The sequence below is a fragment of the Nisaea sediminum genome, from assembly GCF_014904705.1.
Lineage (GTDB): Bacteria > Pseudomonadota > Alphaproteobacteria > Thalassobaculales > Thalassobaculaceae > Nisaea > Nisaea sediminum.
Genome location: NZ_JACZCQ010000001.1, coordinates 511,462 through 568,372, shown reverse-complemented (window position 1 = coordinate 568,372; position 56,911 = coordinate 511,462). Strand labels below are relative to the sequence as shown.

Below are 56,911 nucleotides of genomic sequence, written 5' to 3'. Positions count from 1 at the left end.
GTGAGCTGGGTGACGGACGGCGCGACCAGCGGCAAACGGACCTTGTAGGAGGCGGTCTTGACGCCGCCGAACATCTCCAGCATCGCCTTCGCCGCCTCGCAGCCGCGCTCGTAAAGATCGACATGCGGGTTGGTGAGATAACCGATCATGAGATCGGTCGCCGTCATCATCTCGTCCGAGACGTTGGCATGGAGATCCAGCGTGGCGATTACCGGCACGTCCGGGCCGACCACCTCGCGCACCAGCCGGAAGACGTCGCCGTCGGGGTCGTGGGTATGGGTCGCGCAGGCGCCGCCATGCTGGCAGACATAGACGCCGTCGACCTTGCCGCCGGCCTCCAGCGCCTCGCGGAGCTCGCCGAGGAATTCCTTGAAGAAGCCCTCCTCGACCGGTCCCGCCGGACAGGAACCGATCACCAGCGCCGGCACCGGCTCCCAGCCGGTCGGCCCGCCGAAGGTCTCGTCCATGACGTCGTAGAAACCGCAGATCCCGACATGGATCGAGGGATATTCGGCGCGTGCCTGGAGATCGATCTCGGCGCCGCGGAAATACATGTTCTCCTCGAAATCGGCCCTCGAGCAGGTCGGGGCGAAACGGTTGGATTCGAGGTTGAACCCGCAGATTGCAATGCGTTTTTTGCTCATGAGACGCCAGTCCGGTGGTGTGTGCCGCGCGGCAGGAAGGAAGCTCAGCCTAGGCCGCGAACGGTCGTCTGCCTAGCCCCCGGGCGCGATTTGCGCGTTACAGAATTCCTGCAACGAGCCAAAGGCGATCTCACAGATTCATCTACCAACGATCTACTATGACCTTCACATCAGATCTAATATTAAATTTCCAAACTCTCAATCTCTGCAAATAAGTCTAAGCGCTCAACTGCGGATTCTGCCTCTTTGCGGTCATCAATCCACTCGGCGCCAAGTTTACCTAAAGCGTCTCCGATTTCGTCTGCTGCATGATAACCAACCGTCGCAACAACAATCGCTCCCCCAACGACAATTACACTGAATGCAGACTTGAACGGATGTCTGATTATATATGTCGTTGTTAAAAGGAGTGTTTTCAAATTTTCAGACGTAATCGGATTATGATGGTGACTAATCCACGCGTCAGTCAAAACTGCTTTTAAAAACTGATCGCTTACCTCTTCTTGCCCCAGTTGGGAAATACACTCCCGAACCCAGCCATAGATCAAGTTAAAGGCTTGTTCGTGAAAATTGTCTAAATCGCCTGTCTCAATGATTGGGTTGTCCCATCCTAAGACAGAGACCAACTCATCAATATCAATCGGCTCATCAGTCCTTCTCAATCGAGGCACAACCACAAAGCGCACAAATATCGGGAAATTTCCCCGTGATCTCAGTTCATTCCATTGAACAGTTCTCGCATTCAATCTAGATTTTTCGCCAAATTTATTGCGCCAAGACCTAGCAAAAAGATCCGCCTCATTCACTTCACCGGTCAAATTCGAGCCGGCATTATTAGAATTCTTCTCATTACGTCGATTTTCAATGAAATCAGTAATTTCTTTCCAATCAACTTCTTTTCCTGCACGCCTCTTATGAGATTTCCAACCTTCATCCGTTAAGCCATAGTGATCGTTGTTGGGCTCCTTAAAAATCAGCCCATCGTCAATCGCCCGCTCGAAAAGCCGCTCCACCCGTCTTTCATCGATGGTCCCCAGAATCCCTACCAATCCGTCTAGCCAAGGTAGAGGTATGGTCCCAAGTTCATCATCACCGAGCTCTTCCGCCAGAAAATCTACCAGAATTTCTTTCTGCTCGGATATTGAGGGAAGCTCTGTATTTAACAACGGATCAAGATTGTGACTGGTAAGCATAAAATTGCTGTCGTCACGACTTTCTTTTCTTATTCCGTAGCTTAATCTTGCCCGTCTCCTTGGGTCGTTTTCCAAACGGGACGGCAGCATTGCTAGTACAGTGCCAGAAACCTCGAAGGTACCGCAGCGAGGGCAAACAAACCGCTTTTTATCACCGTAGTCACGTTCGGTTGGAGGCTCTATTTCCGAATCGCAGATTGGGCATCGTTCGCTCATTTGATCGTTGCTCGCAACTTAAGAAACCTACCGCTTGTGAGCTCGAATACTCACCAAATCAGTAAATTTCCACCCTAAGCTGCAGGCTTGCACCTGCCTAGCCCCCGGGCGCGATTTGCGCGTTACAGAAATCCTTCAGATCGTCTGCAAAGCCGTCGAGGCAGGCCCCATCATCCGTCAGGCAGATTTCCACCGACCGTTTCCGGTTCGCCTCTTCGTCGGCAAGGTTCATCGCCTTCTGGAGGTCCATTCCGAAGCGGTGCTGCTCCAGTTTCCGCTCGGCCGAGAAGCAGCGGCCCGTGGCGGTATGCTCTTCCCAGAGCGAATAAAGGCTGTAGGCCGCGGCGAAAGTCACGGCGACCCCGCCAACCAGGAAAAGGATCCGCTGAACGAGGCCATCCATGATCGAGGCCGATCCCGTCTCAGATATCGCGCGCGTCGACGATGCCCGGCAGCGATTTCACCGCCGCACGGAAGTCAGGCGAGATGTTGTAGGTCTTGCCAAGCGCCAGTTCGACCTCCTCATCGTCGGTGTCCACGACGATCTTGATCTTACCCCGTCCCGGCTTCTCGTGCGCGATCATCTCGGAAATGTGAGGGATCGGCCCCATGTCGCGAACATAGATCTTGAGCCCGGCCGCCGTGCCGGACACCGCCTTGTCCAAAGCCTCGATGCGGGAGACCGTCAGACGGAGGCCACCCTCGTCCTCGATCCGCGCATCCGCCTTCACCAGAACGGACTGTCCGGCCTCCAGCAGCTCGCGGCTGACCGCGAGAACCTCGGAGAAGACGGTCACCTCGGTGACGCCGGCCTGGTCGGTGAGCTGCACGAAGGCATAGCGGGATCCCCGGCTCGAGGTGCGAATGCGCGAGCCGACGATGATGCCCGCGATATTGATCCGGGCCGAATTGCCCTTCTCCTTCACCGTCGCCGCGATCTGGTCGGAGCGCACCACGCCGAGCCGCTCGAGCGAGGCGCCATAGGCGTCGAGCGGATGGGCGGAGAGATAGAAGCCGATGGCGTCGAACTCTTCCTTCAGGCGCTGCATCGCCGGCCAGTCGAGCCGGTCGGCGAGCGCGATCTCCGGCTCGGACGCGCCAGACGGGCCGCCGAAGAGGCTGACCTGATCGGAGCTCCGTTCCGCCGAGGCCGCGTTGGCGTGGCGCAGGATCTTCTCGACGCTTTCGAAGAGCTGTCCCCGGTTCTGGGTCATGCAATCGAAAGCCCCGGCGCGCACCAGGTTTTCCATCAGGCGTTTGTTCACCACCGTGCCGTCGATACGGCCGGCGAACTCGCCGATGGACTTGTAAGGACCCTTCTCGCCGCGCTCCTTGACCAGCGCCTCCATCGCGTTCTCGCCGACATTCTTGATCGCCGCCAGCGCGTAGCGGATCGCAAGCGCCCCGTCCGGCGTCTCTTCCGGCACGAAATCGACGAAGGACTTGTTGATGTCCGGGCCGAGCAGCTGGATGCCGAGGCGCTGAATCTCCTGGCGGAAGACATTCAGCTTGTCGGTGTTGTTCATGTCGTAGGTCATCGAGGCCGCGAGGAACTCGACGGGGTAGTTCGCCTTCAGATAGGCGGTGTGATAGGCGACCAGCGCATAGGCCGCCGCGTGGCTCTTGTTGAAGCCATATCCGGCGAAGGCGGCGATCTGGTCGAAGATCTCGGAGGCCTTCTCTGCCTTCACGTTCTGCTCGACCGCGCCCTTCACGAAGGTCTCTCGCTGGGCGTCCATCTCCTCCTTGATCTTCTTGCCCATGGCGCGGCGCAGAAGGTCGGCGCCGCCGAGCGTATAGCCGGAAAGGCGCTGGGCCGCCTGCTGCACCTGCTCCTGGTAGATCATGATACCGAAGGTTTCCTTCAGCACGGGCTCCAGCACCGGGTGCATGTAGTCAGGCTGCTCCTCGCCGTGCTTGCAGGCGATGTATTTCGGAATGTTCGCCATCGGGCCCGGACGGTAGAGGGCGACCAGCGCGATGATGTCCTCGAAGCGGTCAGGCTTCATCCGGCGCAGCACGTCACGCATGCCGGTACTTTCCAGCTGGAACACGCCGGTCGATTCCGCCCGCCCCAGCATCTCGTAGGTTCTCCTGTCGTCGAGCGGGACCTGCGAAAGATCGATCTCGATGTCCCGCCGCTTCAGCAGGTCGACCGCCGTCTGCAGCACCGACAGGGTTTTCAGGCCCAGGAAATCGAACTTCACCAGTCCCGCCTGCTCGACCCACTTCATATTGAACTGGGTCGCCGGCATGTCCGAGTTCGGGTCCCGGTAGAGCGCGCAAAGTTCATGCAGTGGCCGGTCGCCGATCACGACGCCGGCGGCGTGGGTCGAGGCGTTCCGGTAGAGCCCTTCGAGCTGCAGGCTGATGCGGATGAGATCGCCGACCTCCTCGTCCTCGTCCCGCTGCCGTTTCAGTTCCGGTTCGACCTCGAGCGCCTCGGCGAGCGTGACCGGATTGGCCGGATTGTTCGGCACCAGCTTGCAGATCCGGTCGACCTGGCCGTAGGGCATCTCCCGTACACGCCCGACGTCGCGCAGGGCCGCGCGCGCCTGCAGCTTACCGAAGGTGATGATCTGCGCGACCTTGTCCCGGCCGTAGCGCTTCTGCACGTACTCGATCACCTCGCCGCGACGGTCCTGGCAGAAGTCGATATCGAAGTCAGGCATCGAGACGCGTTCCGGGTTGAGGAAGCGTTCGAACAGCAATCCCCAGCGCAGCGGATCGAGATCGGTGATGGTCAGCGAATAGGCGACGAGCGAGCCCGCGCCCGAACCGCGGCCCGGTCCGACCGGAATGTTCCGCTCCTTGGCCCAGCCGATGAAGTCCGCGACGATCAGGAAGTAACCGGGAAAGCCCATTTGCTCGATGACGCCGAGCTCGAAATCGAGACGTTCCTCGTAGGGCTTCGCGGCTGCCGCACGAGCCGCCTCGTCCATGCCCTCGGTGAAGACATGGGCCTCGAGCCGCTTCTTCAGACCCTGCTCCGCCTGCGCGCGCAGTTCCTCCGCCTCGTTACGCCCGCCGACCGTATCGAAAGGCGGCAGGATCGGTGCCAGCTTTTCCGGCATGAAGCTGCAGCGCCGTGCGATCGCGAGCGTGTTGTCGGCCGCTTCCGGCAGATCGGAGAACAGCTCGCGCATCTCCTCCGCGCTCTTGAAGCGGTGGTGCGGCGTCACGCGGCGGCGGTTCGGATTGCCGATCGTCGTCCTCTCTGCGATGCAGAGCAGCGCGTCATGCGCCTCGTACATCTCCTCGCTGGCGAAATAGCATTCGTTGGTCGCCACGAGCGGAATGTCGTGCTTGTAGGCGAGATCGAGAAAACCCGCCTCGCTGCGCCGTTCAGTATCGAGGAAATGGCGCTGGATCTCGACATAGAGGCGATCGCCGAACAATGCCTTCAGATCGAGCAGCGCGGTCTCCGCCTCTTCCGGCCGGTTTTCCAGCAGCAATCGGCCGACCTTGCCCAAGGGACCGCCTGTCAGCGCGATGAGCCCGTCGCTGCGCCCCTCGAGATCCGCGAACGGAACCCGAGGCGACTCTCCCGGATCGGTCATCGTGAAGGATCGGCTGACCAGCTCCATCAGGTTCTTGTAGCCGCGCTCGTTCTGCGCGATCAGGACGATCTGGTCGGTCTGGTTCGGCGTATGCGAGGTTCCTCCCACGACCTTCAGGCTGCCGCGCGGTTCCGATTCCTCGCGCCGGAGCGCGAGCTGAACGCCGACGATGGGCTGAACGCCGGAGCCCGACGCCGTCACCGCGAACTCGAGCGCGCCGAAGAGATTGCCGGAATCCGTCATCGCCACCGCCGGCATTCCGTGCCGGACGGCGAGCGACACCAGTTCCTTGCCCTTGATCGCCCCTTCGGCCAGCGAATAGGCGGAATGAACCCGGAGATGAACGAAATCGGCGTGAGACATGGAGCCCTCGAAACTCTGAGGCCCGAAGTGTTTCACAGGAGGCGGACGCCGTCAGCCGGAACAGGTCGCGAACCTTTAAGCGGACTCAACAAGATACTGAAATTGTTTATTTATAAACGTTGAGCGTGCCGTCGCGAAGTTCCACGATCCGGTCCATGGAGCTTGCGAGTTCGTGGTTGTGAGTCGCGATCAGAGCGGCGATTCCCGTTGCCGAAATGATCCGGCGGAGCTGGTGGAAGACCTCTTCCGCCGTGTGCGGATCGAGGTTGCCCGTGGGCTCGTCGGCGAGCAGGACGGAGGGGACATTGGCGATCGAGCGGACGATGGCGACGCGCTGCTGCTCGCCGCCCGAGAGCTTCGCCGGTCTGTGGGTCTCGCGTTCGCTGAGGCCCACCAGGTTGAGCAGCTGGCGCGCCCGCTCCCGCGCCTCACCCTTCGAGAGCCCCGCGATGAGTTGCGGCATCATCACGTTCTCCAAGGCGGAGAATTCCGGCAGCAGGTGATGGAACTGATAGACAAAGCCGATCCCGTCGCGGCGGATCAGGGTGCGTTCCCAGTCGCTCGCATCGCCGCAGTCCTGGCCCCGGAAAAAGACGTGGCCCGAGGTCGGCGCTTCCAGCAGGCCCGCGATATGCAGCAGCGTCGACTTGCCGGCACCGGACGGGCCGACGAGCGCCGTCACCTGCCCCGCTTTCAGGGAGAGATTGATATCATGCAGCACAGTCAGCGTACCGCCCGCATCCTTAAAGCTGCGCGAGACATTGCGCAGTTCCAGCACAGCATCTCCCGCGGCTTCGCCGGCCGCGATCCGTTCGATATCCGACATGCCCGCGCCCTTACTCATAACGGAGCGCTTCCACCGGATCGAGGCGCGAGGCGCGCCAGGCCGGATAGATCGTCGCCGCGAAGGTCAGGAACAGCGCCATCGCGACGACCGTGACGACTTCCAGCGGATCGACCTCCGCCGGGAGCTTGGAAAGAAAATAGATCTCGGCGGAGAACAGTTCCGTCCCTGTCAGGCTCTGCAGCGCCTGCCGGATCGCCTCGATATTCTGGCAGAAGACAAGCCCGAGGATGGAGCCCGCGACGGTCCCGATCACCCCTATGCTGGCACCCGACATGAAGAAGATGCGCATCACCATGCCTTTGGAAGCACCCATGGTGCGCAGGATGGCGATGTCCCGTCCCTTGTCCTTCACCAGCATGATCATCGAGGAAATGATGTTGAAGGCCGCGACCAGGATGATCAGCGTCAGGATCAGGAACATGACGTTGCGCTCGACCTCAAGCGCATTGAAAAAGCTCGAATTCTGCTGCTTCCAGTCGACCGCGTACTTGTCCCCGCCGATGACCTTCGCGAGCGGCACGCGCAGTTCGTCGACGCGCTGCGGATCGTCGACCATGACCTCGACCGCATTCACCGCATCGCCGCTCTTGAAGAAGAGCTGCGCCGCCCCGAGCGGCATATAGATGAAGGTATTGTCGTATTCGTACATGCCGACATTGAACAGCGCCGAGACCGTGAAGGCCCGCATCCGCGGCACGCTGCCGATCACCGTCACCGTGGTACTTGGCGAAATCAGGGTGATCTTGTCTCCGACCCCGACGCGCAGACGGCGCGCAAGGCGAGCCCCCATGATCACACCGCTGCTGGAGCTGAACTCCTCAAGCGAGCCGGTGGTGATGTTGTCCGGGACGATCTGACGGCTGAGCAGCGCGCTCGCCCGGAGACCGCGCACCAGGGCGCCGGAAGCGATACCGTTCGCCATCGCCATGACCTGGCCTTCGAGTTGCGGCGTCACGGTGATCACGCCCGGGATTTCGCCGATCCGGACCGCCAGATCGTCGAAGCTCTGCATCGGCGCACCTTTGCTGTAGACCGACATATGACCGTTCAGCCCCAGGATCCGGCCGATCAGTTCGGCCCGGAAACCGTTCATCACCGACATGACGATGATCAGCGTCGCGACGCCGAGCCCGATACCGAGCAGGGAAAAACCCGCAATGACCGAGATGAAACCTTCCTGGCGGCGGGAGCGCAGGTACCGCATGGCCACCATGCGCTCGAAAATGCCGAACATGCCGATCCCCTTTGCCGGACCCGGATCAGGAAGCGAACTTGTTCAGCGCCGCTTCCGGCGTCATTTCAACGACTTCGCCGGTCTTTCTGTTCTTGACCTCGACCACGCCGGATTTGAGGCCACGCGGCCCGACCAGGATCTGCCAGGGTACCCCGATCAGATCGAGATTGGCGAGCTTGGCGCCCGGACGTTCGTCGCGGTCGTCGATGAGGGTCTCGATGCCGGCCTTCGAGAGCTTTGCATATAGGTCCTCGGAGACCGTGGTGCACCCCCCATCGTCGGATTTGAGATTGGCGACGGCGACCTGGAACGGCGCAACCTGCTCCGGCCAGATGATGCCCTTGTCGTCGTGGCTCGCCTCGATGATGGCACCCACCAGACGCGAAACGCCGATGCCGTAGGATCCCATATGCACCGGAACCTCCTCGCCCTCCGGCGTGGACACGACCGCATTCAGAGGGGCGGAGTATTTCGTGCCGAAATAGAAGATCTGCCCGACCTCGATGCCCCGCCGTTCCTTCAGGTCCGCCTCGGCGACTCCGCAGGAGGCGGCATCGTGCTTCTCGTCGGTCGCGGCATAGAGCGAGGTGTATTTGTCGACGATGCCGTTCACTTCGCCCATGTCCGCGTAGTTCACGTCCATATTGGCGAAGTCCTGCGCTTCCCAGGCCTTGTCGTAGAACACGCCGCTCTCGCCGGTATCGGCCAGCACGATGAATTCGTGGCTGAGGTCGCCGCCGATCGGGCCGGTATCGGCCTTCATCGGGATCGCACTCAATCCCATGCGCGCATAAGTCTTCAGATAGGAAACGAACATCCGGTTATATGCATCGACCGCTCCCTGATAGTCCGTATCGAAGGAATAGTTGTCCTTCATAAGGAATTCACGGCCGCGCATGACACCGAACCGCGGACGGACCTCGTCGCGGAATTTCCACTGGATGTGATAGAGCATCAGCGGCAGCGCCTTGTAGCTGCGCACATGGGTCCGGAAAATATCGGTGATCAGCTCCTCGTTGGTCGGCCCGTAGAGCATGTCGCGCCCGTGCCGATCCTCGATCCGCAGCATTTCCTTGCCGTAGTCGTCGTAGCGGCCGCTTTCCCGCCAGAGATCTGCGGACTGGATCGTCGGCATCAGGACTTCCTGCGCGCCGGCCGCATCCTGCTCCTCGCGCACGATCTGCTCGATCTTCCGAAGCACCCTGAAACCGAGCGGCAGCCAGGAATAGATCCCGGCGCTGGCCTGCTGGATCATGCCGGCCCGCAGCATCAGGCGGTGGGAGACGATCTGCGCCTCTTTCGGGTTTTCCCGGAGGGTCGGCAGAAAATAAGCGGAAAGACGCATGGAGTCCTCTGTGGTCTGAAATCCGGGCCCGGGCCCGGCTGAACGCCGCGACACTCTATGAAATGGACTATCGGCTGTCCAAACGAAAACGCGGCCGGAAAGCCGGCCGCGCACTCACCATGTCTTCAGGATCGGAACCGGCCGGATTGGCTCAAACCGGCGGAATACCGCCGCGAATTCCGAAGTTGAGCAGCCCCATCCAAAAGCGCTCGAGTTCCCGATAGGTCTGGCTCGACTCGGTCAGCCGGTCAGGGCTGCCGCCCGCTTCGCCAAGCGCCGCCGCGTGGCGGTCGAACATGTCGGAAACGAAGCCGCAAAGCTCAAGCCCCTTGTCGGAGAGCTTCACGCGGATCGACCGGCGGTCATGCGCCGAGCGTTCCTGCACCAGATAGCCGTTCTCGACCATCTTGCGAACATTGTAGGAAACGTTCGAGCCGAGGTAATACCCGCGGTTCGTCAGTTCTCCGACGGTCAATTCCTCACTACCGATATTAAAGAGGATCAAAGCCTGAATGTTGTTAATGTCCTCGATCCCTTTACGGTCGAGTTCCATTTTCACGACTTCAAGAAATTGACGATGAAGCCGTTCGATGAGTTTGATCGCTTCGAGATACTCGTTCTTAATCACAGACGGGTCCGCCGCGGTTTGTTTCGGTGCCGTCATGCCAAGCATAGGCATTCAAACTCCGAATTAGATTAGAATTCGCAACAATAGCGCCATTCTTGTAACGTTAAATACGTCAAATACGCAACCTAATTGCCGCGCAGTTTCTTGAAGACCGCAGAGAAATCAAGGGCGCCGTGGCCTTCGTCAACAAAGGCGGCATAGAATTCGGCGGCCTTTGTCCCCATCGGGGTTGTGGCTTTGGCCGAATCGGCTGCCTGTTGCGCGAGGTCGAGATCCTTCAGCATCATCGCCGCGGTGAAGCCCGGAAGGTAGTCACGGTTGGCAGGAGAAGTCGGAACCGGGCCGGGCACCGGGCAGTAACTGGTCATCGCCCAGCACTGGCCCGAAGACTTCGAACTGATGTCGAAGAGCTTCTGGCGGTCGAGCCCCAACTTGTCGGCGAGCGCGAAGGCTTCGGAGACCGCGATCATCGAAATCCCAAGCACCATGTTGTTGCAGATCTTCGCCGCCTGACCGCTGCCGCTGGAACCCGCATGCACCACAGTCGCCCCCATCACATCGAGTAGCGGGCGGGCCCGTGCGAAGGCCGAATCGTCACCTCCGACCATGAAAGTCAGAGTTCCCGCCTCCGCCCCGCCGGTGCCGCCGGAGACCGGGGCGTCGAGCATGGCGAACCCCTTGGCGGCCGCATCCGCCGCCACCGCGCGGGCTGTATCGACGTCGATGGTCGAGCAATCGATGAAAAGCGTCCCGGCCGCGGCGCTCGGAAAGACGCTCTCGTCATAGACCGCCCGGACATGCTTGCCCGCCGGGAGCATGGTGACGACGACTTCCGCGCCTGAAACCGCATCGGCCGCGCTGGATGCGGGCGTGCCACCCGCCGCTTCAAGCTTTTCCAGACTTTCGGCGGAAAGATCGAAGCCGCGGACCTGATGGCCCGCGCCGATCAGGTTCTTGGCCATGGGAAGCCCCATATTACCGAGGCCGATGAAGGCGATTGTCGTCATGTTTCCTGCTCCCTGTCCCTAACGTGTTCGTTCGCTTTTCTGGATTGCGGGCTTCAGAGTCCCGCTTTGCCATCTCGCGAGAAATAGGCCTCGACCGTTTCGTCGGTCACTTCAGCCAAGCTCGCCGGCGACCATTTCGGCGAACGGTCCTTGTCGACCAGAAGGGCCCGAACGCCTTCGAAGAAATCCTCACCGGTCAGGAAACTCTGCACCAGAGCGAACTCGGTTTCGAGGTCCTCGGCAAGGCTGGCGCAGCGCGCCCCGCGGCGCATCAGCTCCAGGGTCATCTTCAGGCTGGTCGGTGAACGCAATTCGAGCAATTCCGCCGTCTTCAACGCGAATTCGCTGCCCTCGGCCCTGAGCGCCTCCAGGATCTCTTCGACGCTGTCATGCCGGAAGCAGGAATCGATCAGCTCGCGATGTACCGCCAGCGGCGCATCGCCGGCGGGTTCGGAGAAATTCCCCAGCACCGCTGAAATCGCGTCCGAGAGATTCTCTCCGGACGGCAGATCCCCCAGGGCGTCGCGCAGCGCATCGATCTTTTCGCTCGGCACGTAGTGAGTTGCCGCGCCGACATAGAGGCAGTCCGCAGCCTTTACGGGAACGCCGGTGAGCGCCAGATAGGTGCCGGTCTCGCCCGGGCAGCGCGGCAGGAACCAGCCGCCGCCGACATCGGGGAAGAGTCCGATCCCGGTCTCCGGCATTGCGAAGAGCGTGCGGTCGGTGACGACACGGAAATCGCCATGAACCGAGATGCCGACACCGCCGCCCATCGTCACCCCGTCCATCAGCGCGACATAGGGTTTCGGGACCTCGGAGATGGTGCGGTTGAGGCGGTACTCCTCACCGAAGAAGTCGAGCATGAACTGCGTCGGCGCATTGCCCTCGCCGTCCTCGATCCGCGATCGGCGCACAGCCACCACGTCGCCGCCGGCGCAGAACGCCTTCTCGCCAGCGCCTTCGACCAGGAAGGCGCCGACCTTGGGATTCTCGGCCCAGCCGTCGAGATGCTTCTGCATGCCCCGGATCACGTCGAGCGTGAGGGCATTCAGGGCACGCTGCCGGTCCAGGGTGATCCAGCCGAAGCCGCCCCGGACATCAAACCGTACGTCGTCAGTCATTCCGTCCAATCCGCAAGGAGTTTGCGCGCGATGATCACGCGCATGATTTCGTTCGTGCCCTCGAGAATCTGATGAACGCGGAGATCGCGCACCAGTCTTTCGAGCGGGAAGTCGCCAAGATAGCCGTATCCGCCGTGGATCTGCAGCGCCTCGTTGCAGATCTTCGAACAGATATCCGTCGCGAAGCGTTTCGCCATGGCGCAATGCTTGGTCGCCTGGGGATCCTTCCGGTCGAGGCTGTCCGCCGCCCGGTGCACCATCAGCCGCGCCGCGTCGAGTTCGGTCGCCATGTCGGCGAGCTTGAACTGGATCGCCTGAAACTCGTTCAGCTTCTTGCCGAATTGCGCCCTGTCCCCTGCATAGGACAGCGCCGCCTCCAGCGCCGCGCGAGCGCCGCCGAGAGAACAGGCGGCGATATTAATGCGCCCGCCGTCGAGCCCCGCCATGGCGATCTTGAAACCGTCGCCCTCATTGCCGACGAGATTGTCCCGCGGCACCGGGCAGTCCTCGAAATTCACCATCGAGGTATGCTGGCTGTGCCAGCCCATCTTGCGCTCCTTCTTGCCGAAGGAGAGACCGTCCGTGCCCTTCTCGACCAGGAGACAGGAGACGCCGCCCGCCCCCTCGCCGCCGGTGCGTGCCATAACGGCATAGACGTCGCTCGTCGGGCCGCCGGAGATGAAGGCCTTGGCACCGCTCATCCGGAAGGTGCTGTTACCCTCCGGAACCGCCTTGGTCTTGAGCGAGGCCGCGTCGGAACCCGCGCCCGGCTCGGTCAGGCAATAGCTCGCCATCGCCTCCATGGTCGTCAGCTTCGGCAGGAAACGCGCCCGCACCTCGTCGGAGCCGAAGCGGTCCACCATCCAGGAAACCATGTTGTGGATCGAGATATAGGCCGCCGTGGAGGGGCAGCCCGCCGACAACTCCTCGAAGATGATCGCGGCGTCGAGCCGGGTCAGGCCGGAGCCGCCATGTTCCTCGCCGACATAGATCCCGGCCAGACCGAGTTCCGCCGCCTTGCGGATCTCCTCGACCGGGAAGATTTCCTCCTCGTCCCAGCGCGCGGCGTTGGGCGTGAAATGCTCTGCGGTGAAGGCGCGGGCCATATCCTGGATCGCGCGCTGTTCCTCGTTGAGCTGAAAATCCATCCCTCGTCTCCCTCGCCCGTTTGTTTTTTGTCGAGCTTGCCTCACGGGCGGCGGATCATAGGGGCGCAAATTGTCGCGTTCAATGCCCGCGCCCCGGCTGCGACAAGCGGTGTCTTTTCACCGGACCGGCTCCGCTCTAACATCGGGTGCGAGAGAATCGCCCGCTGGTGACAAGAATAAGGCCGATATCAATGCCCCTCAACGGAACCGCCCCGCATGCCGCCGCAGAGCAGAGCAGCAAGAGCACGGCACCGGGTTTCCCGACCATCCGCATGCGCCGCAACCGGCAAACCGAATGGTCGCGCCGCCTCGTCGCCGAGAACCGCCTGTCGATCGACGATCTGATCTGGCCGGTCTTCGTACGGGTCGGCCACGGCCTCGAGGAGCCGGTCGCCTCCATGCCGGGCGTGATGCGCCATTCCGTCGACCGAATCGCGGAGGTGGTGGCCGAGGCGCGCGACCTCGGGATTCCGGCCGTCGCGCTCTTTCCCTTCACGGAACCGGAGCTTAAGGACGCGACCGGCAGCTATTCCGAGCGCGACGACAATCTCGTCTGCGAGGCCGTGCGCGCGATCAAGAAGGACGTGCCGGATATCGGCGTGATGTGCGACGTCGCGCTCGATCCCTATACCAGCCACGGCCATGACGGAGTGCTCGAGGACGACCGCATCCTGAACGACGAGAGCGTCGAGATCCTGGTCCGCCAAGCGCTGGCCCAGGCCCGCGCCGGCTGCGACATCATCGCGCCGTCCGACATGATGGACGGCCGTATCGGCGCGATCCGCCGGGCGCTCGACGAGAACGGCTTCCAGAACGTGCAGATCATGGCCTATTCGGCGAAATACGCCTCCGCCTTCTACGGCCCGTTCCGCGACGCGGTCGGCTCTTCCGGCACGCTCGGCAAGGCGAGCAAGTCGACCTACCAGATGGACCCGGCGAACAGCGACGAGGCGATCCGCGAACTGGCGCTGGACATCGCCGAAGGCGCCGACATGGTCATGGTGAAGCCGGGCATGCCCTATCTCGACATCGTACGCCGCGCGAAGGACACCTTCGCCATGCCGACCTACGCCTACCAGGTGAGCGGCGAATACGCGATGATCTCGGCCGCCGGCCTCAACGGCTGGATCGACCGCGACCGCGCCATGATGGAAAGCCTGCTCGGATTCAAACGCGCCGGCGCCGACGGGGTCCTGACCTATTTCGCCGTCGAGGTCGCGAAGCGGCTGAAGGCCGGATAGCCCACCTCCGGACCCGGAAAACAAAAGGCCCGCACCGGTCATCCGGCGCGGGCCTTTCTATGTAATCAGCTGCAGCCATCACACCATGGCAAAGATGCGCGCGGGGCCGCCGGTGCCACCCTTATGCTTCGGGGCGCCCACGACAAGTGTCGCTCCCGACGCCGGAACCTTGTCCAGGTTGGCGATGCATTCGATGCCGAACCGGCCGGTCGGAAGCCAGGCATAGTGGGTCGCGAAATCGCCGGACATGCCGTAGTCTAGAGAGAGCGTGTCCACGGCGATCGAGCTTGCTCCGGTCTCCTCCATCAGCAGCTTCACCGCCTCGACATGGAAGCCCGGATAGTGCTGCGCCTTTCCGTCGAAACCACGGAAGGCATCAGTATTCACCTTCCCACCCCAGCCGGAATGCATCGCGACGCAGGCATTTTCCGGAATGTCGCCATGTTTCGCCTTCCAGTCGCGAATGTCGTCCGGCGTGACCTGAGCGTCCGGGTTGTCCGCCGCGCGCGCCGCGATGTCGATCACACAAAGGGGCGCGACGAGGTTGGAGACCGGAATTTCGTCCACCGAGGTGCCGTCCGCCGAGAAGTGCAGCGGCGCGTCGATATGGGTGCCGGTGTGCTCATTCACCGTGTATTCGAACAGGTTGAACTTGTGCTCCGCGTAGTTGAATTTCTGCTCCATCGAAAACTGCGGCGCGCCAAAATAAGTCGGAAAGTCACGGTGCAGCGTGTGGGTCATGTCCTCGACACGATTGTGCCCCTTGGCCATCGCCGGAGGCGCCGAGACCGTCGCTCCCGCCACCGCGGCGACGCTCGCCATCGCGGCGGATTTGAAGAGCGCCCGGCGGGACAGCATCTTCTCCTTCACAGCGTTCATCACACAGATATCGCACATGGAAGCCTCCTTTTATTTTTTGCGGAATTAACTCTAATCACGGCGGCGGTTTTGCTGCAATGCAGCGAAAGTGCGTCAGCGGCGGATTCTAGAGCACGCCGGTTTCTTCGAGAAACCGCTCCGCCATCCTGAGATGCCAGCTGCCGCCATCGTGGAAGCCGACATGGCCGCCGTCGAGCGGCAGCAGCGGGGTCAGGCGCGGGTTGGCCGCCCAGTCAAAGTCGAGATAGATCCCGCCAGGGATCCAGGGATCGTTCAGCGCGTGGATGACCAGCGTCGGCACCGAGATCCCCCTCAGGAATCCCTTCGCCGAGCTTTTCGCGTAATAGTCCCGCGCGCCGTCGAAGCCGTTGCGGGCGGCGATATGCCGCTCGTCGAACTCGACCGTGGTGCGCGCGGTCCGGACTGCCGCCTGTTCGCTTGCCGAGAGCCCCGGCGTCGCCAGCGCCTCCTGCTTCATGCTCTTCAGCAGCCAGTTGTGATAGAGCCGGTTGCGCGGCTGGATGAAACGCTCGGAGGTCCGGGCGAGATCGATCGGCGCCGAAACCGAGATCGCCGCCGCGACCTGCGGCCGCGTCCGTTCGCCCAGATATTTCAGCATCATGTTGCCGCCGAGCGAGACGCCGTAGAGCACGAAGCGCTGGGCCACGCCGGTCGCCTGGAGCTGCGCCAGGACCGCATCGAGATCCGCGGTGCGCCCGGCATGATAGGAGCGCGTGCAATCCGCCCGCGTCGGTCCCGCACCGCGCAGGTTAAGGCGTAGGACGCGGAGCCCGGCAGAGACGAAATAGCGCGCCGCGTCGCGGACATGGAAACTGTCCTCGCAGCCGGTCAGGCCGTGAATGACGACCACGAGCGGGGCGCCTTCGAGCGGCGACGAGGGACGCTCGAGAACCGCGCTCAGTTTATCGCCGCTGCCGTCTTCCATCGGGAAGGTGAGCCGTTCCGAGCGGGCCGAACCGATCCGGGGCGTCCCGCCGACAAGGAAGCTCCTCAGGGTTTGCAAATGCGCGCCGACCCAAGGCATTGCCGCCCGGAAAGGCGGATAGGCCGGATTGTCAGGAAGCATCGGGCGCGTCGCCCTCCCCGTCTTCGACTTCGTCCTCGTCCTCCACCGGCTCGAACTGCATCAGCCATTCGTGCACGGCGGCGATCTGCGCCTCGTCCATCAGCGCCGGCGCATGGCCGCAGCCCTCGAATTCGATCAGGTCCGCCTTGGGACCCCGCTCCGTCATCTCCTCGGCGGTCTCCCGCGTCAGCAGATCCGAGTCCCCGCCGCGCAGGACCAGGGTCGGGCATTTGATGGCATCGTAGATCGCCCAGAGATCGACATCCTCGATCGGCCCGTCGAAGGCGTTTCCGATCGCCGGATCGTAGTGCATCCGGTAGGTCCCGTCCGGCTCGCGCACGACGCTGTGCTGGGTCATTTCCGACCAGTCCGCATCCGAGAGTTCGCCGAACCCGGCGAGGGTCTCTCGCAGATACGCCGCAGCCGCGTTGAGATTCTCGAAGACCGGCGGATCCTTCACGTATTCGCCGATCCGCTCCAGCGCTGCCTTCGGAATGAACGGGCCGACATCGTTCAGGATCAGCCGCTTGATCGGCCCGTCCTCGCGCGCCGCCAGAAGCATGCCGATGATGCCGCCCATCGAGGTCCCGAGCCATTCGACCTCGGTCAGGCCGCGATAGTTCAGCAGCCCGTCGGCATGGCGCAGATAGGTCTCGAAATTGTAACCGTCCTTGTTGGCGAGCCAGCCGCTCCGCCCGCGCCCAGCGACGTCGATCTCGATGCAGCGGATATCCCGGCTGACGATTCGCGCAAAGGCGTCGAAATCCCGGCCCTGGCGGGTCAGGCCGTGGGCGCAGATCAGGGTGCGCGGCAACTGGCGCCTGCCCCAGTCGGTGAAGGCGAGCCAGATCGTCCCGTGATCGTCCTTGAAGGGAAAGCTGCCCTGGTCCGGTCTCATTGAAACGCCTTTCAAATGCCTCGCGCCATCATCCCGAGCGGCCCAGCCGCGTCAAGTACGCAGCCCCTTGCCCCCCCTTTCCATACTGCTAAGGTCCGCCATCGCGTGAAGTGGGAGAGCTAACATGGCAAAGGTGCAGGTTGTTCACGTCGAGGAGCGGCACAAGGCCGACTGGCGCCGGCTTTTTGACGGCTACGGCGACGCCTGCAAGCTGCCGGTGACCGACGATACCGCTGAAGCGGTCTGGGGCTGGCTGATGGACCCGGCGCATGTTTTGCTCGGCCTGATCGCTGTGGATGGAAGCGGCCGGGCGATCGGCCTTGCCCATGTGCGCGCGATGCCGCGCCCCCTCTCGGGCTCGGAATGCGGCTTTCTTGACGATATCTTCGTCGCCCCGGAAGCGCGCGGTCAAGGCGTCTTCGAGGCGCTCTTCGCGGCCATGGACAAGATTGCCGAGGAAAAAGGCTGGCAAAGCGTGCGGTGGCAGACCCGGGAAGCCAATTACCGCGGACGCTCGGCCTACGACCGGGTCGCCGACAAGATGCCCTTCGTCCTTTACAAGCGTGACATGGCCTGAATGCTGCTGCGGATACCGCAAGGTGTCACGGAACGCTCCTTCCTGAGAGTGAGCGAGGGACATCTTGCCCGGCCCGTCTAGGCTGTTAATGTCCGGCGTCACGCAAAGCAGGAGAGCTAAAACATGGCTAAGAGCGACGTCCGGGTGGTTCCGGTGGCGGAGCGGCACAGGCAGGACTGGCGCCGCCTCTACGACGGCTATGCCGCCTTCTACAAGGTGCCGATGACCGATGAGATCGCGGACCGGGTCTGGGGCTGGCTGCACGATCCGGCGCATGTATTGAACTGCCTGGTCGCGGAGGATTCGGACGGAAAACCGATCGGCCTCGCCCATATCCGCGCCATGCCGCGCCCGCTCTCCGGCGCCGAATGCGGCTTCCTCGACGATCTCTTCGTCGATCCCGAGGCGCGCGGCAAGGGCGTGTTCGAGGCCCTGTTCGCGGCGATGGACGAGATGGCGCAGAAGAACGGCTGGCCGATGGTCCGCTGGCTGACCCAGGAGTTCAACTATCGCGGCCGTTCCGCCTATGACCGGATCGCGACCAAGACGCCCTTCATCCTCTACCAGCGCGACACGCCGAAGAGCTGATCCGCCGAACTCAACCGAACGGGAGAGAGACCGATGCCCTATACGATGATTATCGCGCTTGCCATCCACATCGTCTCGGCGGTGATCTGGGTCGGCGGCATGTTCTTCGCCTATTCCGTCCTCCGCCCGTCGATGGGCACGCTGGAACAGGCGCCGGACCGGCTGAGGCTCTGGCGCGCGGTCTTCGCCCGCTTCTTCCGCATCGTCATCGTCGAGATCGTGCTGCTGCTCGGCAGCGGCTACTGGATGGTGTTCATGGAATATGGCGGCTTCTCGGGGGTCGGCATCCATGTCCACATCATGAACCTGACCGGCTTCCTGATGATGGGCCTCTTCGGCCATCTCTGGTTCGCCGAATGGAGCAAGTTCCGCAAGGCGGTCGACGCCGGGGACTTCCCGGCGGCCGGAGGCCGGCTGAACCGCATCCGCATGATCGTCTTCACCAATCTCTGGCTCGGCTGGATCACCGTCCTCGTCGGCGCGACCGGCCGTTATTGGGGATGATCCACTTTCTCGGCACTCCGATCCGCCCTATCCCGCGGGAGCACCCGTCCTCTTGAGAGCGAGGAAATCTAGGACGCCGGCTGCGATCTCCCACCCCCAAAGAATGTATAACATTTAAATTATTTCTATTTTTTGTTGATCTCCTCCCTACGATCACCACAAGATAACAATCTGGAATGGTCGGTCGAGTTGGATCAAACCGGGCATGCGGCTGGGGGGAACTACTATGGGAACTCACACACAGGCAGTCTGTGCACGCAGCAGCCGATGCCGCATTGTTCTCTCAAGCCTTCGCCTGGTCCTCGTCACGAGTCTTCTGGCCGGTTGCGCCAGTCCGCACTTGCATGATCCGGCGCGGGAAAAGCAAACAACCGCCGCTGCTGAAGCGTTCGGCAAGATAGACACGAAAACCATCCTGGACACGGAGAGGGCATTCCTCGCCGAGCTGAAATCCAAGACGGACAAAGTCGTCGTCGAGAGAGTTCTGGCGGCCCGGGACGCCGTCCTCATGGAATGGATCGCCGGTTTCGAGGAACCCGGCAAACAATCCCTGTTATCCTGGGACTTAATGGGAACTTACATTGCGAGCCGATCTGAGCAGTTGGTCGGATCGGCCGCCACGTTCGACAACCTCAAGGTGCTTTCCGCCGCCGATTTCCGTCGGCAAATAGTCAACGCCGAACGCAGGCTGTTCACGGCTCAGAGCCAAGTCAATCTCATGGCGGCTAATTTTTTGAGAGCCGGCGGACAGGGAAAGGACATTTGCAAGTCTCTCGACAATCCGGACATGAGCAAGGTTCCAGAGTCGAAAAAAGCGGAAGCGAATGGCGCTATCATCCTTCTCCGATCGTACTGCCCTTCCCTGAAAAAGGCGAAAGAGGAATGGGAGGCGCTGGCCGAAGTCAGCAATCTGGATACGGTTAAGAGTGGCGATATCTCTGAAGCTAACGCCAGGATCGAATCAACAAAGACTCTCCTGAAAGTGCAGAGCGGGATCGCCAAGGCCGCTGCCGACGAGCTTAAGAAGAGAAAGGCGCATTACGAGTGCTTGCTGAAGGCGGCGGAGACAAGCTCCGGTCTCGAGACGGAGATTGCAAATGCACAATCGCTGATTGCCGCTTTCATGGATTTCCTTGAGGGCAAGCCGTTGCCCGAAGAGAAGAAAGCCGAAACCGACAAAGAAGAAGCCGACAAAGAAAAAGAAGAATCAAAGGCGCCAAAGTGTGAAAAGCCTGATCTGGCACTTCCCACGCTTGAAAAATTGGCCGAGAAAGCCGGCATCGATACCGGCACTCTGAACGACGCGAGGAAAGGACTCGATGGCGTATTGGAGTTCGCCGCCATCAAGGACGACGCGTTCAAGACCGCAATTAGCGAGTTCCGGAGCGGAACGGCGTTGGAGCTTTTCGAGGCGATCGCGGATCCGTCGAAAACTCCGGACGACAAGAACGCCAAGATTCTGCTCACCGTTTTCCGCGCGGTTATGAAAATCCAGGAGATCGCCGCCGAGAGTGACCCGGCGTCGAATGCGGATATCGCGCTGGTTTCCTACGCTTATCAGCAATTCAAGGCGGATACGGCGAAGTTCAGCGAAACCGCGCTGAAGAAGCTTCTTGCACTCTACAATTTGCGCCGCGACGCCTTGGTGCGTGAAGTCGTCCACCTCAAACGGGCGAAGGAATTATTGGCCAAGATCCCCGAAGAAGCCGGCAATTACGATGCCTTGGTTACCAAGAGCCCGAATTCCACGTCGGCACGCAATGCAGTCTATGGCTTGACCGAACTGAAAGAGTCCTGGGACGTCGGGCGTCTGCCGGATCAATTGTCGCGCTATCGCGAACTGCAGATCGTTCGCGAACGCAACCTCGAACTTGACGGCGCCGCCTTTGCCGCGCGGGTCGACTTGCTCAGGCCGATTGTCTCGCAGCTCAAGGTTTACGGAGAATCGGGCATCAAAACCGCCGATATCGCCCGCCTCGTTCAGGCTGTCGGCCTGATCGTGACCGCCTATGGAGTGAATGACTGATGCGATATTCTGCAAAAAAGATGATCACGTCCGTCGCCTTGCTTCTCGGCCTCTCGGCTTGCGAGACACCTGTTGAGGTGAACGCTGCACTGGATACGGGGATCAAAGAAGTGACGTCCATTAAGTCGGAGCTTGGAACCTTCGTCACATCGCGGAACGCGATGCGCGATGACTCCGAAGACACGCTCAGAAGTCTCGAGGGAACCGCGCAAACACTGCGTGAGAACGAGGTTCGGTTGCGGCGGAATTGGGCGCTCACCGGAGGCGATCGCGATACGGGCCTGAAGACAATGGACATTCATAAACAAGGTGACGATAGGCTCCGCGACGATCCGTTCGGACAGAAGCCGGCGGCCACCGGTTTAGGCGAGCCTGGCAAGACGTTCGCGAAGTTGAAGGTCGATGCCGCTCCCTACGATGAGATTCTCAAACAATATCTGAAGGTGCGCGAAGGCCGCAGCGGCCGGGAGACTCTGAAGTTTTTCGGCAAATTCGCCAAGGATGTCGCGGACGATGTCAAAGCGCTTCAGGAGGCCAAGTCCGAGGTCTCGCCGGCACCGGTGGCACCCAAGAGTACAAGTGAGAAATAACGTTACCCCTTATCGCCCTGACGACGGAGAAGACAAATGCCCGATGACCAGGGTTTCCTGACCGACGACGAGATCGCCAGCCTTCCCGAAATGTACAAAGCGTTCCACGCCCTCGGCCGCAAGCTGCAAAGCCTCCAGATCGCATTGGAAAAAGCCTCTACGCAAACCGAGCGCCAGGATATTCTTCTACGGATGGAACAAATCGATATACGTCAGCGCCAAATCTCCGAAGGCGAGGCCTTCACGCCCCCGACCGACCAGCATGTCAAGGATATCCGGGAAGCGGTCCGGAATCTGGTCCAACTGAACGCACAGAACGCGACCGCTCAAGTTATTCTGTCGACATCGATCGAGATCGCCGAAATGACCGTCGGGAATGGCCCGCTAGCCGCCGCCTGACCCGCGCGACCGGCGGTCGAATTCACACGATGTCCCAATCGACGAAACCCGACGGGAATTGGCGCTGTCAGTTGCCACCCCTGTTCGCGGCCCTGATCATAGTGATGGCCGTCTCGATCGCCAGCGCTTTCGGGCCTGCTCCTTTTTCCTGCCCCGGCAGCGAGCCCTGTGGAAACGAAGGCGCTCCGATCACCTTGGAGGGTTCGCTCGCGGCAACACACGCCGACCTCGTCAGAATCACCAGAGCCAAAAAGGAGGAGATGCCCGCCAGCAAAAAATTGGAATTGGCCGAATGGCGAACCATCGGTGCCGCGCGACAATCGGCAGGAAAGGCGAAATGGTTCACCGCGTATGTATTGTTGCTCGTCGTCAGCGTGGTCGCAATGTTCGGCGCGATTTGGGTGATCGTGGTCGCCGTCGAAGACATGACGGGCAATGGCGCACGTCGGTTCCTCCGCGAGGCAACAGCGCATCTGTGCTTCGCGGCCATACTAACGGCAGTCAGTGGGCTCATCGCTTTCAACATTACATCGAATATATCGACGATCTTGCACCTAAATCTTCCTACGTTGAAAGAACAGGTCCTGAAGCCCTACGAACAGTCCTTGCCCGACATTGGAACGAAGCTGGAATGGGCCGGATTGCTCGTCTGGATCGCGCTCTTGACCTTGATCATGGCAGCGGCTGCAACGCTCTTGGATCATCCAGGGAGGAAATCAGCATTCGACGCGGGCAAGATCGACTTGACCGACGAGAACGCGGCTAGCGAGCTGAGTCCCGAGCGAACAATCTATATCCAGTACCTTGTTCGTTCTTTCGAGCGCGTTCGGGTCGCAGTCTATCTGGCATCGATCCTACTGGGCGTCGCAACCTATCACTATAAAGCTTTGCTCAGCTGGCCCACTTACTTGCTATCCGAGCAAAAAAAGTTCGTCGGAGGTATCGGCGGCGTCAATCCGATCAGCGCAGCGAGCTCCAACGTCACCGAAGCGATGACAGGTCGTATCGGCGAATTGTCGCTGGGATATGGGGTCGTTTTCTCGATGGTCTTGATCGTCGTCTTGGTTCCGAATGTCCTCATCCTGCGAAAACGGGCATGGAAACTGGTGCGCACCATGTATCCGGACGACAGTACCTCGAAGCAGGAAGAGGTCCTGAAAGAAAACAAACTGACGATCTCCGCGAGTGCTCAGTTCGCCCAGGTGACGGCCTTGCTCGCGCCGACCGCCGTGCCGGCGTTCATGAGCACAATCGGCTCGACATTGCCGTTCTAGCGACTGCTGCGAAACATAGGAGAGACAGGATTCCGGCCCATGACGGACTCGGGATACGGTTCCCGAGAACATCCAGGTCCCAATTCAAGATACGCTGGGTCAAAGCCAAAGGCCGCACGGGCGGCAAATGCGAAACTTCAATGGTGCTTAATTCGCAATGCGGCGCTCCTTGCTCCGTGTCGATCCATATTTTACAAAGGCGGCCCCTGAAAAAGGCAGACGAACGACAAGGAAAAAGCGCATGGCAGCGTCAGGAGGTCCCCTTTCCGGGGTGACGGTGGTCGATCTCTCGCGGATCCTCGCGGGACCCTATTGCACGATGATGATGGCCGAGCTCGGCGCCCGGGTGATCAAGGTGGAGACGCCGGAGACCGGCGACGACGCGCGCCATTACGGCCCCTTCATCAACGGCAAGTCGGCCTATTTCCAGTCCGTCAACCGGGGCAAGGAAAGCATCGCGCTGAACCTGAAGGACGAGGGCGACAAGGCGATCCTCGACAAGCTGCTGGAGAAGGCCGACATCATCGTCGAGAACTTCCGGCCCGGCACCATGGAGAAGCTCGGCTTCGGCTGGGAGCGGCTGCACGAGAAGTTCCCGAAGCTGATCTATGTCTCCGCCTCCGGCTTCGGCCATTCCGGCCCGGACATGTACCGCCCGGCCTATGACATGGTCGTGCAGGGCATGGGCGGCATCATGAGCATCACCGGCCACGAGGGCGCGCCGCCGACCCGCATCGGCACCTCGATCGGCGATATCGGCTCCGGCCTCTATGCCGCGATCGGCGCCATGTCCGCCCTGGTCCACCGCGGCGCCACCGGCGAGGCGACGAAGGTCGACATCTCGATGTTCGACTGCCAGCTCGCGCTGCTGGAGAACGCCATCATGCGCTATTTCGTCTCCGGCACCGCGCCGGGACCGCTCGGCGCCCGGCATCCCTCGATCACGCCCTTCGAGGCTTTCGAGACCGAGGACGGCTACATCATCATCGCCGCCGGCAATGACGGCCTGTTCCACAAGATGGCGGACGCCCTCGGCAAGCCCGGCTGGAAGACCGACGACCGTTACACGACGAACGATCTCCGGGCGCAGCATCAGGCCTATCTGAAGGTCGAGATCGAGGCGATCCTCGGTACCAACACGACAGCCCATTGGGGCAAGATCCTGGACGATGCCGGCGTGCCGAATGGCCCGATCAACAATGTCGGCCAGGCGGCGGAACATCCGCAGGCGGCCGCCCGCAACATGATCGTCGATGTCGAGGACCCGGTCACCGGGCCGATGAAGATCGTCGGCAACCCGATCAAGCTGACTGCATTCGACGACCCGAACACCCGCGTGCCCGCGCCGAACCTGGATCAGGACCGCGAACGCATTCTGAAGGAGCTGGGACTATGAACCTGATGCGCAACGAGCTCGATTTCTCGAGCGAACCGCCGCTGACTCCGAACACCGATCCCTACGCGCTGGCGAAGGCGCTATCGGGCCGCCACTTGATCGGCGGCAAGCTGGTCCCGGCGCAATCCGGAAAGAGCTTCGAGGTCATCGATCCGGCGACCGGCACCGTCATCGGCTACGGCGCCGAGGGCGACGCCGAGGACGTGAACGCGGCTGTCGAGAATGCCGCCGCCGCGCAGAAGAGCTGGGGCAAGATGCGCGCCCGCGACCGCGGTGCGCTGATCCACAAATGCGGCGAGGTCCTGATGGACCATGTCGAGGAACTCGGACGCCTGATCGCGCTCGAGACCGGCAAGGCGCTGCGCACGGAAAGCCGCGTCGAGGCCTCGATCCTCGCCGACGCCTTCCTTTTCCATGCCGGCCTCGCCTCCGAACTGAAGGGTGAGACCGTCCCGCACCATCCGGACATGCTCACCATCACCGTGCGCGAGCCGATCGGCGTGGTCGGTGCGATCATTCCGTGGAACGTGCCGCTGCTGCTGATGGCGTTGAAGATCGCCCCAGCTCTGGTCGCGGGCAATACGGTGGTGGTGAAGTCCGCCGAGGAAGCGCCGCTGACCGTGCTGCGCGTCTGCCAGATCCTCGCCTCGGTGCTGCCGGCCGGCTGCTTCAACATGCTCTCCGGCTTCGGCCCGGAATGCGGCGCCCCGCTGGTCGCCCATCCGAAGGTCGGTAAGGTGACCTTCACCGGCTCCGTCGAGACCGGCAAGATCGTCTACAAGACCGCGGCCGAGAAGCTGATCCCGGTGACGCTGGAGCTCGGCGGCAAGAGCCCGATGATCGTCATGAAGGATGCCGACATCGATAAGGCGATCGGCGGCGCCGTGACCGGCATGCGCTTCACCCGCCAGGGCCAGAGCTGCACCGCGGCGAGCCGCATGTTCGTCCATGCCGACGTGCATGACGAATTCGTCGCCAAGCTGCGCGAGAAGGTCGACGCCATGGTGATGGGCGACCCACTCGACGAGAAGACCGATATCGGCACCATCATCTCGCCGGAGCAGTTCGCCAAGGTGAAGGCCTATATCGATCACGGCAAGGGCGAGAAAGGCGCGGAAGCGGTCGAATGTTCCGCCATGCCGACCGATCCGAAATTCAAGGACGGCCTCTTCGTCCGTCCGGTCGTCTTCCTCGGCATGACCAACGACAGCAAGCTCGCCCGCGAGGAGATCTTCGGCCCGGTCACCTGTGTCCTCAAATGGACCGACGAGGAGGAAGTGCTGGCCGCCGCAAACGACAGCGACTACGGCCTGGCCGCGACGGTCTGGACCAACGACCTTAAGGCCGCGCTGAATTTCACCGAGAAGCTGGAAGCCGGCTTCGTGCAGGTGAACCAGAACCTCGTGGTGCAGCCGGGTCTCTCCTATGGCGGCATCAAGCAGTCCGGCATCGGCAAGGAAGCCACGCTGGAAGCGATGCTGGAGCATTTCACCAAGAAGAAGACCATCATCTTCAACAAGACCTGATCGCCTCGGCGATCCACGTCCGGGACCGAGGGGAAGCCGATGCCGGGATGGGGTAAACGTCTGGCCGTCGGCTTCGTCCTCGCGGTCCTCGGTGTCAATTTCGCGGCCGCCGGACTGCTGGTCTGGCTCGGCGGCTCGGTGCCGCAGATTGAGGGGGAAAAGCGCCTCTCCGGTCTCGCGGGACCGGTCGAGATCCACCGTGACGATGCCGGCGTGCCGCTGATCCGTGCAGGTTCACTCGAGGACGGATTTTTTGCCCTCGGCTTCGCCCATGCCCAGGACCGGCTCTGGCAAATGGAGTCGATGCGGCGCATCGGCGCCGGTCGCTTCGCGGAAATCGTCGGAAACCTCTCGGAATCCCTCGGCGAGCAGGTCTTTCCCTTCGACCGTTTCACCCGCGGTCTCGCCTTCTACCGCCGCGCCGAGGCAGTCTACGAGCGCGCCTCGCCAGAAATGAAGGTGGCCCTCGACCGCTATGCGGACGGGGTGAACGCCTATCTCGCCACCCGCGAAGGCCCGCTACCGCCGGAATTCGTCGCCCTCTTCCACGAACCCGAGCCCTGGCGCCCGGCGGACAGCCTCGTCTGGCAGCAGCTCATGGCGTTTCAGCTCGGCAGCAACTGGCCGGACGAACTGACGCGCCTGAGCATGGCCGAGGCCGGGCTCGGGCCCGAGCAGATCGCTTTTCTCTTCCAGCAGGCGGGCGAATTGCTGGAGCCCGAGACCGGGATCAAGCAGGGCCTGATCGCCCCGGACATGCTCGATCGCGCCGCCCGCTTCGCCGCCGCGCTGCCGGACGCCCTCGCGCCGCAGGGCGCCTCGAACGCCTGGGCCATCGCCGGCACACGGACCGAAAGCGGCAAACCGCTGCTCGCAAGCGACCCGCATCTCCGGCTGACCAACCCGAACCTCTGGTACCTCGTCCGCATCGAGACCCCGGACGGGGTGCGCGCGGGCGGAACCGTTCCCGGCGTGCCGTTCCTCGTCCTCGGCCATAACGGACATATCGCCTGGGGCTTCACGACGCCGCATGCAGACAGCCAGGACCTCTTTATCGAGCAGATCGACCCCGACGATCCCGCGCGGTATCTCGGGCCGGACGGTCCCCTCTCTTTCGAGACACGGGAAGAGCGTTTCAGGATCGGCTCGAAGGAGATCACAGAGACTTTCCGCGCGACCCGCCACGGCCCGGTCATCTCCGATATCTGGGCGCCGGCCGCTCGCACCGACGACAAGGCGGTCCTCGCCCTCGCCGCTCCCTCTTTCGCCGGCGACGATAGGACCGCGGAGGCCTTTCTCGCGCTCTCCAGCGCAAGGTCGGTTCCGGACGCACTGGATATTCTCTCCGATTTTTCCAGTCCGGCGCAGAACGTCACGCTCGCGGATACGGACGGGAACATTGCCCTGATGCTCGCCGGCCGCATCCCGGAGCGGCTGGAAAGCGACGGTTTCACGCCGGCGGACGGGACGGGCACAGACGGAGACTGGGCCGGCTGGATCGACCGGTCCCGCCTGCCGCTGATCCTGAACCCGGAAGAGGGTTTCGTTATCCAGGCCAATGACCGGATCCCGCCGCGGGACCCGGATCTCGACCTCGGCCGCGAGTTCGAGGCCCCGTTCCGTGCAGAGCGGATCCGTTCCGTGATCGAGACGATGGAACCGAAAGCCAGCCCGCGCATGCAGCGCGATCTGCAGATGGACACGCTATCCCTGGATATGCCGCTGATGCTGGGGCTGCTGCTTCCGCGTCTGAAGCCTTCCGCACTCGGTGCGCCCGCCGCCGAAGCGGTCGAACGGCTCCGGAGCTGGGACGGACGCATGGATCGCAACAGCCCCGAGGCGACGATCTACACGCTCTGGACGTCGCTGCTACACCGGGAGATCTTCGGCGACGAGCTTGGGCACCTGATCGGGGAGTACCGCCGGGTGCGCCCGCACATGTTCGCCTCGGTCCTGATAGAGGCACCGGAATGGTGCGACGATATTCGCACCGACGTGGTCGAACCTTGCGAGAGTGCGCTCCGCGAGAGTCTGGAGGAGGCCGTCGCCCGTCTGTCGGCGAAGTTCGGGGCCGATCAAACCGGCTGGCTTTGGGGGAAAACACATACCGCCGAGTTCCGGCATCTGCTCTGGTCCCGCGTCCCGCTCCTGCGCGATCTGCTCGGCGCAAGTCCGGCGACGGACGGCGGCGACTATTCGGTCAACCGGGGGAGCCCGAGCCAAAGGATCTCGGACGGGGATTTCAGCTTTCCGCATGTCCACGGCGCCGGTTTCCGCGCGGTCTACGATCTCTCGGATCTAGACGCCTCAGGTTTCAGCATCGCCTTCGGGCAATCCGGCAATCCGTTTTCGGAGCATTATCAGGATCTGGCAACGCCCTGGGCGGACGGCGTATATCGCGCGCTGGGACCAACGCCGTCCCAAGGCGGGCGGACGCTGATCCTCAGGCCGGAATAGCGACCCTCGGATCAGAAGCGCAGCCGCGCGCCAAGCATGAAGTTCTGCGCGAAACCGGAAACGTCATCCTGCGAGCGAAGCCGTGGCTCCGCATGACCGGTATAAAAGGCGCGATACTCGGTGAAGAAATCCCAGTTCTCGTTGATCGAATAGGACGCGCCGAAACCGAGTTCGAGGGCTGGCGACATCTCGTCCTGTCGATCGAGCCCGGTGCCGTAGGCGAATCCCAGTCCCGCGATCATGTGAGGGCGCACGCCGCTGTCCCCGAGAGTATCGAAGGCGTGATCAAAATAGATCGAGAGGACATCGCCATTGCCATACGGATCAGGACCACGCCCGAGGCCTATCTGGCCCGTCGGGGCGCCGAGATCCGAATAGCGGAAGGAAAAGGTATAGCGCTCGCCGGCCCGGAATTCGTCGAGGCCGCGGCGGTCCCGTGCATTGGACTCGAATGCGGAATCGGTCTCAACCAGCCCGTTGCGGTCGGTCTCGGCACCAAGGAAATACCAGGATCTCTGGGACTGTTTGCCTGCCTCAGGCGTCATTCCCTGGGAAAAGGACGGAGTCGTCCATACCCCGATCGCGAGGCTCAACACGGCAGGCATCACAATACGGTCAAGGCAGGACATTTCTAGTCCCTCCAACAACACTGCGTTCCCGGTGAGTCCCTTACTTCTCCCGTGAACGGCGCTGAATCTCGCCTCCCCGCTTGCTCGGACTCTTAGCATGCTCTAGCAAATGCGGGAATTCAAATCGGCGTCACGTGAATAGGACTCGGTGGTCCGAACGGCACGCAAGATCGGGGCCACGCCATCAGGAGCAGCGACATGGGCCTACCCGTCTCCTTCGAAGACATTGAAAAAGCGGCGGAAAGCCTTTCAGGAAAAATCCTGCGGACACCGGCGATCGCGGCTCCTGCCCTTGGCGACGCGCTCGGCGTCGACCTCTCGCTGAAACTGGAGAACCTGCAGCGCACCGGCTCCTTCAAGGCCCGCGGCGCCTATGTGAAGCTCGCGAGCCTTTCAGAGGCGGAGCGCGCGCGCGGCGTCATCGCCATGTCGGCCGGCAACCATGCCCAAGGCGTCGCCTATCATGCCACGCAGCTCGGCATCCGCTCGACCATCGTGATGCCTGCCGCCACGCCCTTCACCAAGGTGGAAAAGACCCGCAATTTCGGCGCAAACGTCGTGCAGTACGGCGCAACGCTCGCCGAAAGCCGCGAAAAGGTCGAGGAACTGATTACCGAACACGGCTATATCCTGATCCATCCCTATGACGATCCCCTCATCATCGCCGGACAGGGCACCGCCGGGCTCGAGCTGATGCGCGACATGCCGGATCTCGACACACTCGTGGTGCCGATCGGCGGCGGCGGCCTGATCTCCGGTATCGCCGTCGCGGCCAAGCATTTCAATCCCGGGATCGAGATCGTCGGCGTGCAGACGGAACAGTTTCCCTCGATGTACGAGGCCCTGCGCGGCCTGCCGCCGAGCTCCGGCGGCGAGACCCTGGCCGAGGGCATCGCGGTGAAGACCCCCGGGAAACTGACGACCGAGATCTGCCGTGCCCTCGTCGAGGATATCATCCTTGTCGGCGAGGTGGAGATCGAACGTGCGGTGAACGGCTGCGCCGAACACCAGAACCTCGTCGCCGAGGGCGCGGGCGCTGCCGGGATCGCGGCCATTTTGAAGGCGCCGGAACGCTTCCGGGGACGCAAGGTCGGGACGGTCATCTGCGGCGGGAACATCGATCAGCGGATGTTGGCGACGGTTCTGCTGCGCGGCCTCTCACGCCACGGCCGCCTTGCCCGACTGCGCATCGACATCTCGGACCAGCCGGGCACCCTCGCCCGGGTCGCCGGCGTGATCGGCGAGGCGAAAGCGAACATCGTCGAGGTCCACCATCAGCGCATGTTCCAGGACGTGCCGATCAAGAAGGCCGAGCTGGAAGTGCTGATCGAGACCCGCAATCCGGACCATGTGCTGGAAATCGTCGCCGCGCTGAATGCCGCCGGGTTGAAAACCCGGGTGATGAGCAACATGGCGATGGAACAGGCACCGCTCTGACTCTAGCCGAGGGTCTGGTAGGCCCCTCTGTAATAGAGCAGCGGCTCGGCGTCCGCGGCGACTGGACCGAGGCGCTCTACCCGTCCAACCAGGATCGAGTGATCGCCGCCGTCATGCACCGCACGCAGACGGCAATCGATCGCGGCAAGCACACCATCGAGGACAGGCGCACCGGTCACCCAGGTCTTGTAGGGCACGCCCTCGAACCGGTCACCAACCTCGGAGCTGAAGCGGACGGAAAGATCCGCCTGGCTCGCCGAAAGGATGTTCACGGCAAAGCCTGTACCGCTGACGAACGCTTCGTGGCAGGCGGCGTCACGGCCAAGACAGACCAGCACAAGCGGTGGATCGAGCGAGACCGAGGAAAAGGAACTTGCGGTAAACCCGGCATATCCGCCGTCGCCCGCCGTAGTCACGACGGTGACGCCGCTGGCAAATCGTCCCATGACGTCGCGGAACTGTTCGGCGCTTATGGACATTGCGGTCCCCGTTCCCGGTACTGTGCATTGCGGCGCCAGCGGTTCCCCGTAGCCGCGCGACTCCCATGTGGTGACATTGCGCAATCCGTACCGTAAATCAAATGTTTACCCCTTGATGTTTACAAAATACCGAAATTTGAGAGATATTATGCGTTGGTGTTTCTCGATATACGTTCAGGCAACGTAACCGCGCGGAGAATCAGATGCTGGTGATCATCGGATGGATTGTCGTCACCGCCTGCGTCATCGGCGGCTACATGGCCATGGGCGGCAAGCTCGGCCCGCTCTGGCAGCCGTTCGAACTCGTCATCATTGGCGGCGCGGGTGTCGGTGCGTTCATCGTCGCCAACCCGAAACATGTGCTGGGCCAGGCCGGGCGCGGGTTCAGTGCCGCGCTCAAAGGCCCTAAATACAACAAGGACGATTACCTCGAACTGCTCAGCCTGATGTACGCGATCTTCAAGCTCGCGAAGACAAAGGGCATGCTCGCGATCGAATCCCATATCGAGAGACCGGAGGAGAGTTCGCTCTTCCAGGCCTTTCCAAAGTTTTCCTCCGACCATCACGCGCTCGAGTTCCTCTGCGACTATCTGCGGATGATGACGCTCGGTACCGACAACCCGCACGAACTTGCCGACCTGCTCGACGAGGAACTGGAGACCCACCACTCTGAGGATGCGGCGGTCATGGGAGCGTTCCAGACCATGGGCGACGGCTTCCCGGCGCTCGGCATCGTCGCGGCGGTGCTCGGTGTGATCAAGACCATGAGTTCGATCACCGAACCGCCCGAAGTGCTCGGCAAGCTCATCGGCGGCGCGCTCGTCGGAACCTTTCTCGGTATTCTCCTGTCCTACGGATTCGTTAGCCCGCTGGCGGCAACGATGGGGCAGACCTTCAATGCCGACTCGAAATACATGGGCTGCATCAAGGCGGGGCTGCTTGCCCACGTCTCCGGTTATGCCCCGGCCGTGTCGGTCGAATTCGCCCGCAAGACCCTGATGTCCAAGGACCGTCCGTCCTTCTTCGAAGTCGAGGAGGCTGTCGCAGCCTTGCCGCCGGTCTAAAACAGACCGATATGGGCATGCAGAACGCAATCAGAGCGGCCTGGCGTAATGCCGGTCGCCTGCCAATCGGGAATACGAGAGCTTGGACAACCACGCCACGATAGTCATCAAGAAGGTCAAGAAGGGCGGCCATGGCGGACACCATGGCGGCGCCTGGAAGGTGGCCTATGCCGACTTCGTGACCGCGATGATGGCCTTCTTCCTGCTTCTCTGGTTGCTGAACGCGACCACCGAAGAGCAGAAAATGGGCATTTCCAACTATTTCGACCCGACTGCCATCTCGCGTTCGACGCGAAGCGGTTCCGGCGGCGTTCTCGGCGGCACCTCGATCACCGTGCCGGGCGCACTGAAATCCGCCTCCTCCCCGCCGATGATCTCGACCCCGCAGGTGGCCCGCCCCCAGGCGGAGCGGACCGAGAGCCTCGATGCCGACTCCGACGATCCCGAGAACATCGAATCCCGCCTTGGCAGCGACGACGACGCCGAGGGCCTGATCAGCGCCGAGGATCTGGAAAAACTGCTCGAGGAACGCGAGGCGGCCCAGTTCAAGGCGGCCGAACAGATGCTGCGCCAGGCGATCGAACAGTCGGAAGACCCCGAGGTCAAGAAGATGGTCGAGGATGGCGGTCTGCAGATCGACCAGTCTCCGGAAGGCCTCCGTATCCAGCTGCTCGATCAGGAAAAGACTGCCCTCTTCCCGCTCGGTAGCGCCGATATGTTCGAGCAGACCCGCAAGCTGCTCGCCAAGGTTTCCGAGATCATCTCGAAGCTTCCGAACAAGATCAAGATCTCGGGCCATACCGACTCGCGGCCGTTCCCGCCGGGTGCGACCTACACCAACTGGGAGCTTTCCGCCGACCGTGCGCTCTCCAGCCGCCGCGCCCTGATCGCCAACGGCATCCCGCAGGAGCGCGTGGCCCAGGTCGTCGGCATGGCGGACACCGATCCGATCGAGCCGAACGACCCGACCGCTCCCAGCAACCGGCGGATCAGCATCGTTCTGCTGAGGACGGACTTCAGCGATCAGGCCGCAAGTGCCGCCGCGGCAGGCCAGCAACAGCGGGAGCCGGCCGTGCAGCCGACCGAGACCACCCTGCCCACAATTCTGCCCGATAACGGTTCGGCCCTTCCGCCGGTCAGATCCGGAGGCTAACCTTTAGCCGATGTTCAATAATCTCAGAGCCCGCCCGCTGGCGTTCTTTCATACGCTGCCGATGCCCTGCCCCTACCTGCCGGGCAAGACGGAGCGACGCCTGATCGCCGACATTTCGAGCCGGCGGGGCCAGCACGCGCACGACTCCCTGGCCAAGGCAGGGTTCCGCCGCACCCAGCACCTGACTTACCGACCGGCCTGCCCCGGCTGCAACGCCTGCCATCCGGTTCGGGTCCGAACAGCCGATTTCCACTGGTCGCGCACCTTCCGCAAGCTGCTGAAGCGCAACGCGGACCTGACGGCGCGCCCGGTCCAGGCCATCGCCACGCGCGAACAGTATGCCCTCTTCCGTGCCTACCAGCAGGGCCGGCACGGCGACGGCGAGATGGCGATGATGGATTTTGCCGATTATGCGGAAATGATCGAGCGTTCGCCGATCGAGACCTATCTGATCGAGTACCGCGACGAAGCCCAGAAGCTTTTGGCGATCATGCTGGTGGACGAGCAGGCGGACGGTCTCTCCGCCGTCTACAGCTATTTCGACACGGCAGATCCGACGCGCGGCTTCGGCACCTTCATGGTGCTGGATATGATCCAGCGGGCAGCCGAACGCGGGCTCGACTATGTCTATCTCGGCTACTGGATCCCGGACTGCCGCAAGATGGCCTACAAGACGAAATACCGGCCTTACGAGCTGCTGACACCGAAGGGCTGGGTCGAGGCGAAGCCAGCCGACTAGGCCGAAGGTCCTGCGAACTTTTTCTTCATATCGACGATGAAATGCCCCGGGCGCTTCGGGTTTTCCCGCTCAGCCGTTATCGCGTAGCCGCGGCGGCGATAGAGCTCGATGTTCCGGATCATTTTCCGGTTCGTGTAGAGTGTGATCGCCGCGAAGCCTCTCGAAATTCCCTCGCGTTCGGCGAAATCCAGCATCAGGTGTCCGAGCCCCCGTCCCTGGAAAGCCGGGTCCACGGCGACATTGAAGATGCCCCATGCGCCGGGTTCGAGTTCCATCTCGATCAGTGCCGGAATTGCCCCGTCCTCGTTCTCCGCAAGCCATGTCAGGCCGGCGGAGACGTATTCCGCGTGATCCGCCGTCACGGGAAACGGCGGATAGCCGAGTATTTCTGCCCAGGGACGATAGGAAAGTTCAGTCAGTTCGGCGATGCGCCGCAGGTCGCCCGGGACTGCCGGACGGACCTTCGGCATCCCCTCCGCGCTCACGTAAATCGCGCGGGACGCGGGAATCCGGTCGGCGGCATCTTGCCGGCGCCGGCCCGTTTGCCGCGCCAGGTGGTGAGATCCGTCTCTGTCCGCGTCCGGCCGCCCTGCAGGGACCAGGAGAGCCCCTCCTCCGCCTTGAGGAAGGTGATGTCGCCGAGCTTGCCATCGCGATAGCGCTGCAGGATCACGCCCTTGCCGCGCGCCATTTCCGGGACCTCGGCGGTCTCGAACACGAGCAGCTTGCGATTGGTGCCCACCACGGCGATCAGATCGCCCGCGACCGGCAGGCAGACCTGCGCCTTCGCGCCGCTGCCCGGACTGAGCACCTGCTTGCCCGCCTTCTTCTGGGCGATCACGTCGTCACTGTTGACGATGAAGCCGCGTCCATCCGTGGAGGCGAGAAGCAGGCGCTGTCCCTGGCGGTGAGGCAGGATGGCGACGATATCCTCCTCGTTGCCGAGATCGATCATGAGCCGGAGCGGTTCGCCATGACCGCGGCCCTTCGGCAGCTTGTCGGCGGCGATGGTGAAGAAACGTCCGTCGCTGGCGAAGATCAGGATCTTGTCAGTGGTCTCGGCGCGGACCAGGAACTTGCCCTCGTCGCCTTCCTTGAACTTCAGGTCGCTGTCGTCCGCGATATGGCCCTTCATCGCCCGGACCCAGCCCTTGTCGGAGCAGATGACCGTGATCGGCTCGCGCTCGACCATGGCCTCCATCGGGATCACCACATCAGCCGGCGGCGCGCCGACCTCGGTCCGGCGGCGGCCGAGTTCCGTCGATTTGGCGAAGGTCCGGCGAATCTCGGAAATCTCGCCGGAAACCGCCTTCCAGCGAAGTCCCTCGTCGCCGAGCAGCGTCTCGATCTCCGCCTTCTCCGCCGTCAGCTCCTCGAATTCCTTGCGGATCTCGATCTCTTCCAGCTTGCGCAGACTGCGCAGGCGCATATTGAGAATCGCCTCGGCCTGACGCTCGGTCAGCTCGAAGCGCCGGATCATCTCCTCCTTGGGATGATCCTCCTCTCGGATGATGCGGATCACCTCGTCGATATTGAGGAAGGCGATCAGGTAACCGCCAAGCACCTCGAGACGGTCCTCGATCTTGCCCAGCCGGTGCTTCGAGCGCCGCACCAGCACCTCGTGCCGGTGATCGAGGAACGCCCTCAGCGTCTCCGGCAGGGACATGACCCGCGGCGTCTGGTCGGCGTCGAGCACGTTCAGGTTCAGGCTGAACTTGATCTCGAGATCGGTCTGCCGGTAGAGGCTCTCCATCAGCACTTCGGGATCGACGTTGCGGCTCTTCGGCTCCAGCACGATGCGCACGTCGGCTGCGGATTCGTCGAGGATGTCCCCCAGCATGGTGAGCTTGCGGGCCTGCAGCAGTTCCGCGATACGTTCGATCAGGCGGGACTTCTGCACCTGGTAGGGGATCTCGGTGATGACGATCTGCCAGGTGCCGTTCTTCAGCGGCTCGACCTCGTACTTGGCACGCAGCCGGAAGCTGCCGCGGCCGGTCCGGTAGGCCTCGATGACCTGCGCCCGGTCCTCGACGAGAATGCCACCGGTCGGGAAATCCGGGCCGGGGATCATGTCGACCAGGGTCTCGATGCGCGCTTCCGGATGCTTGATCAGATGCAGCAGCGCGTCGCAGAGTTCCTCCACATTGTGCGGCGGGATGTTGGTCGCCATGCCGACCGCGATGCCCTGGGCGCCGTTGGCCAGCAGGTTCGGGAAGGCCGCCGGCAGCACAACCGGCTCGCTACCCTCGCCGTCATAGGTCTGGCGGAAGTCGACCGCATCCTCGTCGATGCCGCGGAGCAGCAGCTCGGCGACCGCCGTCATGCGCGCTTCCGTGTAGCGCATGGCCGCCGCGTTATCGCCGTCGATATTGCCGAAATTGCCCTGCCCGTCGACCAGCGGATAGCGGACCGCAAAATCCTGCGCCAGGCGCACCATCGCGTCATATATCGCCGCGTCGCCGTGCGGGTGGAACTTACCCATGACGTCGCCGACGACGCGGGCCGACTTCTTGAAGGCCTCGTCGGGCGAGAGCCTCAGCTGACGCATCGCGAAGAGCAGACGCCGGTGCACGGGCTTCAGGCCGTCGCGCACATCGGGCAGCGAACGGGCCATGATCGTGGAGAGGGCGTATGCGAGGTAACGTTCGCTCAGGGCATCGCTGAGCGGGGTGTCCCGAATGTCAGGCAGCATGGATCTTGTGGACCTTCATCTAACGATACGCGAGATATTGTATTCGAGCGGGTCGGCGCTTCCAAGGAAAGAGAATCCCCCAAAGACGGGATATGGAGATTTTCAAACCACCGGATCGGGCACTGCGCGGCCTTCGATCCGCTCCCGGAAGCGGGTGCGCGCGGCCGGGTTCTGTTCGCCCTGGGTATTGAACAGGTTCTTCTCGAGAAAATGCCCGGTGAGATCGAGTCCCTTCAGCAGATCGGCCATGTCGCCGCCGCCGCGGCCGATCAGAAAGTCCGGCATCGGCAGCAGCCGGTCCCGATAGGGCTCGCCGGCGGAAAGCGAGACGGCACGCCCGGTTCGGGGACTGACATAGGCAAGATCGTCGTTTCCGCCGGTCGCAGCACATGCGGAAAGATCGAGGCCGTATCCCAGTTCCGCGAGCAGGCCGAGTTCCCAGCGCACATAGACAGCGATCCAGAGATCGCCGAGTTCCTCGTTCGCCATCGCCCCGATCAGCGCGAGCAGGCCGGCATGGATCGCCGGATGCGGTTCACGCTCCGGCAGAGCCCTATCGGCGACGGCACAGGCGGCGGTCAGGCCGGCGAGCTTGAGCGGGTCGTCGAAATGAACCGCGGCATGGCTTGCTCCGAGCTCGAGCGTAAAACTGCCGAGTTGCTCCGCCAGCCGCGCACGCCAGGTCGCCCACACCGCGTTCCCGGGCTGCAGCACGCCTTTCTGCTTCGAGGACGCTCCGCCGCGGACCAGTCCCGCGTGACGCCCGTGTTCCTCAGTCATGAGAACGGCGATCGCCCCGGATTCGCCATGCGGACGGACCGAGAGAACGATGCCCGAATCAGTCCATTCCACTGCCGTGCCTCTCGCTCTCGCCGGCGTGACGCGTCACGGCCTCGTGCTGTCTGTGTGCTTTGCGCTCCTGATAGGCATGGGACAGCGCCGAGGCGAAGATACCCGCCGGCATGGCCACCAGGCCGACCCCTGATAGGGAAATCAGTCCGGCGAATATCTTTCCCATCGTGGTGACGGGATAGACGTCGCCATAGCCGACCGTCGTCAATGTCGCGATCGCCCACCACATGGCCCTCGGGATACTGCCGAAAGCCTCGGGCTGCATCTCGCGTTCCGCCACATAGAGCAAGGCTGCGGCTCCGACCATCATCGCGAAGGCGATCATGCTGGTGAAGACCAGTTCGTGGCGCCGTTCGGCGATGCTTTCCCAGACCTCCCGGGCCGCAGAGGTAAACGGACCTGCCCGCGCAAGAGTGAGCAGCCGCAGCACACGGAGCAGACGCAGGATGTAGAAATAGGGTCCGGCAACCGGAACGGCGGCCAGCTGAAGCAGAAAGGGCAGGATCGCCAACAGGTCGATCAAAGCGACCGGGGTCAGCATGTATTTCACACGCCCGAGCGGTCCCGCGAATTCGCGCCGCTCCGCCTTGCACCAGACCCGCGCCACATACTCCACAACGAAGAGGCAGCCGAACGCGAACTCAAGTGTGCCGAAGAGATCCGGCGCGAGCGCACGGATCGTCGGCTCGCTCTCAAGCACGACGGCGGCGACCGAAATAAAGATGGCCACCATGATCAGTTTGTTGCTGAGCGAGATTGGCTGCCCGGGTTGTGCCTCGACGTCGAGTTCACGCCAGACCCGGCTCCGGAGGCTATCCAAGGCAAAGTACCTTATGCAGAGAGACGAACATTACGTCCTTCAGTCGGGCACAAACGGACGCGCAAATCAATCGCGGGTTCAGGCGTCCGGATCGAGTCCCCATTCGCGGTAGCGCTCCGGATCGTCGATCCAGTTCTCGCGCACCTTGACGAAGACGAAGAGGTGGATCCGCTTGTCGAAGATCTCCTGCATCTGGCGCCGTGCGGCCGCTCCGATCGCCTTGATCATCGAGCCGTTCTTGCCGAGCATGATCTTCTTCTGGCCTTCGCGCTGGACGAAGATCACCTGGTTGACGACCGCGCTGCCGTCTTCCTTCTCGACCCATTGCTCGGTCTCGACCGTCGCCGAATAGGGCAGCTCTTGGTGCAGCCGGTTGAAGACTTCCTCGCGCGTGATCTCCGCCGCCAGCAGCCGCAGCGGCAGGTCCGTCACCTCGTCCGGCGGATAGAGATAGGGCCCGGCCGGCATCCGTCCCGCCAGATAGTCCAGCAGGTCGCCGCAGCCGTCGCCGGTCTCCGCCGAGATCATGAAGGTCTCCTCGGCAATGCCGGTCTCTGCCAGTTCCGCGGCGAAGGGCAGCAATGCCTCGCGCTGGGTGGCGTCGATCTTGTTCAGCACAAGGATGACCTTCCGGCCGGTCTTCTGCAGCCCTTCGATGATGCGCCGCGTGTCGGCATCGAGCTTCTTGCGCGAGGCATCGACCATCAGAACGACCAGATCGGCATCCCCCGCCCCTTCCCAGGCGGCATGCACCATTGCGCGGTCGAGCCGGTGTTTCGGCTCGAAGATGCCGGGGGTGTCGACAAAAACGATCTGCGTATCCCCATGCATGCAGACGCCTCGAATACGCGTACGGGTGGTCTGTACCTTGCGGGTGACGATCGAGACCTTGTAGCCGACCAGCCGGTTCACCAGCGTCGACTTGCCGGCATTGGGAGCGCCGACGACGGCAACGAAGCCCGCGCGGGTTTGCTCAGTCATCCAGTTTTGCCATCATCTTGCCCGCCGCATCCTGTTCGGCGATCCGTTTCGATTTCCCGGTCCCTGTCTCCGAGCCGAAGCCTTCCACGGAGACGCGCACGGTAAATTCCGGGGCATGGGCCGGTCCGTCCCGACCGACGGTGTCGTAGGTCGGCAGAGGTATTTTCCGGGCCTGGACCCATTCCTGCAAGGTCGTCTTCGCGTCCTGCGGCGGCCGCCGCTCGGCTTCGACCAGCGGGTTCCAGCATTGCAGGATGAAGCGCCGAGCCGCCTCCAGGCCTCCGTCGAGATAGAGCGCGCCGATCACCGCTTCCATGGCGTCGGAGATAATTGTCTCGCTCTCCCGGACCCCGGCTTCCGTCTCGCCGCGCGAGACGATGAGAAAACGGCCGAGCCCGATCTGCCGCGCGACCTCGGAAAGCGCCTCGCGGCGCACCAGACCGACATGGCGTTTCGCGATCGCGCCCTCGCGCTCATGCGGGAACCGGTCGAGCAGATGCTCCGCCATCACCAGCGCAAGCACCCGGTCTCCGAGGAATTCCAGCCGCTCGTAAGCGTTCCAGGCCCGGGGTTCCGCGCTCGCATGCGTGACCGCACGTCGCAGCACGTCGGTATGACCGAATTTGTGGCCGAGAAGGTCTTCGAGTTCTCCGAGGTCGGCTTCCATCGTGCGGTCACTCAATGGCCTGGAACAACCTGCTGTAGCGTGTCGCGAACGGCCACTTCCAGAACTCGTAGCCCCGGGCACTGCCGTCGGTGGAGAAGAACAGGAACTCGGCGCGGCCGACGAAATTCTCGAACGGCACCATGCCGACGGAGCCGTCCCGGCTGTCGAGGGAGTTGTCCCGGTTGTCGCCCATCATGAAATAGAGACCTTCGGGGATTTCGAATTCTCGCGTGTTGTCATGCTGCGCGCGGTCGCCCAGCTGCTCGAGAATGTGGTGCTCGACGCCATTCGGAAGCGTTTCGATATATTGCGGGATCGACACCGTGCGGCCGTAGGGATCGGTCATCACGTAATCCTCGACGCGTCGCCGGGGCACGATCTCGCCGTTGATGTAGAGCCGTCCCTGCTTCATCTGGATCCGGTCACCCGGCAGGCCGATCACCCGCTTGATGTAATCCGTCGCCTCGTCCGTCGGCTTCTTGAACACGGCGACGTCGCCCCGCTCCGGCGCAGAGGCGAGAATGCGGCCATCGAACAGAGGCGGCGAGAACGGCAGCGAATGCCGGCTATAACCATAGGACGGCTTCGAGACGAACAGATAATCTCCGACCAGGAGAGTCGGGAACATCGAGCCCGAGGGGATATTGAAGGGCTCGTACGCGACGGTCCTGAAGGCGACCGCTATCAGAATGGCGTAGACGAGAGTCTTGATAAATTCCCGCATGGTACTCCCGGGGGCGCGGTGATGGTCTTTCAGATCTCTGATCGATGGCGGGGGTCCGTCATCGGCCGTCCGCGGCAGCGGCGGGCAAGGCGCCATGTATGCCGCATTCGCCCGGCAACGGCAAGCCGGACGCCCTAGGCACGGACTTTGTCCCGCAGACCGGGAGCTTCGGCTGAAATGACGACGAAGGCCTGCGCCATCGGCGGCTCGTCCGTCAGGCTGAGGTCGACACGCGCGACATAGCCGTCCGGCGTGATCGCTCTCAGACGGGCGGCAGCGACGCCGCTGAGTTCGAAGGAGGGCTTGCCGGACGCATCATTGACCACTTCCAGCTCGCGCCACTGGATTCCGGCCCGGTCTTCCTCGCCGAGCGCTTTCCAGATCGCTTCCTTGGCCGCGAAACGCTTGGCGTAGACCGCCGCGCGATTGGCCTTCGCATCTGCCCGCGCGCGCTCTCTCTCGGTGAAGATCCGGGCAAGAAAGCGGTCGCCGAAGCGCTCGATGGACCGCTCGATGCGGGTGATATCGACGAGATCGCTGCCAATGCCGAGGATCATGCCGAACTCAGGCGCCGACCCTGCCGGAGGCGCCGGCGCGAGCCTTGTCCATCAGCGCGCGCATGCGTCGGATCGAGCTGTCCAATCCTCCGAAGATCGCTTCTCCGATAAGGAAGTGTCCGATATTCAGTTCGTGGAACTCGGGCATCTCCGCGATCGGGCCGACGGTGTCGAAGGAAAGGCCGTGTCCCGCATGCATCTCGATGCCGCGTCCGGCGCCATAGCGCGCCGCCTCGCGGATCCGTTCCAGATGCGCCGCCCGCTCCGCGTCGGTCGTGGCCTCGCAATAGGCGCCCGTATGCAGTTCGACCACGGGCGCGCCGAGCGAAACCGCGGCGTCGATCTGCCGCTTGTCCGCCTCGATGAAAAGCGAGACCCGGATCCCCGCCCCTTTCAGCTCGGAGCAGAAACGGGTGAGATGATTGTGCAGACCGGCCGCGTCCAGGCCGCCCTCGGTCGTCACCTCCTCGCGCTTTTCCGGCACGATGCAGGCCGCATGCGGCCGGTGTTTCAGAGCGATCTCCAGCATCTCGTCGGTCGCCGCCATCTCGAAATTGAGCGGCAGGTCGATTTCCCGGGTCAGGCGCTCGATATCGCCGTCGGAAATATGCCGGCGGTCTTCCCTCAGATGCGCGGTGATGCCGTCCGCGCCTGCTTCCGCCGCGAGGCGCGCTGCGCGGACAGGGTCCGGATGCTGACCGCCCCGGGCGTTCCGGATCGTCGCCACGTGATCGATATTCACACCGAGCCTGAGATAACTCATCGATTTCCCGCTCCCTGTTCGGAGACCTGTCCCTCGAGCAGACGGTCCCGCGCGGATTTTCTGGCCACGACGTCCGCACGCCGCTGGATCTTTCGCGCCCGGTAGCCGTGGATCATCCCCGACAAGGGCAGGTAGAAGAGAACCCAGACGCCTGCTCCGGTCAGAAGGCCGCCGACCATCATGGTCAGAAGCAGATCAAGGCTCTGCCCCAGAGTTTCTCCTGAAATGATTCCCACGACCATATCGAAGGTCAATTGCGGCGGCGGTCCGTCTTCCGGCGCGCCCATGATCCAGCCCCCGACCTTGTAGATCCAGAGCCAGATGAAAGGAAAGGTCCAGGGATTGCCGATCACGGTTCCGATCGCCGAGGCGAGGATGTTGGCGCGGATCGCCCAGGCGAAAAGGCCCGCCAGAATGAAATGGAAACCGATCAGAGGAGTGAAGGAAGCCGCCGCCCCGCAGGCGAAACCGGCGGCAATGCTGTAGGGCGTCCCGGGCATGCGGCCGAGCCGATGGAGCAGATAGCGCCAGAGACGCGCAAACCCCATCCGCGGCCAGACCAACTCCCTGACCTTCGATCCAATACCCGGCATTTGCCGGCGCTTGAACATGGACGCCGAACCTTTCCCACTGCGAAGTCAATGGACGCCGTTTCAAAGCTCCTGCCACCGGAGCGTCGGCGCCCTCTTATATTTGGGTCAGCCTCGCGCGCGATCCACAGAATTGATCACGGGAGTTGCGCGCAGAGCCGCGATGATTTCCGTCAGATGACGAACATCGCCCACCTCAACATCGATGAACAGCTCGAAAAAGTCGGTCGAACGATTGACGATCTTCAGGTTGATGATATTGCCGCGGCTCTTGCCGATGACGGTCGAGAGACTGCCGAGGCTGCCCGGCTCGTTCGCCAGAACCACGTCGAGCCTGCCGACATGCATACCGTTTTCCGACTCGAGATCCCAGGAAACGTCGAGCCAGCGCTCCGGCGTCGCATGGAAATTCTCCAGCGTGTCGCAATCGATCGTGTGGATCGTCACGCCCTTGCCCGTGGTCACGATCCCGACGATGCGCTCGCCCGGCAGCGGATGGCAGCAGCGCGCGTAATGCACCGCCATGCCAGGAATAAGACCGCGGAGCGGCACCGCGTCCGCGGACCCCTTGCGCGTCTTGGTGCGCGCCCGGGTGATCGGCACGACATTCTGCTTGCCGGGCGCCGGACGGGTCTCCGGAACGGCGGCATGCAGCACTTCGCGGTCGCTCAGCACACCTTCGCCGACGCCGGCCAGAAGATCCTCGACGGTCTCGGACTGGAACTTGGAGAGGATCGGTTCCAGCAGCTTGTCAGAGTATTTCTGCGCCTCCTGGCGGAACACCTTCTGCATGATGGCGCGGCCGAGATCGGCGAATTGCTGGCGCCGCTGCAGCCGGACGAAACGCCGGATCCGCGCCTTCGCCTTGCCGGTGACGACGAATTGCTCCCAGGTCGGCGACGGGGTCGAGGTCTTGGAGGTAGAGACCGCGACCTGGTCGCCGTTCTTCAGCGGCGTGGTCAGCGGCATCAGCCGGTCGTTGATCCGGGCGCCGACACAGCGGTCGCCGACCTCGGAATGCACCGCGTAGGCGAAATCCACCGGGGTCGCGCCGCGCGGCAACGAGATCAGGTCGCCTTTCGGCGTGAAGCAGAAGACCTGGTCCTGATACATCTCGAGCTTGGTGTGCTCGAGGAATTCCTCCGGTCCCGAGGCATGCTCGAGAATTTCGAGAAGCTCGCGTATCCAGCGGTACTTCTTGCCTTCGCGGCTATGTTCCGGGCCTTCCTTGTAGACCCAGTGCGCGGCGACACCGAGTTCGGCGACCTGATGCATCTCGCGGGTCCGGATCTGGATCTCGATCCGCTTTTTCAGCGGGCCGATAATGCCGGTATGGAGCGACTGGTAGCCGTTCGGCTTCGGTGTGCTGATGTAATCCTTGAAACGGCCCGGAATGACCGGGTACTTGCCGTGAACGGCGCCGAGAAGCTGATAGCATTCGCCCAAGTTTTCGACGACGAGGCGGAACGCCATGATATCGGAGAGCTGTTCGAAGCCGACATCCTTGCGCTGCATCTTCAGCCAGACCGAATAGGGCGATTTGCGGCGCCCCGAGATATCCGGCTCCAGGCCGACGCCTTTCGACGTCTCCAGCAGTTCGCCGATGATCCGGTCGACCGTGTCGCTGCCCTCGTCATAGAGAAAGTCGAGGCGCTTCAGGATCGAGGTCCGCGCATCCGGATTCAGTTCCGCGAAGGCCAGATCCTCGAGCTCGTCCCGCATGGACTGGATACCGATGCGCTCGGCGAGCGGAGCGTAGATATCCATCGTCTCGGCGGCGATGCGGCGGCGCTTTTCCTCGGAGGAAATGAAGTGCAGCGTCCGCATGTTGTGCACGCGGTCGGCCAGCTTCACCAGGAGGACACGGATATCCTCGCTCATGGCGAGGACAAGCTTGCGGAAATTCTCCGCCTGCTTGGTCCGGTCGGACTGGAGCTCGATCCGGGTCAGCTTGGTGACGCCGTCGACCAGCCGCAGGATATCGGCGCCGAAGAGCTGCTTGATATCCTCGGGCGTGGCGTCGGTGTCTTCGATAGTGTCGTGGAGCAGCGCCGTGATGATGGTGCTGGTATCGAGGCGCATGTCGGTGAGGATTCCGGCGACCTCGAGCGGATGGGAGAAATAGGGATCGCCCGACGCCCGCTTCTGCGAGCCGTGCATCTTCATGGCATAGACATAGGCGCGGTTCAGCGCATCCTCGTCCATGCCTGGATCGTAGCTCTTGACCCGTTCGACCAGCTCGTATTGGCGGATCATGCGCGCCCCTCGGGACTATGCGGGAGCGCGCTCACGGTGTCAGACCCGCACAGAGCGGCTCCGGCTCCATTGCGGTGGAGAGAGCAAAAAACGGGAAGCCGGAGAGGCTTACCCCTCGCGTCCGAGGACCTCGTCATCAACGTCCTCGAATCCGCCGCCGGCGCTTTCATCCTGTGCGGACTGGATCTGCATGCCCAGCGCGTCCGCAGCGTCCTCGATGGCGGCCCCGCCATCGGCTTCGAGCGCGCTCATGTCCTCTTCTTCCGGACCGTCATCCTCGACAATCCGCTGCAGCCCCTTCACGAGCGCTTCCTGAAGCCCCTCGATATCGACCGTGCGGTCCGCGATCTCGCGCAGCGCCACGACCGGGTTCTTGTCGTTATCCCGATCGACCGTCAGCTGGCTGCCCGCGGAGATGTCCCGCGCGCGCTGGCCAGCGACCATCACCAGATCGAACCGGTTCGGAATTTCCAAAATGCAGTCTTCAACCGTGACCCGTGCCATGGGTTTGCGTCCCGTTTCAAAAGATACCGGAAAGGAAGATATATATTGGTTCGAGAGAGCCGGAGCAAGCGATTTAGGTCAGGAAACGCGCCCTTCTTTCAGGAACCGAGCACGTGCGCCGCCTGTTCCGGATCCAGCTCAGCGATCAGACTATCGATTGACGCTCCGGACCGAGGATGCTTCCAGCCCGGTGCCAGATCGCACAGCGGCAGCAGCACGAAGGCCCGTTCATGGAGCCTCGGGTGCGGCAGCACCGGACCGCCTTCGGCTCCGTCTCGGCACAGCCCGCGATAGTCCAGCAGATCGAGATCGATCACACGCGGTCCGTTCACCTCTCCGCGCACGCGTCCATAGTCCGACTCGACCCGGTGCAGCACCTCGAGAAGCCGAACCGGATCCAGGTCGGTCTCGACCCGGTAGACCGCGTTCACATACCAGGGTTGGTCGGACATCGGCACCGGCGCGGTCTCGTACCAGCGGGACACCGCACGCGCGACGACGCCGGCTCTGCCGAGGTCGCGCACCGCCGCCTCCAGGGTCTCGCGCGGAGAGGAAAAGCTCGGGCTCGGAAGGTTGGCCCCGACACCTAAAAATATCATGGGCAAGGTTCTACCGTCTCTGGTCGGAAGCAATGAAATTGAGCCAGCGGGGAAACTTTGGTATAGCCAGTTGTCCGGCAGAAAAGAACGGCAATTTTTCTGAAATTTGGCGCGGCACAATCACAACCTGACGTTACTTGCGGACAGCCGCAGCCATTGCTCTATTGCGCGGAAGAGCAGATAAAAACAAAGGAAAACCTTTATGCATTTTTACCCTCAGGAGAGAACCGGTCTGTTTATCGATGGCGCCAATCTGTATTCAGCGGCCCGGTCGCTGGGCTTTGACATCGATTACCGCAAACTGCTCTCCGTCTTTGCCGATGAAAGCCGGCTGGTCAGGGCTTTCTATTACACCGCCCTGATCGAGAACGAGGAATACTCGCCGATCCGGCCGCTGGTCGACTGGCTGGACTATAACGGCTACACCATGGTCACCAAGCCGACCAAGGAATATACAGACGCATCGGGCCGCCGGAAGATCAAGGGCAACATGGATATCGAACTGGCGATCGATGTCCTCGAAATGTCCGAACATCTCGATCACGTGGTGCTGTTCTCGGGCGACGGCGATTTTCGCCGACTCGTCGAGGCAGTTCAGCGCAAAGGCGTCCGTGTTACGGTCGTCTCTACGGTGAAATCGCAGCCGCCGATGATCGCCGACGAACTCCGCCGTCAGGCGGACCACTTCCTCGAGCTGCAGGACTTCCAGGCAAAGATCGCCCGCAGCCACCAGGACCGTCCGCCGCGTCCGCAGCAGGCGCGGTTCGAGGACGATGCCGACGAGGACGACGATTACGAGGACCTCGACGAGGCGGAAGTGACGCCGCGGCGCCCGAACTATTGAGCGGACGCGTTCCGATTCCATGCCCTCAGCGACTGCCTCTCTTGCCGAGCCGGGACGCGACTGCCCGCTCTGCCCGCGTCTCGTCGATTTCCGCATAGCCAACCGGGAAAAGTTTCCCGACTGGCATAACGGCCCGGTCGTCTCTTTCGGCCCGAAGGACGCGGCCTTCCTAATCGTCGGTCTCGCCCCGGGTCTGCGCGGCGCCAACAGGACCGCGCGGCCCTTCACGGGCGACTATGCAGGCGACCTGCTCTACCAGACGCTCGGCCGTTTCGGTTTCACCAGCGGCAGCTACGACCGCGAGGGCCTGGACGATCTCGCACTCGTCGATTGCCGCATCACCAACGCGGTGCGCTGCGTGCCGCCGGAGAACAAGCCGATCGGCGCCGAGGTGAAGGCCTGCGCGCCGTTTCTGCAGATGGAACTCGGCGGTCCGCGCCGCGTCGTGCTCGCGCTCGGCGGCCTCGCCCACGGCGCGGTGCTTTCCGCGCTGGGTATTCCGAAGAACCGCTTCAAGTTCGGCCACAACAGCGTGCACGAACCCGGCGGCGGTCTGACGCTGGTCAATTCCTACCATTGCTCGCGCTACAACACGAACACGGGCAAGCTCACCGAAGAGATGTTTGAGGATGTGTTCCGAACGATCCGCGGCATCGTCGACCGCGGCTGAAGCGCCGCCTCAGTTCTTATCGCGAATCAGCCGCGCCTTCTCGCGCTGCCAGTCCCGTTTCTTCTCGGTCTCGCGTTTGTCGAGCTTCTTCTTGCCCTTGGCGATGCCGAGCGCGAGCTTGGCGATGCCTCGGCGGTTGAAATAGAGCTGCAGCGGCACGAGAGTCGCGCCCTCGCGCTGGATCAGGCCGAGCAGCCGGTCCCGCTCCTTCCTGTGCACCAGGAGGCGCCGCGGCCGGCGCGGTTCGTGATTGAACGGCTCGGCCGCGGGGTATTCGGGAATATGCGCATTGAACAGCGTCAGCTCGCCCCGGTCCTGTCCCGCATAGGACTCGCCGATGCTCGCCTTGCCGTCACGCAGGCTTTTCACCTCGGAGCCGGTCAGCACCAGACCGGCTTCGATGGTGTCCTCGATAAAGTAGTCGTGCCGCGCACGGCGGTTCTTGGCGATCACGTGATCGCCGGATGTCTGTCCCGACATGGGAGATTTCCTTCAACCGCCGGACCGGTCCCGGCCCGCTGATCAGTTCAGCAGACCGGCATGCCGGAGGGCGGATTCCACTTTCTGTTTGCTGCTGTCGGCGATCTCGCAGATCGGCAGACGCGCGGTCGCCTCGCAGATGCCGAGCAGGCTCGCCGCATATTTCACCGGGCCCGGGCTGCTCTCGCAGAACAGGGCCTGATGCAGCGGATAGAGCCGGTCGTTGATCGTCCGCACGGTGTCGAGGTCGCCCTCGCCCCAGGCCTTGTGCATCCGCGACAGCGGGCCCGGTGCCACGTTCGCGGTCACCGAGATGCAGCCATGGCCGCCCTGGGAGAGATACGGCACCACGGTTCCGTCCTCGCCGGAAAGCTGGCAGAAGTCCGGACCGATCGCGAGGCGGGTCTCGATCGGACGCGTGGCGCTCGCCGTCGCGTCCTTGACCCCGACGATGTTCGGGATCTCCGCCAGCCGCTTCATGGTCTCGACCGACATGTCGATCACGCTACGCGGCGGGATATTGTAGATGATGATCGGAATATCAACCGCATCGGCAATCGCCTTGAAATGGCGGTACATGCCCTCCTGGGTCGGCTTGTTGTAGTAGGGGGTGACGATCAGCGCGGCGTCGGCGCCTGCCTCCTTGGCATGCTGCGTCAGCTCGATCGCCTCTTCGGTCGAGTTCGAACCGGTTCCTGCAATCACCGGCACGCGGCCGGCGGCCTGCTCGATGCAGAGCTCAACCACACGCTTGTGCTCGTCATGACTGAGGGTGGGGGATTCGCCCGTCGTCCCGGTCGGGATCAGGCCCTCCGTTCCCTCCTCGATCTGCCAGTCGACAAATTTTCGGAACGCGGCCTCGTCGACCGCGCCGTTTTTGAACGGCGTGATCAATGCTACCAGGGATCCCTTGAACATCGGATTTCCAGCATTGTAGGCCACGACTCGTCTCCTGCCGATTGGCATTGGTTTTAGAAAGACGGCGACCATACGCCCAGCGCCGCAGAGGGACAAGAACTAGCATTTCGGGCCCGGCGGTTTTCCGCGGGCCGGACGGCTCTGCCCGAGCAGCCCGGCAATCCTCGCCGGCAATCATCCATATCGCGCGGTGACTTAGCGTTGCGCTTATTTCCTGCTATTATGTTGTGGGCACGGGCTCCCCACGGTCTCTCGATACCTTGGGCGATCCTGCGCGTCATGTTGACCGACTGGGGGACAATTCTGCGAATGCTGTTCCGACATGGATCGATCCCGCGCGCGGCACTGTCCGTCGCCGGGTTCCTGCTGGGCGGTGTCGTGGCATTCCTGCCGGTGGAAGCGGGTTCCGCAACTGTTCCGCTGCCCGAAATCCGGCCGGCGGACGCGGCTCCGCCCCTGCCGAGGCCGCGCCCCGGCGACCTGCTGGTCCCGAAAGACAGCTCGACCGCATACCGCCGCGCTTTCGCTTTCGCCACACAGGGGAAATGGAACGCGGTTGCTGATCTTGCCAGGGAACCCGCGCGGCCGGAGCTGGAAAAGGTCCTTCTCTGGCTCCGGCTGAAGGACACGGCCGGTGGAGCAGGCTTCGACGAGATCTCGTCTTTCTTGCTGAAGAACCCGTCATGGCCGGACCGGCGCAGATTGATCGATCTGGCGGAACTGCGGATGCCGGACGATCTTCCGCCTGCCGCACAGCGCGCCTGGTTCGCCGAGACCGCTCCGCGTTCCGCCGCAGGACGGCTGAAATATCTCCGTAGCCTTGAAGACGGCAACGACCGGGAGGCCCTGGCCGCCGCCGCCCGCGCCTACTGGCACGAGACGCCTTTCGGCCGGGCCGATCATCGGGCGTTCCTGCAACGCTACCGGTCCCTTCTCAGGGCCGACGATCACTGGATACGGCTCGACCGCATGCTCTGGCGCGGATACATCACCTCGGCCCGCCGCGTCCTGCCGCTGGTCGGGAAGGACCAGCAGAAGCTTGCGCTTGCCCGCATGACGCTCCGCACCCAGTCGCCGGGCGTCGACGGGGCGATCAATCGGGTCCCGGAGGCGCTGCTGTCCGATCCGGGTCTGCAATATGAACGGCTTCGCTGGCGCCACCGGAAAGGCATGAAGGATTCCGCGCTCGAACTGCTCTGGTCGGTTCCGGCGGAACAGGAATTCGCCGACCTCTGGTGGAGCGAACGGGCGCGTCAGATCCGCTACGCGCTCGACGAGAATCGCAGTGAGGACGCCTACTTGCTGTCGGCGGCCCATATCCAGCAGGACGGGCGGACCTTCGCGGAGGCCGAATGGCATGCGGGTTGGATCGCGCTGCGATTCGCCGACAAGCCGGCGGAAGCGCTCGCCGCATTCACCCGACTCTATGACGGCGTGAGCACATCGATCAGCCTCGCCCGGGCGGCCTACTGGGCCGGCCGCGCATCCGAGACCGTCAAGGATACCGTCCTGGCGCGCTCCTGGTACAAGCGCGCTTCGGAACACCCGGCCACCTTCTACGGTCAGCTCGCCCAGGCGCGGCTGAGCGCCGACAACTTCAAGCTCCCGCGCGAGCCGCAGCCGACGCGCGAGATGCGAAGCGAATTCGAGCAGACGGAACTCGTCCAGGTCGCCTCCGCTCTCAGCCGGATCGGACAGGACGAGCTCGCGCGCGATTTCGTCCTGCATCTGGCCTGGCTTGCCGACGATGGGCCGCAGGCTGTTCTGGTCGCCCGGCTGGCGCGCGAACTCGGCTACCTCGACATCGCCGTCCGCGCCGCAAGGAACGCCGCGCGCAAGGGCATCGTGCTGGCGGAGACGGGTTATCCCACACGCTACGCGACGGAGCACGGTCCACTGGAGCCTGCGCTGATGCTCGCCATCATCCGGCAGGAAAGCGGTTTCGACGAGAAGGCGCAGAGCCGCGCCGGAGCCCGCGGGCTCATGCAGCTTATGCCCGCGACCGCCCGACAGGTCTCGAAATCGGTGAACCAGCGCTATTCACAGAACCGCCTGACGGCGGATCCCTATTTCAATATCAGCCTCGGCCGTGCCTATCTCTCCGGACTGATCGACCGTTTCGCGGGCAATTACGTGCTTGCGATCGCCGCCTACAATGCCGGTCCCGGCAATGTCGACCGCTGGCTGCGCGAGCGCGGCGACCCGCGCGACGGCGGGATCGACGTGATCGACTGGATCGAGCGCATTCCCTTCGGCGAGACCCGGAACTATGTGCAACGCGTACTCGAGGGTCTCGTCGTGTACCGCGCCCGCCTCGGCGGGCGTCACAGTCCCGTGATTTCCTGGGATAAAGTCTCCCCCCGCGACGTCTGGTGCGTTACGGCTTGCGGAATCCTGCTCGACGCGCATCAAGCGTCGGCGCCACTCGGGGAGTAACGCTCAATGTCGGCCCATCCGTCTTTCGCGGGGATCGAAGCCTGCGTGTTCGATGCCTACGGAACCCTTTTCGACGTCCATTCCGCCGTCGCGCAATGTCGCGGACTGTTTCCGGAACCCGAGACGCAGGCGGACCGGACGTCCGAGATGTGGCGGATGAAGCAGCTTCAATACACCTGGTTGAGGGGGCTGCAGAACCGTCATGCCGATTTCTGGCAGGTGACCGGCGATGCGCTCGATTTTTGCCTCGAATCCGTCCTCGGCAATCTCGGTCCGTCCGGCCTGCGCGAGGCGCTGATGGACAGCTATCTCACGCTGCATGCCTATCCCGAAGTGCTCGGCGTCCTTGAAAAACTCAAAGCGCGTGGGCTGAAGACGGCAATCCTCTCAAACGGCTCACCGATGATGCTGGAAAAGGTCTGCGAGAGTTCCGGTGTCGGCGCCCTGATGGACGCCGTGCTCTCGGTCGAGGAGGTCGGGGTCTACAAGCCGCATCCGTCCGTCTACCAGCTCGCCGTCGACCGCCTGGGCGTGCATGCGGACCACATTTCGTTCCAGAGTTCCAATGCCTGGGACGCGACCGCCGCCTCGGCCTTCGGGTTCAAGGTGGCCTGGTGCAACCGCTTCGGACAGGCGCGCGAGCGGCTCCCGGGCGAACCCGATGCCGAACTCCGGACGCTGGACGAGCTGCCGCCCCTTCTCGGCGATTGATCCCATGACAATCGCGCCATTGCGCCGCTGAACCCGGGCCCATATCGTTCCGGCAGCGGCACCGCCTCCGGTGCCGCCACTCTGTCAGCCAGGAGCCTGCGTGCCATGAACGAGCTTTCGCCAACGCTTTCCGCGCCCGATTACGCCGATGTCCTGGCCGCGGCGACGCGTCTTGCCGGTAAAGCCGTCCGCACTCCGCTTCTGGAAGCGCCGCTGCTGAATGCGAAGCTGAATGCGCGCCTGCTGGTGAAGCCGGAATGCCTGCAGCGCACGGGATCTTTCAAGTATCGCGGCGCGCTGAACCGGCTCTCGCTGATCCCGGAAGCGGACCGCGCGAAGGGCGTCCTCGCCTATTCCTCCGGCAACCACGCCCAAGGCGTCGCCTACGCGGCCAGCCAGCTCGGCATCAAGGCCAGCATCATCATGCCGAAAGACGCGCCGGAGATGAAAATCGGCAATACCCGGGCCTATGGCGCGGAGGTCATTCTCTATGACCGCTACTCGGAAAACCGCGAGGAGATCGGTCAGCGCGTCGCTGCGGAGACCGGAGCGACGCTCGTGCGGCCCTATGACGACCCGGGCGTGATCGCCGGTCAGGGCACGATCGGCCTCGAGATCGCCGAGCAGGCGGCCGAGATCGGCGCGAAGCTCGATGCGGTGATCGTCTGCTGCGGCGGCGGAGGACTGGTTTCCGGTGTCGCGCTGGCGCTCCATGGCGCCGCGCCGGGCGTTGCGGTCTATTCGGCGGAACCGGAGAATTTCGACGACATGGCGCGCTCCCTCGCGAGCGGCAAGCATGAGAGCAACGATCCCGCAGCGCGTTCGATCTGCGACGCCATCGTCACCCCGACCCCGGGACAGATCACCTTCGGGATCTGCAAGTCCCTGCTCGCCGGTGGCCTCGCCGTCAGCGACGAAGAGGCGCTCGACGCCATGGCCGCCGCCTTCCGATATCTGAAGATCGTCGTGGAGCCCGGCGGCGCCGTCGCTCTTGCGGCAGCACTCAGCGGCAAACTCGACATCGAAGGCAAGACGATTGCGGTGGTCTGCTCCGGCGGCAATGCGGATACGGAAATGTTCGCGCGCGCGCTTTCCCGTCAGTCCGACTGACGGGAAAGCGTCCCGGATAGAGTCGCGCTCCGGCAATCAGGCCAGGGCGCGGTTTTCCTTTTCGGAGGCAGACGCCTCACCCGTGGCCGGTTTCGAAGTTCCGACAAGAGCTGCCGGCGCCAAGTCCGGCTTCGCGCCGATCCGCTCCAGAGCCTTCTTCTCTCCCGGCTTTTCCTCCGGGAAATGACGGCAATTGCCTTCGAAGAACGCGCCCGGCTCGATCGTCAGACGCTCCTGCACCACGTCGGCGATAACCCGCGCAGTCTTGTTGAGCGTGACATGCCGGGCCTTGACCTGCCCGGTGACGGCGCCGGCGATCACGATCGCCTCGGCCTCGATAGAGCCGCGCACGACCGCGGTCGCGCTGATCGTCAGCTTCTTGCTCGTGATATCGCCCTCGACGGTTCCGTCGACCTGCATGTCGCCTTCGCTGACGAGATTGCCGTTGACGACCAGATCGGCGCTCAGGATCGACGGCGCCGCCTGCTTCTGCGGCGATTGCTGCTGACCTCGGCTATCCTTTTTTGAAAACATAACGTCCCGCCTTCAGAAAATTTCGCGGATTCAGGGGTCTGTCCTTGAATCGGATCTCGTAATGCAGATGCGGCGCGGTGCTCCGCCCCGAATTGCCCATACGTCCAACCACTTCACCAAGCCCGACCTCCTGGCCGAGTTTGACCGCAATACTGCTCATATGAGCGTATCGCGTGGTAATGCCGTTGCCGTGATCGATCTCGACGATGCGTCCATAGAACGGCTCGCGCTTGGCGCGGATCACCTTGCCGGGTGCCGCGGCCATGATTTCCTGTTTGCGCGGCCCGGACAGGTCGAGTCCTGCATGCATGGCCCAGCGCTTGTTGATCGGGTCCTTGCGGCGTCCGAAGCCGCTGGTGAAGTAATAGTCCTTCATCGGAGCGATGAGCGGTACCGACAGATAGACGTCACGCAGCTGTTCCCAGCGCGAGAGTCGGAGTTCCAGCTGGGATTCCGTCGACTCGGTTTCCGTCCTGTCCTGCTGCAGCTCCGGATGGTAGGGGATGAAGGGACCGCCCTGCCCCATGATCATGCCTTCCGGCATCGGTGCGATCCGTTCCAGATCCAGACCCGTGCGGCGCAGCACCGCCTCGACGGCGTGGATGTTGTTCAGCGCGCGGTCCGAAATCAGCTGCAGGCGGCGCTGGTGCTCCGAGTCGATATCGGCGAGACGCGCTTCCAGCGAGGATATACGGGACCGCAGGGAGTCGTTCTCGGACGCCCCCGAACTGCGCTCGAGCATGACGGTCCTGAGGTCGGACCGGAGCTGCGAGATCGTGTCGGTCAGATGCTCGCGCTGCGCCACCGATTCCGCCAGCTCGTTGTTGAGCCGCCAGAGACGGCCGTCGAGCTTCTCGCGCTCGGCCGCGATCTCGTTCTTCTCGGCTTCCAGCGTCTCGAGATGCGTTCGCAGGTTGCTGATATGTGTCTCGAGCCCGTTGTTCTTCGCGGTCATCCGCCGCAGCTCGCGCCCGAGCAGGCTGAACTGGTCGTTCAGCGCCTTGCGTCCGGCATTGATGCGGTCCCGCTCGACCTGGGTGTAGCGCAGCCGCGACTCGGTCGAGGTCAGGTCGCTCCTGAGACCCTCGTTCTGGTCGAACAGGCGCTGCAGCTGGCCTTGGGTCTCCTTCAGGTCGCGGGTAATGGCGACGACGGAGAGCTGATAGTCGGAAACCTGATCGAGCAGCTGCCGGTAGGAGTCCTGGCTGCGCTGGATAGCGACATCCTTGCCGCGCAGCAGACCGTCCTGCATGTAGACGCCGACGGAAGCGAAGCCGAGCCAGCCCGCCATCATCACCCAGACCAGAACGACGCCGATCTGCATGCGGGTGCTGAGGGTGAAATACCGGATACGGGAATCAGAACGGAGGATTACCTCGCGTTCGCGAAAAATGTGATAGATCCAGGCTGTTATGGTGCTAGCAAGCGAAGTGCTGCGCGTTTCCATACGCAATTAGCCTTGTAGGTTTTCTCCGACGACCCCGCAGCAAGAGTACCCGCGAGGCGGTCCCAAAGCAAGCCGGGGAACAAGGCGGCAGGATGTCCGGAAGTTGCCGTGGAAAAGGCTGCAGCTTCTTTCTAAGACCACATGAAATTATACCATGGCGCTTCAGGAACGCGGTAAAATCCCGGCCATGGACGAGAAACTATGGCAAGCAGATCAGATCCGGGGCGTGGCCATGGCTTTAAGGCACTGGTTCGAGGTCGCGGACACCGAGGACCGCATGCGGGATCTCGGGATCAAGGCCGGCCTGAAGAACAAGAAAGCGTCCTCCGACAAGCGCCTGCATCCTTTCGCCCTGACCGCCTTGCCGCCCCAACTGGTCCATCTGAAATCCGATGCTCCCGTCACCACGCTGCACCTGCTGCAGACTGTCTATGATGACGGCGAGCTGCGCGCCGACCCCTGGCGCTGGTGGTTCGCCTGGATCAGCATCGAGATGATTTCCCGCCTCGGCCCCGACTCGAGCGGACGCCACGTGAAGGACTTCATCCGCAAGGACGAGAGCCTGAAACATGTGCGGCAGACCGCAGCCCGCTGGCTCGCCAGCAGTGAAGTCAGGGTCGAGCAGGTCAATCGGGACTTCCGGGCGATCCTGAAACAGGCCCTGGACGAGGCAGGCCCACCGCCCGACCAGGAAAGCCTGATTCAGCACCTCGGCCAGCCGCTTGTCGTCTTCATCGAGGCGATGGCAACCGAGGCGGGCCGGATCTCCGCCGGCATCACCGAACAGATCGCCGAGCGGGTCGAGCGGATGTAGCGGGACGGCGATGACGCAAACCGGCGAGTGCGGGTCGCAAACTGGCTTTTCGAATCGATGCGCAGGATGCTAGGCGTTAACCTGTCACTTCCGCTTCAGCCGACAAGGCAATCCTCACATGGCCGAATATTCCGTCTTCAGCCTCGTCCGGAACGCGCTGACGGGGCACAAGAACTGGCAGCGCGCTTGGCGCGACCCCGAGCCGAAACCGAGTTATGACGTGGTCATCGTCGGCGGCGGCGGGCATGGCCTCGCGACCGCCTTCTATCTCGCCAAGGTGCATGGCATCCGCAATGTCGCAGTGCTCGAGAAAGGCTGGCTCGGCGGCGGCAATACGGGGCGGAACACGACGATCGTGCGTTCGAACTACATGCTCGACGATAATTCGCACTTCTACGAGAAGTCGCTGCAGCTCTGGGAACAGCTGAGCCACGAGCTGAATTTCAACGTCATGTTCAGCCAGCGCGGCGTGCTCAATCTCGCCCATTCGGACGGGCAGATGGACCGCTTCGCGCGGCGCGGAAACTCCATGCGCCTCAACGGGGTCGATGCCGAGCTTCTCGACCGCAACCAGGTCAAGAAGATGGTGCCGCATCTCGACTTCTCGGAAGAGGCGCGCTTCCCGATCTATGGCGGTCTTCTGCAGCCCCGAGGCGGAACGGCGCGGCACGACGCCGTCGCCTGGGGGTTGGC

55 protein-coding genes (2 of these 55 running past the window's edge) are annotated in these 56,911 nt (G+C 62.8%); 22 read left to right on the top strand and 33 right to left on the bottom strand.

The window, feature by feature from the left end; translation table 11 throughout:
• The 11 genes from IG122_RS02670 to IG122_RS02620 all read right to left on the bottom strand — a co-directional run.
• On the bottom strand, positions 1-644 hold the 5' end (the start) of the coding sequence (locus IG122_RS02670) for a M81 family metallopeptidase (protein WP_193180152.1). It extends 898 nt beyond the left edge of the window; only the first 644 of its 1,542 coding nucleotides appear in the window; the start codon lies at positions 642-644; the stop codon falls past the left edge of the window.
• Positions 645-826: 182 nt separating this feature from the next.
• Positions 827-2,053, bottom strand: coding sequence for a hypothetical protein (locus tag IG122_RS02665; protein WP_193180151.1), 1,227 nt, complete (start codon positions 2,051-2,053; stop codon positions 827-829).
• 97 nt (positions 2,054-2,150) lie between these two features.
• A complete protein-coding gene (locus IG122_RS02660; protein ID WP_193180150.1) occupies positions 2,151-2,456 on the bottom strand; it encodes a hypothetical protein in 306 nt (101 codons plus the stop codon).
• 19 nt (positions 2,457-2,475) lie between these two features.
• Entirely contained in the window at positions 2,476-5,976 is a 3,501-nt protein-coding gene (dnaE, locus tag IG122_RS02655) for a DNA polymerase III subunit alpha (protein ID WP_193180149.1), read from the bottom strand.
• Positions 5,977-6,082: 106 nt separating this feature from the next.
• A complete protein-coding gene (locus IG122_RS02650; RefSeq protein WP_193180484.1) occupies positions 6,083-6,802 on the bottom strand; it encodes an ABC transporter ATP-binding protein in 720 nt (239 codons plus the stop codon).
• A gap of 10 nt (positions 6,803-6,812) precedes the next feature.
• Positions 6,813-8,057 carry a lipoprotein-releasing ABC transporter permease subunit gene (locus tag IG122_RS02645; RefSeq protein ID WP_193180148.1) on the bottom strand — a complete coding sequence of 415 codons (1,245 nt, stop codon included), beginning with the start codon at positions 8,055-8,057 and terminating at the stop codon, positions 6,813-6,815.
• A gap of 25 nt (positions 8,058-8,082) precedes the next feature.
• Complete coding sequence (proS, locus tag IG122_RS02640; protein ID WP_193180147.1) at positions 8,083-9,402, bottom strand: proline--tRNA ligase; 1,320 nt, start codon at positions 9,400-9,402, stop codon at positions 8,083-8,085.
• Positions 9,403-9,553: 151 nt separating this feature from the next.
• Complete coding sequence (locus tag IG122_RS02635) at positions 9,554-10,075, bottom strand: MarR family winged helix-turn-helix transcriptional regulator (RefSeq protein ID WP_319024796.1); 522 nt, start codon at positions 10,073-10,075, stop codon at positions 9,554-9,556.
• Between the two features lie 80 nt (positions 10,076-10,155).
• Positions 10,156-11,037: a 3-hydroxyisobutyrate dehydrogenase gene (mmsB, locus tag IG122_RS02630; protein ID WP_193180144.1), complete on the bottom strand. Its 882-nt coding sequence runs from the start codon at positions 11,035-11,037 to the stop codon at positions 10,156-10,158.
• A gap of 53 nt (positions 11,038-11,090) precedes the next feature.
• Entirely contained in the window at positions 11,091-12,158 is a 1,068-nt protein-coding gene (locus IG122_RS02625; protein WP_193180142.1) for an enoyl-CoA hydratase/isomerase family protein, read from the bottom strand.
• Positions 12,155-13,306 (bottom strand): acyl-CoA dehydrogenase family protein, encoded by a 1,152-nt coding sequence (locus tag IG122_RS02620; protein WP_193180140.1) that lies wholly within the window; start codon positions 13,304-13,306, stop codon positions 12,155-12,157. The genes IG122_RS02625 and IG122_RS02620 overlap by 4 nt, the downstream gene beginning before the upstream one ends.
• A gap of 191 nt (positions 13,307-13,497) precedes the next feature.
• Here IG122_RS02620 and hemB point away from each other — a divergent pair, with 191 nt between their 5' ends.
• A complete protein-coding gene (gene hemB, locus IG122_RS02615) occupies positions 13,498-14,547 on the top strand; it encodes a porphobilinogen synthase (protein WP_404924065.1) in 1,050 nt (349 codons plus the stop codon).
• A 78-nt stretch (positions 14,548-14,625) separates the two neighbouring features.
• On the opposite strand, the gene IG122_RS02610 is transcribed toward hemB, so the two are convergent.
• From IG122_RS02610 to IG122_RS02600, 3 genes are all read right to left on the bottom strand, one after another.
• The gene (locus IG122_RS02610; RefSeq protein WP_193180138.1) at positions 14,626-15,444 is read right to left on the bottom strand and encodes a cyclase family protein; all 819 of its coding nucleotides are present in this window, start codon (positions 15,442-15,444) and stop codon (positions 14,626-14,628) included.
• 88 nt (positions 15,445-15,532) lie between these two features.
• On the bottom strand, positions 15,533-16,513 hold the full coding sequence (locus IG122_RS02605; RefSeq protein ID WP_226893270.1) for a YheT family hydrolase: 981 nt from the start codon (positions 16,511-16,513) through the stop codon (positions 15,533-15,535).
• Complete coding sequence (locus tag IG122_RS02600) at positions 16,503-17,411, bottom strand: alpha/beta fold hydrolase (RefSeq protein WP_193180137.1); 909 nt, start codon at positions 17,409-17,411, stop codon at positions 16,503-16,505. The genes IG122_RS02605 and IG122_RS02600 overlap by 11 nt, the downstream gene beginning before the upstream one ends.
• A 124-nt stretch (positions 17,412-17,535) precedes the next feature.
• On the opposite strand from IG122_RS02600, the gene IG122_RS02595 reads away from it, so the two are divergent.
• The 10 genes from IG122_RS02595 (at position 17,536) to IG122_RS02550 (ending at position 28,748) form a co-directional block, all read left to right on the top strand.
• A complete protein-coding gene (locus IG122_RS02595) occupies positions 17,536-17,988 on the top strand; it encodes a GNAT family N-acetyltransferase (protein ID WP_193180135.1) in 453 nt (150 codons plus the stop codon).
• A gap of 123 nt (positions 17,989-18,111) precedes the next feature.
• The gene (locus IG122_RS02590; RefSeq protein ID WP_193180133.1) at positions 18,112-18,576 is read left to right on the top strand and encodes a GNAT family N-acetyltransferase; all 465 of its coding nucleotides are present in this window, start codon (positions 18,112-18,114) and stop codon (positions 18,574-18,576) included.
• A 33-nt stretch (positions 18,577-18,609) separates the two neighbouring features.
• Positions 18,610-19,080, top strand: coding sequence for a hypothetical protein (locus tag IG122_RS02585; protein WP_226893269.1), 471 nt, complete (start codon positions 18,610-18,612; stop codon positions 19,078-19,080).
• A 226-nt stretch (positions 19,081-19,306) separates the two neighbouring features.
• Positions 19,307-21,106 carry a hypothetical protein gene (locus IG122_RS02580; RefSeq protein ID WP_193180131.1) on the top strand — a complete coding sequence of 600 codons (1,800 nt, stop codon included), beginning with the start codon at positions 19,307-19,309 and terminating at the stop codon, positions 21,104-21,106.
• Complete coding sequence (locus IG122_RS02575) at positions 21,106-21,696, top strand: hypothetical protein (RefSeq protein ID WP_193180129.1); 591 nt, start codon at positions 21,106-21,108, stop codon at positions 21,694-21,696. The genes IG122_RS02580 and IG122_RS02575 overlap by 1 nt, the downstream gene beginning before the upstream one ends.
• 36 nt (positions 21,697-21,732) lie before the next feature.
• Entirely contained in the window at positions 21,733-22,095 is a 363-nt protein-coding gene (locus tag IG122_RS02570; RefSeq protein ID WP_193180127.1) for a hypothetical protein, read from the top strand.
• A 104-nt stretch (positions 22,096-22,199) separates the two neighbouring features.
• On the top strand, positions 22,200-23,369 hold the full coding sequence (locus IG122_RS02565) for a hypothetical protein (protein WP_193180125.1): 1,170 nt from the start codon (positions 22,200-22,202) through the stop codon (positions 23,367-23,369).
• Positions 23,370-23,610: 241 nt separating this feature from the next.
• Positions 23,611-24,765, top strand: a complete 1,155-nt coding sequence (locus IG122_RS02560) for a CaiB/BaiF CoA transferase family protein (RefSeq protein WP_193180123.1) — start codon at positions 23,611-23,613, stop codon at positions 24,763-24,765.
• Complete coding sequence (locus IG122_RS02555) at positions 24,762-26,291, top strand: aldehyde dehydrogenase family protein (protein WP_193180121.1); 1,530 nt, start codon at positions 24,762-24,764, stop codon at positions 26,289-26,291. The genes IG122_RS02560 and IG122_RS02555 overlap by 4 nt, the downstream gene beginning before the upstream one ends.
• 39 nt (positions 26,292-26,330) lie before the next feature.
• Entirely contained in the window at positions 26,331-28,748 is a 2,418-nt protein-coding gene (locus IG122_RS02550) for a penicillin acylase family protein (RefSeq protein ID WP_193180119.1), read from the top strand.
• A gap of 11 nt (positions 28,749-28,759) precedes the next feature.
• Here IG122_RS02550 and IG122_RS02545 read toward each other — a convergent pair whose 3' ends face one another.
• The gene (locus IG122_RS02545) at positions 28,760-29,377 is read right to left on the bottom strand and encodes an outer membrane protein (RefSeq protein WP_193180117.1); all 618 of its coding nucleotides are present in this window, start codon (positions 29,375-29,377) and stop codon (positions 28,760-28,762) included.
• Positions 29,378-29,575: 198 nt separating this feature from the next.
• Between IG122_RS02545 and IG122_RS02540 the strand changes: the two genes are divergently transcribed.
• The gene (locus IG122_RS02540) at positions 29,576-30,814 is read left to right on the top strand and encodes a threonine ammonia-lyase (RefSeq protein WP_193180115.1); all 1,239 of its coding nucleotides are present in this window, start codon (positions 29,576-29,578) and stop codon (positions 30,812-30,814) included.
• Positions 30,815-30,816: 2 nt separating this feature from the next.
• Here IG122_RS02540 and IG122_RS02535 read toward each other — a convergent pair whose 3' ends face one another.
• Entirely contained in the window at positions 30,817-31,293 is a 477-nt protein-coding gene (locus tag IG122_RS02535) for a flavin reductase family protein (protein ID WP_193180113.1), read from the bottom strand.
• 203 nt (positions 31,294-31,496) lie between these two features.
• On the opposite strand from IG122_RS02535, the gene motA reads away from it, so the two are divergent.
• The 3 genes from motA to IG122_RS02520 all read left to right on the top strand — a co-directional run bounded on the left by motA (position 31,497) and on the right by IG122_RS02520 (position 34,249).
• The gene (motA, locus tag IG122_RS02530; RefSeq protein ID WP_193180111.1) at positions 31,497-32,357 is read left to right on the top strand and encodes a flagellar motor stator protein MotA; all 861 of its coding nucleotides are present in this window, start codon (positions 31,497-31,499) and stop codon (positions 32,355-32,357) included.
• Between the two features lie 82 nt (positions 32,358-32,439).
• Complete coding sequence (locus IG122_RS02525) at positions 32,440-33,510, top strand: flagellar motor protein MotB (RefSeq protein WP_193180110.1); 1,071 nt, start codon at positions 32,440-32,442, stop codon at positions 33,508-33,510.
• Between the two features lie 10 nt (positions 33,511-33,520).
• Positions 33,521-34,249: an arginyltransferase gene (locus IG122_RS02520; RefSeq protein WP_193180108.1), complete on the top strand. Its 729-nt coding sequence runs from the start codon at positions 33,521-33,523 to the stop codon at positions 34,247-34,249.
• Here IG122_RS02520 and IG122_RS02515 read toward each other — a convergent pair.
• From IG122_RS02515 to folK, 13 genes are all read right to left on the bottom strand, one after another.
• On the bottom strand, positions 34,246-34,719 hold the full coding sequence (locus IG122_RS02515) for a GNAT family N-acetyltransferase (protein ID WP_193180107.1): 474 nt from the start codon (positions 34,717-34,719) through the stop codon (positions 34,246-34,248). The two genes, IG122_RS02520 and IG122_RS02515, sit on opposite strands and share 4 nt — an antisense overlap.
• 11 nt (positions 34,720-34,730) lie before the next feature.
• On the bottom strand, positions 34,731-36,941 hold the full coding sequence (gene parC / locus IG122_RS02510) for a DNA topoisomerase IV subunit A (protein WP_193180105.1): 2,211 nt from the start codon (positions 36,939-36,941) through the stop codon (positions 34,731-34,733).
• Positions 36,942-37,043: 102 nt separating this feature from the next.
• A complete protein-coding gene (gene recO, locus IG122_RS02505) occupies positions 37,044-37,793 on the bottom strand; it encodes a DNA repair protein RecO (RefSeq protein WP_193180103.1) in 750 nt (249 codons plus the stop codon).
• Positions 37,780-38,613 carry an ion transporter gene (locus tag IG122_RS02500; protein ID WP_319024795.1) on the bottom strand — a complete coding sequence of 278 codons (834 nt, stop codon included), beginning with the start codon at positions 38,611-38,613 and terminating at the stop codon, positions 37,780-37,782. The genes recO and IG122_RS02500 overlap by 14 nt, the downstream gene beginning before the upstream one ends.
• A gap of 78 nt (positions 38,614-38,691) precedes the next feature.
• Positions 38,692-39,594, bottom strand: coding sequence for a GTPase Era (gene era, locus IG122_RS02495; protein WP_193180100.1), 903 nt, complete (start codon positions 39,592-39,594; stop codon positions 38,692-38,694).
• Complete coding sequence (rnc, locus tag IG122_RS02490; RefSeq protein WP_193180098.1) at positions 39,587-40,261, bottom strand: ribonuclease III; 675 nt, start codon at positions 40,259-40,261, stop codon at positions 39,587-39,589. Before rnc ends, era begins: the two co-directional genes overlap by 8 nt.
• Before the next feature lie 7 nt (positions 40,262-40,268).
• Positions 40,269-40,985: a signal peptidase I gene (lepB, locus tag IG122_RS02485; protein WP_193180096.1), complete on the bottom strand. Its 717-nt coding sequence runs from the start codon at positions 40,983-40,985 to the stop codon at positions 40,269-40,271.
• Between the two features lie 134 nt (positions 40,986-41,119).
• Positions 41,120-41,542 carry a holo-ACP synthase gene (acpS, locus tag IG122_RS02480; protein ID WP_193180095.1) on the bottom strand — a complete coding sequence of 141 codons (423 nt, stop codon included), beginning with the start codon at positions 41,540-41,542 and terminating at the stop codon, positions 41,120-41,122.
• Between the two features lie 7 nt (positions 41,543-41,549).
• On the bottom strand, positions 41,550-42,305 hold the full coding sequence (locus IG122_RS02475) for a pyridoxine 5'-phosphate synthase (RefSeq protein ID WP_193180094.1): 756 nt from the start codon (positions 42,303-42,305) through the stop codon (positions 41,550-41,552).
• Positions 42,302-42,853, bottom strand: a complete 552-nt coding sequence (locus tag IG122_RS02470) for a DUF2062 domain-containing protein (RefSeq protein ID WP_193180093.1) — start codon at positions 42,851-42,853, stop codon at positions 42,302-42,304. Before IG122_RS02470 ends, IG122_RS02475 begins: the two co-directional genes overlap by 4 nt.
• A gap of 150 nt (positions 42,854-43,003) precedes the next feature.
• Positions 43,004-45,151, bottom strand: coding sequence for a RelA/SpoT family protein (locus tag IG122_RS02465; RefSeq protein WP_193180092.1), 2,148 nt, complete (start codon positions 45,149-45,151; stop codon positions 43,004-43,006).
• Positions 45,152-45,259: 108 nt separating this feature from the next.
• Entirely contained in the window at positions 45,260-45,655 is a 396-nt protein-coding gene (gene rpoZ, locus IG122_RS24380; protein WP_193180091.1) for a DNA-directed RNA polymerase subunit omega, read from the bottom strand.
• Positions 45,656-45,753: 98 nt separating this feature from the next.
• Positions 45,754-46,254 (bottom strand): 2-amino-4-hydroxy-6-hydroxymethyldihydropteridine diphosphokinase, encoded by a 501-nt coding sequence (gene folK, locus IG122_RS02455; RefSeq protein WP_193180090.1) that lies wholly within the window; start codon positions 46,252-46,254, stop codon positions 45,754-45,756.
• Between the two features lie 202 nt (positions 46,255-46,456).
• On the opposite strand from folK, the gene IG122_RS02450 reads away from it, so the two are divergent.
• Positions 46,457-47,098, top strand: a complete 642-nt coding sequence (locus IG122_RS02450) for a LabA-like NYN domain-containing protein (RefSeq protein ID WP_193180089.1) — start codon at positions 46,457-46,459, stop codon at positions 47,096-47,098.
• 19 nt (positions 47,099-47,117) lie between these two features.
• Positions 47,118-47,768 carry a uracil-DNA glycosylase gene (locus IG122_RS02445; RefSeq protein WP_193180087.1) on the top strand — a complete coding sequence of 217 codons (651 nt, stop codon included), beginning with the start codon at positions 47,118-47,120 and terminating at the stop codon, positions 47,766-47,768.
• Between the two features lie 9 nt (positions 47,769-47,777).
• Here IG122_RS02445 and smpB read toward each other — a convergent pair whose 3' ends face one another.
• Together smpB and dapA are read right to left on the bottom strand one after the other, a co-directional pair.
• The gene (gene smpB / locus IG122_RS02440; protein WP_193180085.1) at positions 47,778-48,248 is read right to left on the bottom strand and encodes an SsrA-binding protein SmpB; all 471 of its coding nucleotides are present in this window, start codon (positions 48,246-48,248) and stop codon (positions 47,778-47,780) included.
• 42 nt (positions 48,249-48,290) lie between these two features.
• Complete coding sequence (dapA, locus tag IG122_RS02435) at positions 48,291-49,166, bottom strand: 4-hydroxy-tetrahydrodipicolinate synthase (protein WP_193180078.1); 876 nt, start codon at positions 49,164-49,166, stop codon at positions 48,291-48,293.
• A gap of 309 nt (positions 49,167-49,475) precedes the next feature.
• Between dapA and IG122_RS02430 the strand changes: the two genes are divergently transcribed.
• The 3 genes from IG122_RS02430 to IG122_RS02420 all read left to right on the top strand — a co-directional run bounded on the left by IG122_RS02430 (position 49,476) and on the right by IG122_RS02420 (position 53,423).
• Positions 49,476-51,602 carry a lytic transglycosylase domain-containing protein gene (locus tag IG122_RS02430; RefSeq protein WP_193180077.1) on the top strand — a complete coding sequence of 709 codons (2,127 nt, stop codon included), beginning with the start codon at positions 49,476-49,478 and terminating at the stop codon, positions 51,600-51,602.
• A gap of 6 nt (positions 51,603-51,608) precedes the next feature.
• A complete protein-coding gene (locus IG122_RS02425; protein WP_193180076.1) occupies positions 51,609-52,313 on the top strand; it encodes a haloacid dehalogenase type II in 705 nt (234 codons plus the stop codon).
• Between the two features lie 105 nt (positions 52,314-52,418).
• The gene (locus IG122_RS02420) at positions 52,419-53,423 is read left to right on the top strand and encodes a threonine ammonia-lyase (RefSeq protein WP_193180073.1); all 1,005 of its coding nucleotides are present in this window, start codon (positions 52,419-52,421) and stop codon (positions 53,421-53,423) included.
• Positions 53,424-53,459: 36 nt separating this feature from the next.
• Here the strand turns inward: IG122_RS02420 and IG122_RS02415 are convergent, their stop codons facing one another.
• Both IG122_RS02415 and IG122_RS02410 read right to left on the bottom strand, forming a co-directional pair.
• Positions 53,460-53,957 (bottom strand): bactofilin family protein, encoded by a 498-nt coding sequence (locus tag IG122_RS02415; protein ID WP_193180071.1) that lies wholly within the window; start codon positions 53,955-53,957, stop codon positions 53,460-53,462.
• Positions 53,938-55,404, bottom strand: a complete 1,467-nt coding sequence (locus IG122_RS02410; protein ID WP_193180069.1) for a M23 family metallopeptidase — start codon at positions 55,402-55,404, stop codon at positions 53,938-53,940. The genes IG122_RS02415 and IG122_RS02410 overlap by 20 nt, the downstream gene beginning before the upstream one ends.
• Before the next feature lie 232 nt (positions 55,405-55,636).
• Between IG122_RS02410 and IG122_RS02405 the strand changes: the two genes are divergently transcribed.
• The gene (locus IG122_RS02405) at positions 55,637-56,218 is read left to right on the top strand and encodes a hypothetical protein (RefSeq protein ID WP_193180068.1); all 582 of its coding nucleotides are present in this window, start codon (positions 55,637-55,639) and stop codon (positions 56,216-56,218) included.
• Between the two features lie 118 nt (positions 56,219-56,336).
• A protein-coding gene (locus IG122_RS02400; protein WP_193180067.1) for a sarcosine oxidase subunit beta family protein crosses the window boundary here: on the top strand, positions 56,337-56,911 show its 5' end (the start). Its footprint extends 682 nt past the window's final position; only the first 575 of its 1,257 coding nucleotides appear in the window; its start codon is at positions 56,337-56,339; its stop codon lies beyond the right edge, outside the window.

Coding starts and splice junctions, on each gene's coding strand:
- rpoZ (WP_193180091.1), bottom strand. CDS start 45,655: ATGGCACGGGTCACGGTTGAAGACTGCATTTTGGAAATTCCGAACCGG.
- IG122_RS02575 (WP_193180129.1), top strand. CDS start 21,106: ATGCGATATTCTGCAAAAAAGATGATCACGTCCGTCGCCTTGCTTCTC.
- IG122_RS02405 (WP_193180068.1), top strand. CDS start 55,637: ATGGCTTTAAGGCACTGGTTCGAGGTCGCGGACACCGAGGACCGCATG.
- IG122_RS02475 (WP_193180094.1), bottom strand. CDS start 42,305: ATGAGTTATCTCAGGCTCGGTGTGAATATCGATCACGTGGCGACGATC.
- IG122_RS02565 (WP_193180125.1), top strand. CDS start 22,200: ATGGCCGTCTCGATCGCCAGCGCTTTCGGGCCTGCTCCTTTTTCCTGC.
- IG122_RS02470 (WP_193180093.1), bottom strand. CDS start 42,853: ATGGGGTTTGCGCGTCTCTGGCGCTATCTGCTCCATCGGCTCGGCCGC.
- mmsB (WP_193180144.1), bottom strand. CDS start 11,037: ATGACGACAATCGCCTTCATCGGCCTCGGTAATATGGGGCTTCCCATG.
- IG122_RS02580 (WP_193180131.1), top strand. CDS start 19,307: ATGGGAACTCACACACAGGCAGTCTGTGCACGCAGCAGCCGATGCCGC.
- IG122_RS02520 (WP_193180108.1), top strand. CDS start 33,521: ATGTTCAATAATCTCAGAGCCCGCCCGCTGGCGTTCTTTCATACGCTG.
- IG122_RS02445 (WP_193180087.1), top strand. CDS start 47,118: ATGCCCTCAGCGACTGCCTCTCTTGCCGAGCCGGGACGCGACTGCCCG.
- dapA (WP_193180078.1), bottom strand. CDS start 49,166: ATGTTCAAGGGATCCCTGGTAGCATTGATCACGCCGTTCAAAAACGGC.
- motA (WP_193180111.1), top strand. CDS start 31,497: ATGCTGGTGATCATCGGATGGATTGTCGTCACCGCCTGCGTCATCGGC.
- rnc (WP_193180098.1), bottom strand. CDS start 40,261: ATGGAAGCCGACCTCGGAGAACTCGAAGACCTTCTCGGCCACAAATTC.
- IG122_RS02465 (WP_193180092.1), bottom strand. CDS start 45,151: ATGATCCGCCAATACGAGCTGGTCGAACGGGTCAAGAGCTACGATCCA.
- IG122_RS02635 (WP_319024796.1), bottom strand. CDS start 10,075: ATGCTTGGCATGACGGCACCGAAACAAACCGCGGCGGACCCGTCTGTG.
- parC (WP_193180105.1), bottom strand. CDS start 36,941: ATGCTGCCTGACATTCGGGACACCCCGCTCAGCGATGCCCTGAGCGAA.
- IG122_RS02595 (WP_193180135.1), top strand. CDS start 17,536: ATGGCAAAGGTGCAGGTTGTTCACGTCGAGGAGCGGCACAAGGCCGAC.
- IG122_RS02410 (WP_193180069.1), bottom strand. CDS start 55,404: ATGGAAACGCGCAGCACTTCGCTTGCTAGCACCATAACAGCCTGGATC.
- hemB (WP_404924065.1), top strand. CDS start 13,498: ATGCCCCTCAACGGAACCGCCCCGCATGCCGCCGCAGAGCAGAGCAGC.
- IG122_RS02620 (WP_193180140.1), bottom strand. CDS start 13,306: ATGGATTTTCAGCTCAACGAGGAACAGCGCGCGATCCAGGATATGGCC.
- proS (WP_193180147.1), bottom strand. CDS start 9,402: ATGCGTCTTTCCGCTTATTTTCTGCCGACCCTCCGGGAAAACCCGAAA.
- acpS (WP_193180095.1), bottom strand. CDS start 41,542: ATGATCCTCGGCATTGGCAGCGATCTCGTCGATATCACCCGCATCGAG.
- IG122_RS02545 (WP_193180117.1), bottom strand. CDS start 29,377: ATGTCCTGCCTTGACCGTATTGTGATGCCTGCCGTGTTGAGCCTCGCG.
- IG122_RS02415 (WP_193180071.1), bottom strand. CDS start 53,957: ATGTTTTCAAAAAAGGATAGCCGAGGTCAGCAGCAATCGCCGCAGAAG.
- IG122_RS02450 (WP_193180089.1), top strand. CDS start 46,457: ATGCATTTTTACCCTCAGGAGAGAACCGGTCTGTTTATCGATGGCGCC.
- IG122_RS02665 (WP_193180151.1), bottom strand. CDS start 2,053: ATGAGCGAACGATGCCCAATCTGCGATTCGGAAATAGAGCCTCCAACC.
- IG122_RS02425 (WP_193180076.1), top strand. CDS start 51,609: ATGTCGGCCCATCCGTCTTTCGCGGGGATCGAAGCCTGCGTGTTCGAT.
- IG122_RS02560 (WP_193180123.1), top strand. CDS start 23,611: ATGGCAGCGTCAGGAGGTCCCCTTTCCGGGGTGACGGTGGTCGATCTC.
- IG122_RS02650 (WP_193180484.1), bottom strand. CDS start 6,802: ATGTCGGATATCGAACGGATCGCGGCCGGCGAAGCCGCGGGAGATGCT.
- era (WP_193180100.1), bottom strand. CDS start 39,594: ATGACTGAGCAAACCCGCGCGGGCTTCGTTGCCGTCGTCGGCGCTCCC.
- folK (WP_193180090.1), bottom strand. CDS start 46,254: ATGATATTTTTAGGTGTCGGGGCCAACCTTCCGAGCCCGAGCTTTTCC.
- IG122_RS02535 (WP_193180113.1), bottom strand. CDS start 31,293: ATGTCCATAAGCGCCGAACAGTTCCGCGACGTCATGGGACGATTTGCC.
- IG122_RS02610 (WP_193180138.1), bottom strand. CDS start 15,444: ATGTGCGATATCTGTGTGATGAACGCTGTGAAGGAGAAGATGCTGTCC.
- IG122_RS02625 (WP_193180142.1), bottom strand. CDS start 12,158: ATGACTGACGACGTACGGTTTGATGTCCGGGGCGGCTTCGGCTGGATC.
- IG122_RS02660 (WP_193180150.1), bottom strand. CDS start 2,456: ATGGATGGCCTCGTTCAGCGGATCCTTTTCCTGGTTGGCGGGGTCGCC.
- lepB (WP_193180096.1), bottom strand. CDS start 40,985: ATGCGGGAATTTATCAAGACTCTCGTCTACGCCATTCTGATAGCGGTC.
- smpB (WP_193180085.1), bottom strand. CDS start 48,248: ATGTCGGGACAGACATCCGGCGATCACGTGATCGCCAAGAACCGCCGT.
- IG122_RS02555 (WP_193180121.1), top strand. CDS start 24,762: ATGAACCTGATGCGCAACGAGCTCGATTTCTCGAGCGAACCGCCGCTG.
- IG122_RS02420 (WP_193180073.1), top strand. CDS start 52,419: ATGAACGAGCTTTCGCCAACGCTTTCCGCGCCCGATTACGCCGATGTC.
- IG122_RS02645 (WP_193180148.1), bottom strand. CDS start 8,057: ATGTTCGGCATTTTCGAGCGCATGGTGGCCATGCGGTACCTGCGCTCC.
- IG122_RS02585 (WP_226893269.1), top strand. CDS start 18,610: ATGCCCTATACGATGATTATCGCGCTTGCCATCCACATCGTCTCGGCG.
- IG122_RS02590 (WP_193180133.1), top strand. CDS start 18,112: ATGGCTAAGAGCGACGTCCGGGTGGTTCCGGTGGCGGAGCGGCACAGG.
- IG122_RS02540 (WP_193180115.1), top strand. CDS start 29,576: ATGGGCCTACCCGTCTCCTTCGAAGACATTGAAAAAGCGGCGGAAAGC.
- dnaE (WP_193180149.1), bottom strand. CDS start 5,976: ATGTCTCACGCCGATTTCGTTCATCTCCGGGTTCATTCCGCCTATTCG.
- IG122_RS02600 (WP_193180137.1), bottom strand. CDS start 17,411: ATGAGACCGGACCAGGGCAGCTTTCCCTTCAAGGACGATCACGGGACG.
- IG122_RS02515 (WP_193180107.1), bottom strand. CDS start 34,719: ATGCCGAAGGTCCGTCCGGCAGTCCCGGGCGACCTGCGGCGCATCGCC.
- IG122_RS02430 (WP_193180077.1), top strand. CDS start 49,476: ATGCTGTTCCGACATGGATCGATCCCGCGCGCGGCACTGTCCGTCGCC.
- IG122_RS02605 (WP_226893270.1), bottom strand. CDS start 16,513: ATGCTTCCTGACAATCCGGCCTATCCGCCTTTCCGGGCGGCAATGCCT.
- IG122_RS02550 (WP_193180119.1), top strand. CDS start 26,331: ATGCCGGGATGGGGTAAACGTCTGGCCGTCGGCTTCGTCCTCGCGGTC.
- IG122_RS02570 (WP_193180127.1), top strand. CDS start 21,733: ATGCCCGATGACCAGGGTTTCCTGACCGACGACGAGATCGCCAGCCTT.